Origin of the sequence: Amycolatopsis sp. NPDC051373, from assembly GCF_040689465.1 — a bacterium.
Lineage (GTDB): Bacteria > Actinomycetota > Actinomycetes > Mycobacteriales > Pseudonocardiaceae > Amycolatopsis.
This window is the reverse complement of record NZ_JBFBAE010000022.1, coordinates 1-56403: the sequence shown is the minus strand read 5'-3', so window position 1 is coordinate 56403 and position 56403 is coordinate 1. Positions and strand designations below refer to the sequence as shown.

General features: G+C 67.8%; 51 protein-coding genes and 9 pseudogenes (1 of these 60 only partly in view). 28 read left to right on the top strand and 32 right to left on the bottom strand.

Translation table 11 applies throughout. The annotated features are described in order from the left end of the window. The 3 genes from AB0383_RS34220 to AB0383_RS34210 all read right to left on the bottom strand — a co-directional run. On the bottom strand, positions 1-143 hold the 5' end (the start) of the coding sequence (locus AB0383_RS34220; RefSeq protein WP_366189490.1) for an MFS transporter. The gene continues 1243 nt to the left of window position 1, outside the view; only the first 143 of its 1386 coding nucleotides appear in the window; the start codon lies at positions 141-143; the stop codon falls past the left edge of the window. 398 nt (positions 144-541) lie between these two features. Continuing rightward, positions 542-820, bottom strand: coding sequence for a hypothetical protein (locus tag AB0383_RS34215; protein WP_364188086.1), 279 nt, complete (start codon positions 818-820; stop codon positions 542-544). Further along, positions 813-2126, bottom strand: a complete 1314-nt coding sequence (locus AB0383_RS34210; protein ID WP_364188089.1) for a Rieske 2Fe-2S domain-containing protein — start codon at positions 2124-2126, stop codon at positions 813-815. The genes AB0383_RS34215 and AB0383_RS34210 overlap by 8 nt, the downstream gene beginning before the upstream one ends. 289 nt (positions 2127-2415) lie before the next feature. Here AB0383_RS34210 and AB0383_RS34205 point away from each other — a divergent pair, with 289 nt between their 5' ends. Then, a complete protein-coding gene (locus tag AB0383_RS34205; protein ID WP_364188092.1) occupies positions 2416-3672 on the top strand; it encodes a TetR/AcrR family transcriptional regulator in 1257 nt (418 codons plus the stop codon). A 46-nt stretch (positions 3673-3718) separates the two neighbouring features. Here the strand turns inward: AB0383_RS34205 and AB0383_RS34200 are convergent. Continuing rightward, a pseudogene (locus AB0383_RS34200) lies at positions 3719-4214 on the bottom strand (hypothetical protein). 52 nt (positions 4215-4266) lie between these two features. Here AB0383_RS34200 and AB0383_RS34195 point away from each other — a divergent pair. Next, the gene (locus AB0383_RS34195; protein WP_364188094.1) at positions 4267-4977 is read left to right on the top strand and encodes a hypothetical protein; all 711 of its coding nucleotides are present in this window, start codon (positions 4267-4269) and stop codon (positions 4975-4977) included. 187 nt (positions 4978-5164) lie between these two features. On the opposite strand, the gene AB0383_RS34190 is transcribed toward AB0383_RS34195, so the two are convergent. The 4 genes and pseudogenes from AB0383_RS34190 to AB0383_RS34175 all read right to left on the bottom strand — a co-directional run bounded on the left by AB0383_RS34190 (position 5165) and on the right by AB0383_RS34175 (position 8189). Beyond that, a complete protein-coding gene (locus AB0383_RS34190) occupies positions 5165-5446 on the bottom strand; it encodes a hypothetical protein (RefSeq protein WP_366189566.1) in 282 nt (93 codons plus the stop codon). Between the two features lie 167 nt (positions 5447-5613). Further along, a pseudogene (locus AB0383_RS34185) lies at positions 5614-6030 on the bottom strand (recombinase family protein); the annotation flags it as partial. A gap of 741 nt (positions 6031-6771) precedes the next feature. Continuing rightward, positions 6772-7254: a cupin domain-containing protein gene (locus AB0383_RS34180; protein ID WP_364188099.1), complete on the bottom strand. Its 483-nt coding sequence runs from the start codon at positions 7252-7254 to the stop codon at positions 6772-6774. A 14-nt stretch (positions 7255-7268) separates the two neighbouring features. Then, positions 7269-8189 carry an NADP-dependent oxidoreductase gene (locus AB0383_RS34175; RefSeq protein ID WP_364188102.1) on the bottom strand — a complete coding sequence of 307 codons (921 nt, stop codon included), beginning with the start codon at positions 8187-8189 and terminating at the stop codon, positions 7269-7271. Between the two features lie 116 nt (positions 8190-8305). Here AB0383_RS34175 and AB0383_RS34170 point away from each other — a divergent pair, with 116 nt between their 5' ends. Together AB0383_RS34170 and AB0383_RS34165 are read left to right on the top strand one after the other, a co-directional pair. Further along, the gene (locus AB0383_RS34170) at positions 8306-8512 is read left to right on the top strand and encodes a hypothetical protein (protein ID WP_364188105.1); all 207 of its coding nucleotides are present in this window, start codon (positions 8306-8308) and stop codon (positions 8510-8512) included. A 733-nt stretch (positions 8513-9245) separates the two neighbouring features. Next, positions 9246-10280: a substrate-binding domain-containing protein gene (locus AB0383_RS34165; RefSeq protein ID WP_364188107.1), complete on the top strand. Its 1035-nt coding sequence runs from the start codon at positions 9246-9248 to the stop codon at positions 10278-10280. A 597-nt stretch (positions 10281-10877) separates the two neighbouring features. On the opposite strand, the gene AB0383_RS34160 is transcribed toward AB0383_RS34165, so the two are convergent. The 3 genes from AB0383_RS34160 to AB0383_RS34150 form a co-directional block, all read right to left on the bottom strand. Continuing rightward, a complete protein-coding gene (locus tag AB0383_RS34160; RefSeq protein ID WP_366189489.1) occupies positions 10878-11702 on the bottom strand; it encodes an alpha/beta hydrolase in 825 nt (274 codons plus the stop codon). 265 nt (positions 11703-11967) lie between these two features. Then, positions 11968-12099 (bottom strand): hypothetical protein, encoded by a 132-nt coding sequence (locus AB0383_RS34155; protein WP_364188113.1) that lies wholly within the window; start codon positions 12097-12099, stop codon positions 11968-11970. A 161-nt stretch (positions 12100-12260) separates the two neighbouring features. Continuing rightward, the gene (locus tag AB0383_RS34150) at positions 12261-12869 is read right to left on the bottom strand and encodes an ATP-binding cassette domain-containing protein (protein ID WP_366189488.1); all 609 of its coding nucleotides are present in this window, start codon (positions 12867-12869) and stop codon (positions 12261-12263) included. 1122 nt (positions 12870-13991) lie between these two features. Between AB0383_RS34150 and AB0383_RS34145 the strand changes: the two genes are divergently transcribed. From AB0383_RS34145 to AB0383_RS34125, 5 genes are all read left to right on the top strand, one after another. Next, positions 13992-16613: a Pls/PosA family non-ribosomal peptide synthetase gene (locus AB0383_RS34145; protein WP_366189487.1), complete on the top strand. Its 2622-nt coding sequence runs from the start codon at positions 13992-13994 to the stop codon at positions 16611-16613. A 122-nt stretch (positions 16614-16735) separates the two neighbouring features. Beyond that, on the top strand, positions 16736-17740 hold the full coding sequence (locus AB0383_RS34140; RefSeq protein WP_364188125.1) for a TauD/TfdA family dioxygenase: 1005 nt from the start codon (positions 16736-16738) through the stop codon (positions 17738-17740). Between the two features lie 361 nt (positions 17741-18101). Continuing rightward, on the top strand, positions 18102-19697 hold the full coding sequence (locus AB0383_RS34135) for an acyl-CoA ligase (AMP-forming), exosortase A system-associated (RefSeq protein WP_364188127.1): 1596 nt from the start codon (positions 18102-18104) through the stop codon (positions 19695-19697). After that, positions 19694-20125 (top strand): hypothetical protein, encoded by a 432-nt coding sequence (locus tag AB0383_RS34130; RefSeq protein WP_366189486.1) that lies wholly within the window; start codon positions 19694-19696, stop codon positions 20123-20125. The genes AB0383_RS34135 and AB0383_RS34130 overlap by 4 nt, the downstream gene beginning before the upstream one ends. Before the next feature lie 48 nt (positions 20126-20173). Then, on the top strand, positions 20174-20473 hold the full coding sequence (locus AB0383_RS34125; protein ID WP_364188132.1) for an acyl carrier protein: 300 nt from the start codon (positions 20174-20176) through the stop codon (positions 20471-20473). 496 nt (positions 20474-20969) lie between these two features. Here the strand turns inward: AB0383_RS34125 and AB0383_RS34120 are convergent, their stop codons facing one another. Beyond that, on the bottom strand, positions 20970-23696 hold the full coding sequence (locus tag AB0383_RS34120; RefSeq protein WP_366189485.1) for a bifunctional YncE family protein/alkaline phosphatase family protein: 2727 nt from the start codon (positions 23694-23696) through the stop codon (positions 20970-20972). Positions 23697-24592: 896 nt separating this feature from the next. Continuing rightward, positions 24593-25066, bottom strand: a complete 474-nt coding sequence (locus tag AB0383_RS34115; RefSeq protein ID WP_366189484.1) for a hypothetical protein — start codon at positions 25064-25066, stop codon at positions 24593-24595. A 50-nt stretch (positions 25067-25116) separates the two neighbouring features. On the opposite strand from AB0383_RS34115, the gene AB0383_RS34110 reads away from it, so the two are divergent. Beyond that, positions 25117-25359, top strand: a complete 243-nt coding sequence (locus AB0383_RS34110; RefSeq protein WP_364188140.1) for a hypothetical protein — start codon at positions 25117-25119, stop codon at positions 25357-25359. 124 nt (positions 25360-25483) lie between these two features. On the opposite strand, the gene AB0383_RS34105 is transcribed toward AB0383_RS34110, so the two are convergent. The 5 genes from AB0383_RS34105 to AB0383_RS34085 form a co-directional block, all read right to left on the bottom strand. Beyond that, positions 25484-25828, bottom strand: coding sequence for a hypothetical protein (locus tag AB0383_RS34105; protein ID WP_366189483.1), 345 nt, complete (start codon positions 25826-25828; stop codon positions 25484-25486). Continuing rightward, positions 25774-28905: a carboxylic acid reductase gene (car, locus tag AB0383_RS34100; protein WP_366189482.1), complete on the bottom strand. Its 3132-nt coding sequence runs from the start codon at positions 28903-28905 to the stop codon at positions 25774-25776. The genes AB0383_RS34105 and car overlap by 55 nt, the downstream gene beginning before the upstream one ends. A 253-nt stretch (positions 28906-29158) precedes the next feature. Then, positions 29159-29770 (bottom strand): TetR/AcrR family transcriptional regulator, encoded by a 612-nt coding sequence (locus AB0383_RS34095; RefSeq protein ID WP_366189481.1) that lies wholly within the window; start codon positions 29768-29770, stop codon positions 29159-29161. A 641-nt stretch (positions 29771-30411) separates the two neighbouring features. After that, entirely contained in the window at positions 30412-30753 is a 342-nt protein-coding gene (locus AB0383_RS34090) for an ATP-binding protein (RefSeq protein WP_366189560.1), read from the bottom strand. A 447-nt stretch (positions 30754-31200) separates the two neighbouring features. Beyond that, positions 31201-31512, bottom strand: a complete 312-nt coding sequence (locus AB0383_RS34085) for a MerR family transcriptional regulator (RefSeq protein WP_364188148.1) — start codon at positions 31510-31512, stop codon at positions 31201-31203. Positions 31513-32304: 792 nt separating this feature from the next. On the opposite strand from AB0383_RS34085, the gene AB0383_RS34080 reads away from it, so the two are divergent. The 4 genes from AB0383_RS34080 (at position 32305) to AB0383_RS34065 (ending at position 35656) form a co-directional block, all read left to right on the top strand. Then, positions 32305-32736 (top strand): Hsp20/alpha crystallin family protein, encoded by a 432-nt coding sequence (locus tag AB0383_RS34080; RefSeq protein ID WP_364188151.1) that lies wholly within the window; start codon positions 32305-32307, stop codon positions 32734-32736. A 668-nt stretch (positions 32737-33404) separates the two neighbouring features. After that, on the top strand, positions 33405-34346 hold the full coding sequence (locus AB0383_RS34075) for a hypothetical protein (RefSeq protein ID WP_366189480.1): 942 nt from the start codon (positions 33405-33407) through the stop codon (positions 34344-34346). 5 nt (positions 34347-34351) lie between these two features. Then, positions 34352-35284, top strand: coding sequence for a non-homologous end-joining DNA ligase (gene ligD / locus AB0383_RS34070; protein WP_364188154.1), 933 nt, complete (start codon positions 34352-34354; stop codon positions 35282-35284). 135 nt (positions 35285-35419) lie between these two features. Beyond that, on the top strand, positions 35420-35656 hold the full coding sequence (locus AB0383_RS34065; protein ID WP_364188157.1) for a hypothetical protein: 237 nt from the start codon (positions 35420-35422) through the stop codon (positions 35654-35656). Positions 35657-35909: 253 nt separating this feature from the next. Here the strand turns inward: AB0383_RS34065 and AB0383_RS34060 are convergent, their stop codons facing one another. Next, complete coding sequence (locus tag AB0383_RS34060) at positions 35910-36470, bottom strand: hemerythrin domain-containing protein (protein WP_364188160.1); 561 nt, start codon at positions 36468-36470, stop codon at positions 35910-35912. A gap of 229 nt (positions 36471-36699) precedes the next feature. Between AB0383_RS34060 and AB0383_RS34055 the strand changes: the two are divergent. The 3 genes and pseudogenes from AB0383_RS34055 to AB0383_RS34045 form a co-directional block, all read left to right on the top strand. Beyond that, positions 36700-37153: pseudogene (locus AB0383_RS34055) on the top strand (NAD(P)H-dependent oxidoreductase); the annotation flags it as partial. 152 nt (positions 37154-37305) lie between these two features. Beyond that, a pseudogene (locus tag AB0383_RS34050) lies at positions 37306-37434 on the top strand (DUF6480 family protein); the annotation flags it as partial. Further along, positions 37433-37612 carry a hypothetical protein gene (locus AB0383_RS34045; protein ID WP_364188163.1) on the top strand — a complete coding sequence of 60 codons (180 nt, stop codon included), beginning with the start codon at positions 37433-37435 and terminating at the stop codon, positions 37610-37612. The pseudogene AB0383_RS34050 and the gene AB0383_RS34045, both read left to right, overlap by 2 nt. Positions 37613-37620: 8 nt before the next feature. Here AB0383_RS34045 and AB0383_RS34040 read toward each other — a convergent pair whose 3' ends face one another. Next, positions 37621-38094 carry an MSMEG_6728 family protein gene (locus tag AB0383_RS34040; RefSeq protein ID WP_364188166.1) on the bottom strand — a complete coding sequence of 158 codons (474 nt, stop codon included), beginning with the start codon at positions 38092-38094 and terminating at the stop codon, positions 37621-37623. A gap of 190 nt (positions 38095-38284) precedes the next feature. Next, positions 38285-38728: an SRPBCC family protein gene (locus AB0383_RS34035; RefSeq protein ID WP_364188169.1), complete on the bottom strand. Its 444-nt coding sequence runs from the start codon at positions 38726-38728 to the stop codon at positions 38285-38287. Positions 38729-39084: 356 nt separating this feature from the next. Here AB0383_RS34035 and AB0383_RS34030 point away from each other — a divergent pair, with 356 nt between their 5' ends. After that, positions 39085-39207 carry a hypothetical protein gene (locus tag AB0383_RS34030; protein ID WP_364188171.1) on the top strand — a complete coding sequence of 41 codons (123 nt, stop codon included), beginning with the start codon at positions 39085-39087 and terminating at the stop codon, positions 39205-39207. A 218-nt stretch (positions 39208-39425) separates the two neighbouring features. On the opposite strand, the gene AB0383_RS34025 is transcribed toward AB0383_RS34030, so the two are convergent. From AB0383_RS34025 to AB0383_RS34015, 3 genes and pseudogenes are all read right to left on the bottom strand, one after another. Beyond that, entirely contained in the window at positions 39426-39635 is a 210-nt protein-coding gene (locus AB0383_RS34025; RefSeq protein ID WP_364188219.1) for a DUF2945 domain-containing protein, read from the bottom strand. Between the two features lie 306 nt (positions 39636-39941). Continuing rightward, positions 39942-40518, bottom strand: a pseudogene (locus AB0383_RS34020) (hemerythrin domain-containing protein). Beyond that, positions 40496-40966 carry a hypothetical protein gene (locus AB0383_RS34015; protein ID WP_364188174.1) on the bottom strand — a complete coding sequence of 157 codons (471 nt, stop codon included), beginning with the start codon at positions 40964-40966 and terminating at the stop codon, positions 40496-40498. Before AB0383_RS34015 ends, AB0383_RS34020 begins: the two are co-directional and overlap by 23 nt. A 552-nt stretch (positions 40967-41518) precedes the next feature. Between AB0383_RS34015 and AB0383_RS34010 the strand changes: the two are divergent. Further along, positions 41519-42007, top strand: a pseudogene (locus AB0383_RS34010) (transposase family protein); the annotation flags it as partial. 306 nt (positions 42008-42313) lie between these two features. Here the strand turns inward: AB0383_RS34010 and AB0383_RS34005 are convergent. Continuing rightward, a complete protein-coding gene (locus AB0383_RS34005; RefSeq protein ID WP_366189479.1) occupies positions 42314-42799 on the bottom strand; it encodes a hypothetical protein in 486 nt (161 codons plus the stop codon). A 78-nt stretch (positions 42800-42877) separates the two neighbouring features. Here AB0383_RS34005 and AB0383_RS34000 point away from each other — a divergent pair, with 78 nt between their 5' ends. From AB0383_RS34000 to AB0383_RS33990, 3 genes and pseudogenes are all read left to right on the top strand, one after another. Next, positions 42878-43192 (top strand): hypothetical protein, encoded by a 315-nt coding sequence (locus tag AB0383_RS34000; protein WP_366189478.1) that lies wholly within the window; start codon positions 42878-42880, stop codon positions 43190-43192. Positions 43193-43544: 352 nt separating this feature from the next. After that, positions 43545-43689 (top strand): annotated as a pseudogene (locus AB0383_RS33995) (transposase); the annotation flags it as partial. A gap of 198 nt (positions 43690-43887) precedes the next feature. After that, on the top strand, positions 43888-45582 hold the full coding sequence (locus tag AB0383_RS33990; RefSeq protein WP_364188182.1) for a GAF domain-containing protein: 1695 nt from the start codon (positions 43888-43890) through the stop codon (positions 45580-45582). Between the two features lie 854 nt (positions 45583-46436). On the opposite strand, the gene AB0383_RS33985 is transcribed toward AB0383_RS33990, so the two are convergent. After that, on the bottom strand, positions 46437-47279 hold the full coding sequence (locus AB0383_RS33985; protein WP_366189477.1) for a cytochrome c oxidase assembly protein: 843 nt from the start codon (positions 47277-47279) through the stop codon (positions 46437-46439). After that, entirely contained in the window at positions 47246-47719 is a 474-nt protein-coding gene (locus tag AB0383_RS33980) for a DUF2243 domain-containing protein (RefSeq protein ID WP_366189476.1), read from the bottom strand. Before AB0383_RS33980 ends, AB0383_RS33985 begins: the two co-directional genes overlap by 34 nt. 292 nt (positions 47720-48011) lie before the next feature. On the opposite strand from AB0383_RS33980, the gene AB0383_RS33975 reads away from it, so the two are divergent. The 3 genes from AB0383_RS33975 to AB0383_RS33965 all read left to right on the top strand — a co-directional run bounded on the left by AB0383_RS33975 (position 48012) and on the right by AB0383_RS33965 (position 49415). Beyond that, a complete protein-coding gene (locus AB0383_RS33975) occupies positions 48012-48488 on the top strand; it encodes an STAS domain-containing protein (protein ID WP_366189475.1) in 477 nt (158 codons plus the stop codon). Positions 48489-48610: 122 nt separating this feature from the next. Continuing rightward, on the top strand, positions 48611-48844 hold the full coding sequence (locus AB0383_RS33970; protein ID WP_364188192.1) for a hypothetical protein: 234 nt from the start codon (positions 48611-48613) through the stop codon (positions 48842-48844). A gap of 313 nt (positions 48845-49157) precedes the next feature. Continuing rightward, the gene (locus AB0383_RS33965; protein ID WP_364188194.1) at positions 49158-49415 is read left to right on the top strand and encodes a hypothetical protein; all 258 of its coding nucleotides are present in this window, start codon (positions 49158-49160) and stop codon (positions 49413-49415) included. 45 nt (positions 49416-49460) lie between these two features. On the opposite strand, the pseudogene AB0383_RS33960 reads toward AB0383_RS33965, so the two are convergent. Both AB0383_RS33960 and AB0383_RS33955 read right to left on the bottom strand, forming a co-directional pair. Next, positions 49461-49615: pseudogene (locus AB0383_RS33960) on the bottom strand (IS5/IS1182 family transposase); the annotation flags it as partial. A gap of 275 nt (positions 49616-49890) precedes the next feature. Then, positions 49891-50757: a manganese catalase family protein gene (locus AB0383_RS33955; protein WP_364188197.1), complete on the bottom strand. Its 867-nt coding sequence runs from the start codon at positions 50755-50757 to the stop codon at positions 49891-49893. Between the two features lie 193 nt (positions 50758-50950). Between AB0383_RS33955 and AB0383_RS33950 the strand changes: the two genes are divergently transcribed. After that, positions 50951-51436 (top strand): DUF4383 domain-containing protein, encoded by a 486-nt coding sequence (locus tag AB0383_RS33950; protein ID WP_364188200.1) that lies wholly within the window; start codon positions 50951-50953, stop codon positions 51434-51436. 231 nt (positions 51437-51667) lie between these two features. Here the strand turns inward: AB0383_RS33950 and AB0383_RS33945 are convergent, their stop codons facing one another. Continuing rightward, positions 51668-52234 carry a hypothetical protein gene (locus tag AB0383_RS33945; protein WP_366189474.1) on the bottom strand — a complete coding sequence of 189 codons (567 nt, stop codon included), beginning with the start codon at positions 52232-52234 and terminating at the stop codon, positions 51668-51670. 15 nt (positions 52235-52249) lie between these two features. Beyond that, positions 52250-53389: a zinc-dependent alcohol dehydrogenase gene (locus AB0383_RS33940; RefSeq protein WP_366189559.1), complete on the bottom strand. Its 1140-nt coding sequence runs from the start codon at positions 53387-53389 to the stop codon at positions 52250-52252. Between the two features lie 1216 nt (positions 53390-54605). Between AB0383_RS33940 and AB0383_RS33935 the strand changes: the two genes are divergently transcribed. Together AB0383_RS33935 and AB0383_RS33930 are read left to right on the top strand one after the other, a co-directional pair. Next, on the top strand, positions 54606-55406 hold the full coding sequence (locus AB0383_RS33935) for an MBL fold metallo-hydrolase (RefSeq protein ID WP_364188207.1): 801 nt from the start codon (positions 54606-54608) through the stop codon (positions 55404-55406). A 276-nt stretch (positions 55407-55682) separates the two neighbouring features. Then, the gene (locus tag AB0383_RS33930) at positions 55683-56123 is read left to right on the top strand and encodes a glutamate-cysteine ligase family protein (RefSeq protein WP_364188210.1); all 441 of its coding nucleotides are present in this window, start codon (positions 55683-55685) and stop codon (positions 56121-56123) included. A gap of 56 nt (positions 56124-56179) precedes the next feature. Here the strand turns inward: AB0383_RS33930 and AB0383_RS33925 are convergent. Continuing rightward, positions 56180-56331 (bottom strand): annotated as a pseudogene (locus AB0383_RS33925) (CDGSH iron-sulfur domain-containing protein). Positions 56332-56403: the final 72 nt, after the last annotated feature.

The following is a 56403-nucleotide window of genomic DNA, read 5'->3' as shown; positions in this document are numbered from 1 at the left end:
CCGAGCATCGCGGCCGCAAGTACCCGCGCGGTGCTCACCTTTCTCTGGGGCAGAGTCGGTTTCTTCGACTCAGCCGAAGCTTCGATCATTACCGTACCTCCGTTGGTGCGGTGAGATTCACTCTGGCGTGAAAAGGATTTCATCCTGCTCCGCGCGCAAACGTCGACTGTCCAGCGCCTCGGCGACGGCCGCGGTTTCGGATCTTTGCGGCGAGGCTTCAGCCGCTGTTCGCGTGGATTTCAAAAGCCCTTCACGGGCGAACAGCTAATTCCGGGCGCTCGAGGCGCCAACCCCACTTTCGGTTCGCGAGAACACATGCGTTGCGGCAAGCCAGTCGGCGGCTGGAACACCGACGGAAAAGATCGGGCTGATTGACCCGAAGCTGAAAATCGCTGCCATCGTCAGATGCGAGCAGAGCTCACGGGAACACATGTTTCGACTCCGCTGACGCAAATAACAACCGCATCTGCGTTCGCGCGGTGGGGCGCGCTCCGCGGTGAAAGCATTTCTTGCCAGTCCCCCCGCGAAACCGTCGACCTGTTCAGGACCGCAGCGACGGACGCGGTGTCGGAATTTCCTGGTTGGTCTCCACCCGATGCCGCAACCATTGTTCACGCAGCCGTTCGAGCTGGTCGTGGGCGTCGAGAGCGTCCCTGCTCTCGGCCACACAGCCGGCCAGTTCCGGGTACTCCAGGCGGCAGACCCACTCGCCACCTTCGGATTCGCGAGTGGACACGTCCATCATGTACGGAATGGACAATGCGCGTTCGATGGCGCCGGCGCCAGAGGTGCGTCCGGCGGCTTGGCTGACCTCAGACACCGGCAGCCACTGCGGGATCGGTCGTCGGCTTCTCGGTGCCGGCACGAAGCCCTTGCGTCGCAGTCAGCCAGTCAGCGCCAGTCGGCAGCACGACCCCGCCGGAGCGCTGCCGATAGAGATCGGGCTCGTTGGCGCCAGGGGGAAGCTCGCCGCTGTCGACAAAGGTGCGCAGAGCTCGCAAGATCCTCCGCCGGACGCGGATGACCATCACGTCGGAGCTGCCAAGATGCTCACCACTGCGATCCAACACCCGTCCCATGCCCTCGGTCATCGCCCGGTCCTCAAGGGGCACGCTGTCAAGGCCCGTGAAGCTGCGCCCACTGCGCTGGGCGTCACGGTCGATTTCGAAATCATTCTCGATCGTACGGGCGGAGCGGAATCGGCCGTGCCAGTCGGTCGTGTTCGGCAAGAGCTTGAGGTTCTCGTAGGTCTCGGCGCCGATCGCGAGATCGCTCGGCACCTCGTCCGCTGTGGCCAGGTAGACCATGGTGTGTTCGTCATCGAGGGGAACCCGGGCGGTGACGGTTTTGGAGCTGCCGAGAAGCCCGGTGGGGATCATGGTGTAGAACGGGAATAAGTAGTGGGCGATGCGCCAGTACGTTTCCTGATCGTTGCCGGCAGGTCGATATGCACCGTAGGAGGAGCCGAATTCGGTGTCGACCACTTTGTACCTCGGAGCCCGGTCCTCCAGCATGTGGCGAAGGAAAGTGCCCTCGGGCGCGGCATCGTTGCCCAGGTGACCGACGTGCAGAAATCCGAAGTGGCTCGTGTCGATGTCGCCCTCAAGCGCCTGGAGCCAGTTGCAATTGATCTGGAAGACGTTGATTGACCGGGTCTCGCTCAACTCCTCGTCGAAGAACTCCAACGCGGGCAACGGCGGCGGCTCCTCCTGCGAGCCAAGGTAGGCCCACACCAGCCCACCCCGCTCGACAACCGGCACCGACCTGGCTCGGACCTTGTCCTTGAAGTTGCTCTCGACCGGCTCGTTCGGCATGTCGAGGCACCGCCCCGAGACATCGAACTTCCACCCGTGGTAGACGCACCTCAGACCGTTCTCCTCGTTGCGCCCGAAGAACAGTGACGCGCCGCGGTGGGGACACTGCGCAGCCAGCATCCCCACCTTTCCGGAGCTGTCACGGAACGCGATGAAGCGTTCGCCCAGCAGGAGAACCCGGGCCGGGTCGCAATCAGGCGCGGGCAACTCGGTGGACACCATGGCGGGCATCCAGTACTCGCGCATCATCGACCCCATCGGCGTTCCGGGCCCGACCTTGGTGAGTAGCTCGTTGTCACTCGAGCTGAGCATCGCTTCTCCTCGACTTTGAGGCGTGCCGCGTACACGGACACACGGGGGCACCGCTGGGCCGGCCCAGTGGCAAGAACTCGAACATCGTTTAGCTTTGACATTTACGCACTTGATCTCGACGCCTGTCAAGCTCGTCTTGTCAGCAGGTCCAGCCCAGGAGTTCGACCGTCCGGGGTGGGCAGGCTGTAGCGTGAAGACCGTGTCGTCAGCGCCCGAGAACCCGCCCGTAAGCCCCGCGAAGGTCGCCCTACCACCTCAGGAGCGAGGACGGGCACGGCATGCTCAGATCGTGCGCGCCGCGGCCCTCTTGATCGACTCGGCACCCTCGTCGGGCCGTCGGCCGTTGACACTCCGTGCGATCGCCGATGCCGCCGACACGCCCGTGGCGTCGATCTACCACTACTTCCCCGACGTGGACTCCATCACCGCCGCCGTGGCCGACCAGTACGGCAATGAGCTGTTCTCGGCTGTCGAAGCAGGACTGTCTCGCCCGACCGAATCTCTGAGAGGGCTGCTGGACACTATTTTCACCATCTACCGCGAGTTCTTCGCGGCGCGGCCCGGCCTGCGCGAGCTGTGGTTCGACCGGAGAGCTTCGGACAAGGTCGTCGGCATCCATCGCGACTTCCGGGCGAACCTGGCCAAGTTACTGCACGCGAGGATGCTCGAGTTCACGACGAAATCGCACGATATCTTGGCTTATCAAATCTGGATCGAAATTACCGGTGTTCTGTGGGAATTGGCTTTCCAGCATGATCCAGGTGGGGATCCACGCGTAGTCACCGAAATTCGCGAAGTCTCCGATCGATTCCTTCGCAGGCGGCTGGGCGTCACGCTTTCGTCGCCCGACGGAGAAGACCGGAAAAATCCCGAGCCCGACTCGAGCCGCGTCAATCGCTCGACCAGCGCGGCCCAGACCGAAGGTCCGGCGCCACACGCCTGGGAGTCGCGACTGCCGCCACAGGCGCGGGGGCGGAAGAACAGGGCGCAAATTCTCTCGGCAGCAACCGAGATCATCGATTCCCAAGGCCCGCACGGCCCCGACCTGAGCGCCCGCGCCATTGCCGAGGCAGCCGGGACGTCACCCGCTTCGATGTACCGCTACTTCAAAGACCTCGATTCTCTGATAGCCGCCGTTGCCGCAGAGTACATGCACGACCTGCTCGCGCTTCTCGACCAGGTGGAGGCAGGATCTGAAGGGCTGGACTACAGCGAGTTGAACAGGCGCACGATGGTGGCGTACCGGGATTTCTTCGCTAGGCGGCGTGGCCTGCGGGAACTCTGGTTCGATCGGCGCGCCTCCGAAAAGGTTCAGGAAGTCCATGCTCATTATCGGCGCGTACTCGCCGAACACAATTACGACGCGATGTCTCGCTACGCAAGCCTGCCAGGAGACCTGTTCAGTCAGATCTTGAACATCGAGGTGACGGGCGCGCTGTGGGACCTGGCCTTTACGCTGGATCCGAAAGGGCACCCGTATGTGGTCGGGGAGATCGAAGAGCTCAACATCGACTTCGTACAGCGGTTCTGCGAGGGTAAGAGCTGACGGCCGCTGGTCGCACAGACCGGATGCAGACGATCAGCGGCACACCTCACGGTATCGTTGGGTGACCGTGCCGGGGTGGTCCACAAACCCCTGACAAATCACCTGCACCGACCATTGCATCCAACGCCGCTACACCGCCCACTACAGCGGTCTGCATCACCGGTTCCTGGAACAACGGCACGCCCAACGTCCGCTCCAGCGCCGGAGCGAGCAGCTTGTGCGCGGCGGATCAAACGCGCGACCACGAGGTCGTAGAACTTCCTCGGCCTCGGGCGGGGCAGATTGCCGAACTGCGCGCGGGACTCGACCTGGAACACGCCGATCGCGTCGGCTTCGCCGAGCATGTCGGAGACGGCCGGGTCGGCGAGGTCGAGGTCGTGCAGTCCGATGTGGACGTCGTGGTTCTGCGCGACGAGGTCGATCAGGTAGTGCAGCGCGGGGCTCCTCGACCGGGCGTGGGCGTCCGGTCCCGGTAGTGAGGTGTACAGCACCGCCCCCGACTCGACGACAGCGAGCCTCAGCGGCAGTTCCGGCACGGGCATGTGTCCATCGTCAACCTCGCTGACCAGCGGCGAAGGTCGTAAGCTCGCACCTATGTTCGAAGATCGGCGACCGCTCGGCGAGTACGGCAGCGCAGACCTCCCGGTACGGCCGGTGCTGCAGCACGGGCTGAACCCGGACAGGTCGCTCACTGTCCGCCCGCCGCGGCACTGCCCGCGCCAGCACCCCATGCCCGGGTCGGGCACGTTCTCGTGGGTCGGGGCGCTGGGCCTGCACTCGTTGGTCTGCCACCGCTGCCGCGACGAGGGCCACGCCGAGCACCAATGGGCCCTCATCGACCCCGCCTACGAACAAGCCGACGCGGAGGAGGCCACGGGGGCCGGGCTAGAACTGGTCACAGTGCCACCGGGCGAGGTCGCCGGGCCCGGCCGGATCGAGCTGCACCTGGACGGCTACGCGATCGGCGCGGCCACGCTGGCGGTGTGCCCCGCGGATCGGACCGGCGTGCTCGATCACGTCCAGGTCGATGTCGAGGTCCGGCGCCGCGGCTACGGGCGAGTCCTCGCGCTCGCCGCGTTCTCCCGCCTGGACTGGTTCACCGAGGGGCCGGACTGGATGCGCGGTGACCGGCGGGTGCAGGCACTGCAGGCGGCGCAGCACGGCGTCGGATACACGTGGACCACCACGCTTATCGAGGACACCCCCGAGGCGCGCGGATTCGCCGAATGGCTACCGCTGCCCAAGGTGGGCGAACCGCGCTACTGCCAGCACATGCTCGACGCGGCCTCGCGACTCACGTCGTAGGCAGGCCCGGACTTCGCCCCTGCTGAGCCGAGCGGAGAGCAAGAAGCGACGCGCCCTGCGTTTGCCCGACCGGGCCCCGCCCGCCTGGCCCGTCGACGGAGCTGGCCTTGTTGAAGCCCTGGTTGCAGCACTCACCAGCGCCGGGCCTGCTCGATCGGACCCAGGCCGGCCGGCCGCCGATCCACGGCTACAGAGACACGTATTCGCGGATCTTGCCGCGGACGTGGGGGCGGTGGTCGCCGAGCGCGATGCCCAACGTCGGGAGCTGTTTGGCAATCTGCAGATCGGGCAGCGGCTGGGTGAACGGGACGTCGGCGTAGCCGCGGTCGTCGGTGTCCCACTTCGCCAGGTCCGCCTCGACGCCGCGGATGCGGGCGACGACGCCGTCGCCGACGTAGACGATCGCCTGTAACCGCGGCCAGCGGGCCGCGGCGAACGGGGACCACTTGCGGTCCGCCTCCAGCTGCACTTCTCGCCGACGCCGGCCTCGACGTAGCGGCGACTGGTGTCGGCGTCGATCTTGCGGGTACGGGTGTTGCGGTAGACGACCAACACACAGTCGCCGCCGTCCTGGTAGGCGTGTAGCTTCCGGTAGAGGGTGGTGCGCCCAACACGGAAGGTCTCGGCGATCTCGGCGACGGTGTGCTCCCCCGAGTCATACATCCGCTGCGCCTGATCCAACCGCCGCTGCGTCAGCGCCGGGGGCCGGCCACCGACACGGCCGCGAGCCCGGGCGGCAGCCAGACCGTCCAACGTGCCCTCGACGATCATCTCCCGGTCGTACTCCGCCAGCGCGGCGAGAAAGTGGAACACCAGCCGCCCGCCCGGGGTGGAGGTGTCGATGCCCTGTTCCAGCACGATGGAGTCGACCTCGTGCTCACCGAACCAGCGGACCAGCTCGAGCAGGTGCTGCTGGGAGCGGCCGATGCGCTTGAGTCGGGTCACCACGACCTCGTCGCCGGCGCGGAGCGATGTCCTCCTCGGCCACCCCGGCCGCGGCGAGCGCGTCGATCTGGTGATCGGTGCTCTGATCCCGGGTGGACACCTGGGCATACCCGAACCGCATGCGATGAGTCTCCAAACTACCCGGCAACCCTTAGGCGAACACTTTCGATACACAAAACCGGAACCCATGCCATCTGGCAGCCTCACATCGGTGCAACGGGTTCCGAAAACAATCGTTTCGGAGACCCATGCTGTATCCGCTCGACTCCCTAGCGCGCACGGCAGCGAGGGCCGAGACCTGCTACGCCTCGCCAAGCCAAGGTCGACCAGGTGCCGCAGCTCCTCGACTTCGCGGGCGAAGTCCTACCCATGCGCCCTGCGACCAGGACGGTGGAGTCGTCCTGGTTTTTGAGGGCCCGCGCGAGTAGGTCCCGCTGCGAGGACAACCCGGATAAGTCTGCGTGCTCGACATCTTTCCTGTGGGCCAGGAACTGAGACCCCGGGTCGCGTCGGATCAGGTCGCTCGGCAAGTGGAACAGGCCGGCGCTGCGGACTACGCAGCGCCGGCGCGAGTGGCGAACGCCGGAGTGGCACAGTCCCGCAGGCTCGCGCGCGTGCCGCCTGGCGGCAGGCGGCCGGCGCGCGCTGCCGCTCCGAGACGATGCGGGGCTCGATGTTCACGATCCTGACGACGGCCGGCTTCGAAGTGGCCAAGGAACCAAATCCGGTTCCTCGTCGTCGAGCGCCATCCAGTCGGCGAAGGCTTCGCCGGAGCGCTCCGGGCAGGATGCGGTTGACTGATGTAGTGGCTGGGGGGTTCGGGCACGTTGCCGCCGCAGCAGTTTCGATCTACCGGTGGGGGTCGTCGACCTTCAGCTGGGCCCCGGCGTCGGCGACGAAGACGACCAGGAGCCTGGCCGGTGCCGTCGAGCTGGTGTTCTCGGTGAGGACGTGGTGAGCACCGGGCTGCTCGATCCAGTTCTGGCCCTGCTGGAATGTGCTGACGGGCTGGCCTTCGAGTTGGCTGCGCACGGTGCCGTCGAGGACGTAGGCGAAGACGAACGCGTCACCATGGCGGTGCGGCGCCGCGCGTGCGCCGGGCGGCAAGGTGACGATCGCTGAGGTGAAGGTCTTGCCTTGCACATTCGGAAGGGCCTGCTGCAGCAGCGGGGTCAGGGTTTCCGTGGGTGGCTGTGCTGCCGTGGTGGGCATCGGAGCCGTGGCAGCGGGCTGGGTTGCGACGGGGGCGGGCTGGTCCGAGGCAGCGCAGGCCGTGACCCCGGCCAGCGCGGCGACGGCCAGGAGGCCACCGGCGATCCGCATTCCGATCATGAGGGGACTCCTTTTCAGCTTTCGGTAACGCGAAAGATCGTCTTCCCGGGGATACGCTCGCCGGGGGCGAGCGCGGCGGGTGCCTCGGCAAGTGGCCGTACCGCGCCCACCACCGGCGCGAGCCGTCCGTCCCTCACCCGCGCGGCGAGGTCGGCGAGCCGGGCACGGTCGGGTTCGACGACGAAGAAGACGGCCCGCCCGTCCGTGGGCCGGACGGTGGGCGGCATGGCGATCGTGACGAGCGTGCCGCCGGCGCGTACCAGGGCGGCCGAGCGGGCGAGTATGTCTCCGCCGATCACGTCGAACACGACGTCGACCTCGCCGGCGTCGTCCAGCTTCTCGGTCTGGAGGTCGATGAAGGTGTCGACGCCGAGCGCGAGCGCCTGGTCCCGGTCAGCGGTCCGGCCGGTACCGATAACGCGGGCGCCGACTTCGCGGGCGAGCTGCACCGCGATCGACCCCACGCCGCCCGCAGCGCCGTGGACCAAGACGGTCTCGCCGGTGGCCAGGCGGCCGTGATCGAACAGGCCCTGCCAGGCGGTCAGTCCGGAGATCGGCAGCGCGGCCGCCACGGTGTGGTCGACATCCGCCGGCAGCGGCGCGAGATTGCGGGCCTCCACCGCGGTGTACTCGGCGAGCGAGCCGTCGCGGAACCAGTCGGCCATGCCGAACACCTGCTGGCCGACACTCAGGCCAGTGGTGCCGAAGCCCACCTCGACGACGACACCCGACAGCTCGTGGCCAGGCACGCTCGGCGTCCTGTCCCGGCCCGCGCGATCGGTCCACGTGGCCGACCAGTCGAGTTCCCCGCGGGTGAAACCCGCGGCGTGGACCCGGACGAGAACGTCGTTCTGAACCGCTTGGGGGTCGGGCAGGTCCGTCAGTGACAACCCTGCGATACCGGCGTCTCGGTCCCGAACGGTGATGGCTTGCATGACAGTCCTTACTCGGAGGGGGCAATCGAGCACTCTCGCCCGCGAGCGTTCCATCGTCTCGCTCTGCGTTCTCGTCAGGGAGACGAGGCAGCCCCTCCAGGCGTGACAGCTCAGACGTGATTGAGTTCGTGCGGGTAAGTGACCCCGCGCTACGCGGTGATCCGACCGTCTGTGATCTGCACCGTGTCGACGGACTATACGCGGCCCTGCCGATGGAACACGAGGGCGAGCTCGCCGCCGACCTCGACGAAATCGATGTGGTCGGACGCCCGCGCGGACCTGATCGGCACCGTGGCGGCGCGGCGCGGGTGGGCCCGGTGTAAGAGGTCCTAACGGAATGAATCTTGGCCTGTGGTTTGAACTTGCCGGTTGTTGAGCAGGTGGCAGCGGGTTGGTGTGGCTCAGCGCAGGCCGTGGGAGGTCGAGGACGAGCTGTGGGAGTTGATCGAGCCTCTGTTGCCCAAGGTCGAGCGTCGCTTCCGAAACCCGCACGGAAACGGTTGGACGATCGGAAGGCGTGGTGCGGCATCTTGTTCGTGCTGTACACGGGACTGCCTGGGGGTTCTTGCCGCAGGAGCTGGGGTACGGGCTCCGGCCTGACCTACTGGCGGCGGCTGCGGGACTCTGGGCCGAGGCGGGGGTCTGGCAGCGGCTGCACGGGCTGCTGCGGACAAGCTCAACGCCGCCGTCCTGATCGACTGGTCGCGGGGCAACGGCCGATGGCTCGCATGTCCGAGCGCTAAAAGGGGCCGAAAACCGGTCCCAGTCCGGTCGATCGGGCCAGGACCGGCCACGACGCGCCGGCGCTGCCAGGGATGACGACCTTCGAGCTCGCCTCGGCCGACCTGTGGGCCACCGGCATCACCGTCGACCGCCACCCATCGAATTATGTGGCGCGTCGATCCGACTGCCCCGGTCAGCGGGGTTGGGGCCGTCGGAGGAATTCGGGGGGAATATCGCCACCGTCGCCAGAGTTCGAGCGTTCATTGACGTTCTGGAGGGACGCGTCGGTCCGGGAACGGCGCCGTGATGTCCGGGCGGACGGCCCCTTTCAGGGTGGGGCTGGTCGTCCCACTGCAGGGGCCTGCGGGGATCTATGGGTCGTCCTGCGTGTTGTGTTCCCGACTGGCGGCCGAGGAAATCAACAATGCAGGCGGTGTGCTCGGCCGCCCGGTGCAGCTGAGGATCGTCGACGGCGGGGCGGGCGTGGACCGGGTCGCGTCCCAGGTAGATCGACTGATCACCGCCGGACAGATAGACGCCGTGGTGGGTTGGCATCTCTCCGCGGTGCGCCAGCGACTGGCTCCCCGGACACGAGGGCGAGTGCCGTATGTCTATACGGCACTCTATGAAGGCGGTGAGTCAACGCCCGGGGTGTTCGCGATCGGAGAGACCCCCGAAATCCAGCTGCTTCCCGCCCTGACCTGGATGGCCGACGAGATCGGCGTGCGGCGATGGTTCGTGATCGGCAACAACTACGCATGGCCGCACCGCTCCACCGCACTCACCCGACAGTTCCTCCGGGACCATGACAAGGTGCGGGTCGACGGCGCTGCGTTCGTGGACCTCGGTACGTCGGCCTTCAACGCCGTCCTGCGACAGATCGAGCACAGTGCCTGCGACGGGGTACTGATGTTCCTGGTCGGGCACGACTCGGTCGAGTTCAACCAGCAGTTCGCCCGACGCGGCCTGCAAGACCAATGCGCCCGGTTCTCGACACTCATGGACGAGAACATGCTCCAGGAGATAGGTGCCTCGTCGGCGCAGGACGTGTTCGTCGCCTCGGGCTACTTCGAAACGTTGCCCACGGCCGAGAGCCTCCAGTTCGGAGCCCGTTACGTCCGCCGGTTCGGTCCCGAGGCTCCGGTGCTCAACGCGCCCGGCGAATCATGCTACGAAGGACTGTGGATGCTAGCCGAGCTAGTGAACCGGACCGGCTCCAGCAACGTCGAACAGCTGTGCGCGACCGCCGAACACGCTCGCTACCATGGCCCCCGGGGCAACATCCTCGTCGATCGTGCACGAACTGAGCAGGCAGTCTATCTGGCGACCGCGGACCACACGGGCTTCGACATTCTGGCCAGTATCTGACGATTCGCGCCCGACTCGGCTGCAGTGCAGGGGTCGGCCCCGGCCCGAAACGCCGGCCCCAGGGCTGGCTCGTGCTCGACCTCGACCCCGGCGAAGGCGCCACCGTGGGCGAGTGCGCCCGCGTCGCTCCTGACGCACGCCTGGGAGCAGTAGACGAATCAGCCTGCGCGCGAAGCTACTTTTCGGCTCGGGCCAGCGAAAGGGTTCCAAGCTCTCCTTACGTCCAGCTCCTGCGCTCGCAGCCGGGCGCGGTGCATTGGGCACCGACCCACGCTGGAGCGCAGTGTGTTGCCGCGCTCGGGGGACACGCCCCGGGGGACGCTGCACAGTCCGGGACCGGCCGAGGCGCGGTGGCGGACTGTGCAGTTCGATGGCGCGCCGCGGCCGGCGAGGCAGCCTTCGCGGAGGCCCTGCCAGGTGCGGGTGTCGCCGTGTGCTTCGGTGATGGTGGCGGCCACCGGTTCGCCGCGTGGCACGCCGAGGCGGTCCGGATCGTTGCCACGGTCGGCGAGAAAACCGGCCGACGACCACGAGTGCCCGGTTGATCCCGGCGCACCTGCAGGCGGCTGCCTCCCTGGGGCGCCCGCAGTAGGCAGCTCAGGCCCGGATGAACTCGAGCAGGTCGGCGTTGATCGTCGCGGCCTCGGTGGTCGGCATGCCGTGCGGGAAGCCCGGGTAGGTCTTGAGCGTGCCGTTCTTCAGCAGCTTGACCGAAAGCGGGGCCGAGTCGGCGTAGGGCACGACCTGGTCGTCGTCACCGTGCATGACCAGCGTCGGCACGGTGATCTTCTTCAGGTCCTCGGTCTGGTCGGTCTGGGAGAACGCGACGATGCCGTCGTAGTGGGCCAGCGCGCTGCCCATCATGCCCTGGCGCCACCAGTTCTGGATGAGCGCCTCGTCGGGTTCGGCGCCCGGCCGGTTGAAGCCGTAGAACGGGCCCGAGGCCACCGCGCGGAAGAACTCCGAGCGGTTGGCCGCGAGCTGGGCCTGCATGTCGTCGAAAACGCTCAGCGGCAGCCCGCCGGGATTGGACTCGGTCTGCAGCATCAGCGGCGGGATGGCCGCGAGGATGGCCGCCTTCGCGACCCGGGCCTCACCGTGGCGGGCCAGGTAGCGCACGACCTCGCCACCGCCGGTGGAGTGTCCGATGTGGATCGCGTCATGCAGATCGAGATGCGCGGTGACCGCGGCGAGGTCATCGGCGTAGTGGTCGAGGTCGTGCCCGTCGGCGACCTGCGCCGAGCGGCCGTGACCGCGCCGGTCGTGGGCGATGACGCGGAAGCCGTGCTGCAGGAAGAACAACATCTGGGTGTCCCAGTCGTCCGACGACAGCGGCCAACCGTGGCTGAACACGATCGGCTGCCCGGTGCCCCAGTCCTTGTAGAAGATCTCGACACCGTCGGCGGTGGTGATCATCGGCATGGGTGGTCTCCGCTCTCTCAGGGTGCGACGGCTCCCCCGTCGGGGCCTGTCACAGTCGATGATCACGTTGCTCTGCCAGCCGCGGCCCGGGCAAGGCCGCGTCTGAAACTGTGGGGACTTCGTCTGCTCGAGCCCGCGCACCTCGGCGCCGCCAGCGTTCATCGACAAGATCCGCGACGCGATATCCGACCGACACACCTGACCACGGGACACGCGCGCAGCACTCGCAGGGGAGACCGCGATACGGTCTGGACCATTCGACGAGTCAGCCTGCTGCGTTCCACCAGGCATTCGGTCGCTCGCCAGGCTGCTCGACTGCCGCCCGGTCGGCCGCGCCCGCGGCGGGGGCGGCCGGCGTCGTCGAGAGGTCGAACAGCTTCGGAAGTCGGGCGTTCATCAGCTCATCGTCCGCCCGTTCGTGCTGCCTCACGCGGACCACGCGCGCCTGCAGCGCTGGGTCGTGCAGGTTCGCGCGCCGACGGGCGCGGCGCACCCAGCGCGTCCACCGCGCCGCCGCCGACCACCGGCGCTTGCCAGCGCCCAGGGGTATGCCCTCGCTCAGCAGCCGGGCCTACCTTTCCCTGGCCAGGTGGCGATCTCGACCCGCGTCCGCTCCCGCAGGTCTGCGCCCGGATTGGACAGTGGTTCGTCGAACAGCAGCAGCACCGGGCGGCCGACCAGCCCCCAGCCGAGCGCGACGCGCTGCTGCTCCCCGCCGGACAGCTCGCTGGGAAACCGCACCGCGTAGTCGCCCAGGCCGACACGCTCCAGCACGGCGGTGACCTGCTTCTCCGCCTCGGGGCGAGCGATCTTCTTGCGCCGCAGCGGGTAGGCGACGTTGTCCGCGACGGTCAGGTGCGGCCACAACACGTAGTCCTGGAACACCATCGCCAGCTCGCGCCGTTCCGGAGGCACGTGCAGCGTCTCGTCGGCGACCAGGCGGCCGCCGAGCAGGATCCGGCCGTCGTGGACGCGCTCGATGCCTGCCACCGACCGCGGCAACGTGGATTTGCGGAGCCCGACGGGCCGAACACGACCACGAGCTGTCCGGCTTCGGCGACGAGCGACACCTCGTCCAGCGGTCTGCGCACCGTAGCGCTTGACCAGGTCCCGGACCTCCAGCCTGGTGGCCGTCCCGGTGGTCACCGGTGCTCCCAACGTCGCCATCCGGCCGGGCTCAGCAGCCGGAACAGGCCCAGCGCCACCCCGATCACCAGGAGGATTCCCAGGCAGGCCACCACCGGCGTCGATGCTCCGCCGGATTCTCGAGACGCTGGGCCAAGTCGCCGGAACCGGTGACGGCGTGAACATGCCCGACGGCGCCCGCAACCCCGACCCCGCAGATTTGCTTCTGGCCGGGGCCCTCGGCGGGCCACCATCCGCGCTCCCCCTGCCCGAAATCAGCGCCCTGCGGCAAGAACGGCTCCGGGCCACCAAACGTCGACCGCGAAGGTAAACGGGAGGAAAACCATTTTGCCGGACGCTATCCCCGGCGGCGCGACACTGTCGCGGCTACGTGATCGCCGTGCGACGCCGGAGAACAACCCATTTCGGTGGCTCCGGTTGCCCCGCGCGGAGGGAGTCGGATCAACACCGTATCACCGTGGGCGGCGTCGCGACAGTCTGGCCACGTTGCGGGTGGCGTCGTTCCCAGGTATAGACAGGAAAATCTAAGATCCAATTGGAGCGACTGGCGCGAAAAAGCTGACCCGTAATTATCACCCCTGAAGGCTTGACAGCCGAGCGTCGCCCACCACTAATCTGGATGACGCATACTAAAATAGGTGTTCTTGCGGGGCGGGTCTGATCATTCCGTATCGCGTTGCGGCGTGCCAAGAACATCTTCGTGGGGATTTTCGGATTGGCGGGAGTTCAGTCGCATGAGACACGGGTCGACACCGCGAACGCTCAGGCGACGCCAGCGCTGCCCGACGGCGCGCGGTACCTTTCTCAGCGGCACGGCCCAACACAATGCCTCGGCCGTCGAGTCTGAGCGCGCTGGCCGATACCGGGTGGTGTCGGCGTCTCGACTTGCTGCCACCCCTTCCATAATCTCGGCGCCAACTCCCCGCCGCGGGCCAGGTTCCGGATCTTGCGGGCGAACACGGGCCCGCCGCCGGTGTCGGTCGATGCGTGCCAGCATCCGGCGATCACACCGCTGTACTCATGACGCAAGGTCCGCAGTCGGAGACTGCATCTCTCCTTCCGGCTACGGACCGCGCCGGAACACGGCTAGCCGTGTTCCGGCGCCAGATCCGATAGCAGTCCAGGCAAGCGTGAATCTCATTCATGAGTCAGGCCTGCTTGTCGCGCCGACTGCTCCAATTTCTGATTCAAGAGGATCATCGAATGGGCAACTCGCACGGCGTCCTGACCGCTGAGGCGGCCGACAATCTGACCACGCTCGCCGAATGCGAGCGACTTCTTGCCGAGGTGCTCACCGATATCGTGGACACCGACCACGTGCCGGTCGACGGCCACTTCTTCGACGACCTCGGCGCCGACTCCATGGTCATGGCCCGCTTCTGCGCACGAGTCCGCAAACGGCCCGACCTACCGTCAGTATCAATGCCCGACATCTACAAACACCCGACGATTCAAAGCCTTGCAGCCGCCCTCACCACCACAACCGACAGCAAACCCACGCCCGCCCTGCAGCCGGCACCTCCGGCGCCTCTCATCGAGCCGCCGAGGCAAGCACGCTATGTCCTCTGCGGGGCGTTGCAGCTCCTGATCCTCCTCGGCTATCCCGCCCTCACCGCGGCCGTCTGGGTGGCGGGCTTCCACTGGGTCTCGACGAGCCCGAACCTGGTCGACGTCTACCTGCGGTCGGTGGCGTTCGGCGCCGCGATGTTCCTTGGCCTGTGCGCCCTTCCGATCCTCGTCAAGTGGGTGCTCGTCGGCCGGTGGAAGCCTCAGGAGATCCGCGTCTGGAGCTTGGCGTACGTCCGGTTCTGGCTCGTCAAAACCCTGATCCAGCGAAACCCGATGGTGTTGTTCGTCGGTTCACCGCTCTACGCGCTCTACCTGAGGGCACTGGGCGCGAAGATCGGGCGCGGCGCCGTCATCTTCTCCAGGAATCTGCCCGTGTGCACCGATCTGCTCAGCATCGGCGACGGCGCGGTGATCCGGAAAGACTCGTTCTTCAACGGCTACCGAGCCCACGACGGTGTCATCCGGACGGGTGCGGTGAGCATCGGCAGGGACGCCCTCGTCGGCGAGGCGACGGTGCTCGACATCGGGGCCTCGCTGGGTGACGGGGCTCAGCTCGGGCACTCGTCGGCTCTGCACGTGGGTCAGGCAATACCTGCTGAGGAGCGCTGGGCCGGCGCGCCTGCCCAGCGGGCCGAGAAGACGAACCAGATGGCGGTTTCAGCGCGCGACGTGGGCACCGGACGACGAGTGGTCTTCTCGGCCGTGCAGCTGGGGAACCTGCTGCTGCTGGGTCTGCCGCTGACGTTCGGCCTCGCGGACGTCGCGCTCCCGCGGCTCCCGGAGTTCGGCCCCCTGATGGACTCGGCACCGGTGTCGCTCACGACCTGGACATTCTTCCGTGACGCGCTGGTCGTCTCCGCCGTGGTCTTCTTCGGCGCCGTGCTCGTCGGCCTCGTGCTTGTGGGCACCGTTCCGCGCGTGCTGAACCTCTTCATCAAGCCGGACAAGGTCTATCCGCTGTACGGCTTCCATTACTGGGTCCACCGCGCGATCACCCGCACGACCAACCTCAGGTTCTTCACGACTCTCTTCGGTGGAACTTCCTACATCATCTACTACCTGCGTTGGTTGGGCTACAGCCTCCGGGGCGTGCGGCAGACCGGCTCGAACTTCGGCGAAATGGTCAAGCACGACAGCCCCTTCCTGAGCGCGGCCGGCAGCGGAACGATGGTCGCCGACGGGCTGTCCATCATCAACGCCGATTTCTCGAGCACCTCCTTCCGCCTGTCCCGGACGTCGATCGGGCCGGACAACTTCCTGGGAAACATGATCGCCTACCCCCCGCAGAGCAAGGCAGGCGACAACTGCCTCCTCGCGACGAAGGTCATGGTTCCCGTCGACGGACAGGTGCGGAAAGGCGTGGGCTTACTCGGCGCGCCCAGCTTCGAGATCCCACGATCAGTCAAGCGCGACAGGGACCTCGACGTGAGCAGCGCAGACGAGCTGCGCCGTGGCCTCAGGGCCAAGACCGTCTACAACACCATCAGCATGGCGCTGTTCCTGCTGGTGCGCTGGACTTTCTTATTCTCCGTCATCGTGGTCTACCTGGCTGCCGTCAACCTCTTGCACTTCCTGGGCGCGCTCGCACTCGCGGTCGGGCTGGCCACCGCCGGCGTCGTCGTCTTCACTGTCGCCTACAACGTCGTGGTCGACCGGCTGTTCCGGCCGCTGCAGGCCTTGGTGCCGCAGGGTTGCTCGATCTACGACCGCGCCTTCTGGCGGCACGAACGCTTCTGGAAAGTCACCTCCCTCACCTTTGTCCTCGCCTTCAATGGCACCCCGCTCAAGAATGTGATCTGGCGGCTGCTGGGTATGCGGGTCGGCCGCCGGGTCTTCGACGACGGCCTCCGCGTGCCAGAGCGGAGTTTCACCACGATCGGCGAGAACTGCACCCTCAACGCGGACACCATCGTCCAGTGCCACTCGCAGGAGGACGGCGGATTCAAGTCGGACCGCATCACAATCGGTGCCGGCTGCACCCTCGGTGTCGGCGCATTCGTCCACTATGGAGTGACGGCGGGCGACGGCGCGGTGCTCGCCACTAGTTCCTTCCTCATGAAGGGCGAGGAAGTGCCACCGAACGCACGGTGGGGCGGAAACCCCGCCACAGAGATGCGCGAGCACTCGGGCGATCCGCGGGCCCGAAAGATCAACATCGAGGACAACTACGCCGCCGCGCTCGTCCGCGGCGGCTGACACCCGGCAAGCGTGGACACCGCCGAGCACCCGGTCCTCGCCGACCTGACCGAGCTACCGCACCGCGAGCACGCCCCCAACTGCTGACGTCCGCCTCTGGTCGGAACTGAAAGGAGATCGAGATGTCGTTCTCATCATCATTGCTGTTGGACGTGGATCTGCAGCTCGGCAGGGTGCCGATGCTGCGAGCCGCTGCCACCGGCGACGGACCGGGCTGGGCGGCCGTGCACCGCGATGCCTTGCGTGCCGTCGTCGCCGAGCACGGTGCGGTCCTGGTCCGCGGTCTCGGGCTGCGCGATGCGGCCGAGGTCGCCGCGGTGTTCCGTGGGCTGGCCACCGCAGGCCTGATGACCGAGAGGGAGGCGTTCGCGGAGCGGCAGACCTACGCCGAGGGCGTGTACTCCTCGTCGAAGTGGCCACCGAACCAGCCGATGTGCATGCACCACGAACTGAGCTACCGGCTCGAGTTTCCCGGCCTGATGCTGTTCGCCTGCCTGTCCGCGCCCGCCAAGGGCGGGGCCACCGGTGTGGCGGACTCGACGGCCGTGCTCGACGCGCTGCCCGGTGACCTCTTCGAGCGGCTCGAGAGGGAGGGCTGGACGCTCGTTCGCAGCTACAACGAGGAGATCGGTGCGTCGTTCGCCAAGGCGTTCGGCACCGAGGACCGGGGCGCGGTCGAGAGCTACTGCCGCGCCAATGCAATCGAGTTCGAGTGGCAACCCGATGGAGGGCTGCGCACCTGGCAGCACCGCAGCGCGGTGGTGCGGCACCCGATCACCGGTCGGCGCTGCTGGTTCAACCAGATCGCCTTCCTCAACGAGTGGACGCTCGACCCCGAGGTGCGCGAGTTCCTGGTCGACACCTATGGCGCCGAGGGGCTGCCGTTCACCACCCGCTTCGGCGGTGGCGACCCGATAGGCGAGGACGTCGTGCAGCTGCTCAACGAGGTGTATGAGGCCAAAACCACGCGGGAGCCCTGGCAGGCGGGCGATCTGATGCTCGTCGACAACATCCGCAGCGCACACAGCAGAGAGCCCTTCACCGGACCGCGCGAAGTCCTGGTCGGGATGGCTGACCCCGTTCGCCTGGCCGACTGCTCGCCGACCGTCGAGGTCAACGTCGGATGACCATGTCGCTCGTGCGACTGTTCACGGTCATCTCCGGTGTCCGGGTCCAGCGCGCTGGAGTGGCGCGAGCAACGGCTTCCTCGGCACACGACTCGACTACGTGCGGGGGGTTGTCAGCGGCGCAGCGAGCCCGCTCACTGGCGATGGCGCGCCTGCGGTGTCACTGCGGCGATCGCGCCCGACCTCGGCGAGCGCTACAGCGACACCGTCTTCCAGTGCAACTGTGCAGAGGACCTCCATGGCCCAGACTTGTCCAGCGCCCGGGCGATCCCGGCCCCGTCCTCCGAGACGAGCCGTCGCAAGGCAGGGGGCTGAGCCTCGCCGGTTGCCAGGCGAAAGGAACAGAAGGGAACCTTCCGAGATGATCATGCGGTTGCCGGACCTCGTTGCCAGATCCGCCCAACGCGCCCCCGGCGCGCCCGCCCTGACCGCGCGAACGACCACGATCTCCTACGCGGATCTGTGCGAACGGACGGAGCGAGCAGCCGCCGGGCTGCGCGGTCTCGGGCTCGATGGTGGTGAGCGCGTCGCGGTCTTCCTGGACAAGAGGATCGAGACCGTCGTGGCGCTGCTCGCCTGCTCGCGGGCCGGTGGCGTGTTCATCCCGGTGAATCCGGTGCTGCGACCCAGGCAAGTGAGGCACATTCTCGATGACTGCGCCGCGCGGGTCGTGGTGACGTCCACTGATCGGATGCGGGCCCTGCGCACCGAACTCGCCGCCTGCAAATCACTTTCCCACGTCCTCGTGCTGGGCGACTCGCCTGGTGAGGACAAGGAAGCCCCTTACCGCATACATTTCTGGTCAGAGGTCGCCGAGGGGGCAACCCAGGCGGTATGTCCTCCAACGGGTGGGGTCGACACGGATATGGCCGCGATCCTCTACACGTCGGGGAGCACCGGAGCCCCGAAGGGCGTCGTGCTGTCGCACCGCAACCTCGTCGTCGGCGCGGAGAGTGTCAGCACATACCTGAACAACACGGCGGAAGACCGGATCCTGGCGGTTCTCCCGCTGAGCTTCGACGCCGGACTGAGCCAATTGACGACTGGCTTTCACGTTGGTGCCCACGTGGTGCTCGCCGACTACCTGCTGCCGGGAGATGTCGTCCGGCTGTGCGCGGAGCACCGCATCACCGGGATGGTTGGGGTACCACCTTTGTGGATCCAGCTCGCGGCCCAGACGTGGCCATCCGAGGCCGTAGCCGGGATGCGCTACTTCGCGAACACTGGAGGGCGCCTCCCGCGCGTCACCCTGCAACGACTGCGAGCGATCTTCCCGACTGCGGCGCCGTACCTGATGTACGGCCTCACAGAGGCGTTCCGCTCCACCTACCTCGATCCTCAGGAGGTCGACCGGCGGCCGGATTCGATCGGCCAGGCCATCCCGAATGCCGAGATCCTCGTAGTCCGGGAGGACGGTGGCCTGTGTGGTCCGGGCGAGCCGGGGGAACTGGTGCACCGAGGTCCGCTCGTCGCCTCGGGTTATTGGAATGACGCGCAGCGGACGGCCGAGCGATTCCGGCCGCCGCCGAACCGTCCAGCCGAGCTGTGTACGCCTGAGCTGGCGGTCTGGTCCGGCGACGTCGTCGTCCGCGACGAGGAGGGTTTCCTGTACTTCGTCGGACGGCGCGACGACATGATCAAGACATCGGGCTATCGGGTCAGCCCCCAAGAGATCGAGGAAGTCGCCTACGAGACCGGACTGGTCCACGATGCCGTAGCGCTCGGCCTCGAGGACGAGGCTCTCGGCCATCGGGTCGTCCTCGTCGTGACCCCTCGCGATCCCGCCGGCTTCGATCCGGCCGCGGTGACCGCGCGCTTGCGACAGGAACTGCCCGGCTACATGGTGCCCGCCGAGGTGATAGTCCGCAGCGCCCTGCCCCAATCGCCGAACGGCAAGTTCGACCGGGCAGTCCTTCGCCACGAACTCGCCGCCTCCCGCCCTCAGGAGCCCGCATGACCGCAGTCGCCCACGCGCACCCCACGATCAGCCCGTTTGCGATCGCCAACGGCATGCTCCACGTCGGCGGCCACCCGGTCGGGTTGCTCGCTGAGTGCACCGGTGCCACCCACGACAACGAGTCGCGCGGCCACACCTTCCTCGTCGATGGCGGCCTCCACCACGAGTTCGCTGCCTTGTGGAACTTCGGGCAGGTCATCCGCAAGACGAACTACCCGGTCGCCAGCGCGAACCGATTGGGGGTCCCGGATGCTGAGACCGTCGGCGTCGCCGGGTGCTTGTGCACCCCGCTGGACCTGCTCGCACTTGATGTCTGCCTCCCGCGTGCCGAGATCGGCGACCTTGTGGCGGCCTTTCGGGCCGACGCCTACCGGATGACGCCAGTCCTACAGCGTTCCTCGGCCATCCGACACCGAAAGAACTGTTGATGTAGATCGCAGGTTGCCCCGCCTGTACGACCGATGAGGAGAATCCACATGCCTCGCTCGCCAGAGATCTCGCAAGCGATTTTCGAGGACGTCAAGGCCGTCGTGGTGGGCACGCTGGACATCGAGGACAAGGCCGATGACCTCGGACCGGAGACGGAACTCTACGGCAATTTCCCTGAGCTCGATTCGCTCACCGTCGTCAAGCTCATCGTCGCCTTGCAGAAACGGTTCGGGATCGAGATCGAGATCGACGAGATCGTCGGTGACATCTTCGACACACTCGGACGGCTCGCGTCCTTTGTGGAATCCACGGTGTACCGGGAGCCGCACGGCGGAGTCAAGTGCTAGAAATGCGCCACCGCATTACGGCCGCCGACCCGGCCCCGCGCCCGGCGCACATCGCCGGGGCGGACGAGGCCGCGACGCTACCTTGCATGCCGCCCGCCGGTAGGTCGCCGGCTTTACCGGCGTGGTCAAAGGCCCGGAGCCTGCAATTGTGCCGTGGCATGTCGGCGCTCTGCGGGAACGGAGCCCGACCGGAGTGTCCCTATTGTGTCGAAGTCGAGTTTGGCACGCGGACCTGCCAACGCTGTCGATGGTGATCTCCCGTATTTCGAGCAGGCCGCGCCGGGTGAGGGCGGCCAGAGTTTGAGCCGCTGCCGGCACTATGGATGCCACGGGCTGACGCCGGCCGATAGAATGGGATCTCTTCGCGGAACACGCCGGTCAGCTGCCGCGCCAACCGCGCGAGACGAGACGTCAGGCACACTGCTCGTTTTGCGCAGAAGTGTCGGCCGGGGCCCCAGGAGCGGGCCCCGGCCGACACTCGGTAACGGCAGGCTGTTTACTCGTTGTCTCCGTTGAACAGGTAGCGGCCGGGAACCTCGTCAGGCGGCAGGATCTTGTCATCGCCGGGGAACGGCTTGGTCCACCCGGTCGAGGTGTACCAGTCGTACCGGCCCAGCTGCGGCTGGTTCACTCCGTCGACCTGAGCGTGTTCTCCGGTGAGCTTCGGCATTGCCTCGTTCTGGTGCCACTGGGCCCAGGCATCGGCCGTCTGCCGCTGGTCGGCGGGAGCGGCCGGCGCCTCGCTCGCCTGAGCCGACGGGGAACCCGACGTCGGAGTCACCGGGATCAGGTTGCTCACGCCTTCGGTGAGCGGGATCTGGTTGGCCACCGTGGTGTAGGGGGTGAAGTTCGGCGTGTCGGTGAACGCGCTGAACATCGGCGTCGCGGCGCGGTCCTCCTGGTTCAGCGGCTGCATCCCGAGGATTTCTTCGATCGTCTTCACCGCGTTGACCTGCGTGAAGTACTCGCTGTTGACGACGCCGCGCTTGGCGTAGGGGCTGGCGATGAAGAACGGCGCGCGGTGCCCGTCGACGTGGTCGGTGCCGGCCTGGGTGTCGTCCTCGAACACGAACACGGCCGAGTCCTTCCAGAACCGGCTGTGTGAGATGTCGGAGATCATCCGGCCGACGGCCAGGTCGTTGTCGGCGACCTGGGCCCGCGCGGTTGCAGGTCCACCGGTGTGGTCGTTGGGCAGCGACATGGTCGTCAGAGCCGGCAGATCACCGGTCTGCTCGGCCTTCTTGAAGTCCTGCTCCCAGACGTCGACCTTGTACTGGTCGGGAATGGCCAGGTTGAACTGCGGGAAGTTCGGGTTGCTGATGGCGTTGTTCGACGGCACGTCGGAGTACGACTTGTACGCGTCCATCGCTACCGGGAGGTCGCCGGTAGCCTTGCCCTCGAGGATCTGCGAGTCCGCGTAGTACTGCTGCCACGAGCCGGGCTTTCCACTGGCGATGGCCTCGTACTCGCCGTAGTTGCGCGCCGACTTGCCGGCGCGTTCGGCGGCGTCCCAGATGAACCCGTCGCGCTGGTAGGCCAGCGCGTCCCGGGCGTTGTAGGGGTAGCTCCGGGCCCAGGCGCTGGCCGCGTCCTGCGCCAGGTAGTCGTTGGGCTCGGCCTGCGTCAGCCAGTTGTGGCCGTCCGCCGACAGCATGCCGTTGTCGTAGAAGTTGTCGAACGTCGTGAACGTGTTCGCCATGCTGTGCTCGTTCGGCGTGACGGCCGCACCGAAGCTGGTCCGCGACGGGTCGCCGTTGCCCTTGCCCAGATCGCCGAGGATCTGGTCGTAGGTCCGGTTTTCCTTGATAATCATGAAGACGTGCTTGATCGGCGAGGTCTCACCGTGCTGACGCGGGATCGCTGTCAGCCGGCCGTGGCCGTTGGCGTCCGACTGCTCGTTCCCCGCCTGCGCCGGACGGTCCCAGGCGTTGTTGCTGAACACCTGCCGGGTCGTGTCGGCGAGCCGGCGGCCGTCCGGCATGGCGAAGGAGGTCAGCGTGCCCTTGTAGGCATAGCTCTGCGGAGCGCCGTCGGTGCCGATGCCCTGCTGGTTGCTGACGACGACCTTGCCCAGCTTGGCGTCGAACTGAACCTGGTTGGGGTACCAGTCGGTCGGGATCAGGCCCTGGTACTTCACCGGTCTGCGGGGGCCGTCGTATTCGAACTGCGCGAGCGCGTTGTCGCGGCCGACACTCACCAGCATGTGCTTCGCGTCGGTGAACGCGATCGAGTTCGGCGACGAGCCGACCTGGATGCCGGGCAGCGGCTCCACGTTGACTGTCTGCGTCACCTTGTGCGTGGCCGCGTCGATGACCGAGACGGTGTCGCTGTTGGTATTGGTGACGAACACGGCGCCGTCGTGCTGGGTCAGCGACGTCGGCTGGAGACCGACGTTGACGGTGTCGACGACCGTGTTGGTGCCGAGGTCCACCACCGAGACCGTGCCGGTTGTCGAAGCACCGGTCACCGGGTCGGACACGATGTTCGTACCGTCGGACTTGTTGGTCGTGTCGCCGGCGACGGCGGTACGGCCACCACGGTTCGACACGAACGCCTTGTTCCCGACGATCGTGACGGCCTGCGGCGCATTCCCCACCGCCACCTGGGCCGTGAGCGTGTTCGTGGCGGTGTCGACCACGCCGAACTTGTTGCTGCCGCTCAGCGCGAGGTACAGCTTCGCGCCGTCGGGCGACAGCGTCAGCCCGTACGGCAACGACCCGCCCGGCAGCGCGAGCTTCGCCGGCGCGGTCGGGTTGGTGATCATGCCGTTCGAGCCGACCGCGTACTTCAGGACGCTGGAAGTTGTGGCGGCATACAGTGCCGAGCCGTCCGGCGAGTACACCGGCGCCGCGACACCGGTGCCGCCGAACGTCTGCAGCACCGAACCACTTGCGGCGTCAAGGATGGTGATCGACGGCGTACCGGAGTTGTCGCCACCCGTCTGCGCCGCCACCTTCGAACCGTCCGGGCTGATGGCGCTACCGATCGATTGCGCGGAGAACGTGGCCGCACGCGATCCGAACGGGGAGATCCAGTGGTTGTCCGAGGTTAGGATCCGCCCGGCCGCGTCGTGCTGGCCGAGCATGCTCGTGCCGAACGGGTTGGCCGGGACGTGGCCCACCGCGGCGGACGCGACGCCGCCGACCGTGAGCATGACCAAGGCAGAGCCGGCGATCGTCGAGCGCTTGCGCGCTGCAGACCGTCGTCGTTGAACTTGCACCATCGATCCTTTCACAGAACAAATGCTCGGAGGGGACTCCGGGAACTAAACAACCCCAAGACAGCGCGGCGCCGAACGCGCGATTGCTCGCGCGGAGTAAAGGGATGGCCAACTGGTTACGGCCAGCCATCAGAACAGGATCAGACCAGCACCTGTCACCGTCAAAAAAGGCAAACCAAACAATACGGTGAAATCGCGATGCCCGTTCAGGATGGACGATGCCTGTGTGAAATCGACCGCCGATCGAGCGCAGTGCCCGTCCACGGCTTTTTCGCCGAGCTGGCAATTGGCCCATAGCTTACCTACTTAACTTCTAGCTTACCTGTTTAACTCATCACTTACCTGTTGCGGCGATTGGTCGCCAGCGGCTTCAGGCCGACCGGACGACGATCGCGAAATCGACCTCCTCGATCACCTGCAACGTGTTCGGCTTGCCGCCGCCACAGCAGGCCAACACTGGCCGGGATCAAGGCCTTCAAGGTGCCGTGCGGCGCGATACTGGCCGCGCTGCTGTTGACGGCCGGCTGCACCGCGTCGCCGGCCTCGGCTCCGTCGCCTGCGCTGGCGGCGCCTGGCCGCAGGCGGCCCGACCGACCAGGCCGGCGGGCCGCCCAGGACGCCGACACGAATCGCCGTCGGTGCGTCGCTGGGGGCAGCACCGCCGCCTCGATATGGCCAAGGCGCGTAAGGTTGAACACTTCATTCGGAACAGGAACCGCTGATCGGTGAACGCAACACCTCCGGCCACGACTCCCGCAACATCCCGGGCTGACCCCGGCCCGCCACCGCGGTGAACACCCCCGGACCCGACAGTCGTGCACCGTGGCGGCAGGTGCGAGACGATCGTGGCATGCAGACATCCGATCCCGGCCCAGATCGCGGTGCTGGCGAGACGAGCGTCAGCCTGCGCCGCGAGGGTTCCGCCGTAGCGGGACCCCCGCGAACAAGCCGATCACGTCGGTGTCCCCGTCGCCCTCCAGGTCCACCGCCAGGCTCCCCTGGTCGCCGGCGATGCTGTCGTTCAGCCACTGTGTGGGCGGCCAGAACCGTTCCACGCCGTCGGTGCCGATGATCGACCTCGTCACGAAGACGCCCTGTATGCGCGGGCTCGAATGCGTGTGCGGCCGGACCGTGATGGCGTCCGCGCGGCCGTCGTTGTCCACGTCTCCGAGGAAGTATCCGTAGTACGGGCTGTCGTCGAGGCTATTCGCGCACAGGCTCCACGCGAGGTACTCCTGCGCGACGGCGGCCGACAGCCCGCGGGTGGCTGCGTCCAGGCGCGTCAGCTGCGGCACCGCGACGCTGGTCTGGACACCGAAGCGACGAGTCGAGACCACCCCGAAAAGCTCCTCCTGGTGCTGCAGGGACTTCATCCTCAGGTACACCTCGACGGTCAGTCCGGCCGCGGCGACACCGTGTGGTTGTGGTGCTGGAGCGCGGTGAGCGTAGCGATATCGGGCGGGTCGGGAAGCAGCACCGGCGCCAGCCCGCCTGCGGGCTCGTCGGCCGCTCCGTCCTCGCCACCTGCCGCGCCGCCTACGAACGCTGGTCCGCGCGCGCCGACGCCGACCTCACCGTCTACCTCGACGCCGTGATGAAAGCCCTCGCCGCCGGTTTCACCGACACCGCACTGACCACCCCGGACCCGTCCACCGAGCACGCGTGAGTCGCGGCCACCACGGCCATACCCGGCGGCGGTCGTCGGGCGCGGGGTGCCGAGCGGCCACCGCGGCGTATCCACGTGGGGCACTCCGCCGGCGCCACAGTGGTGGAGCCACGTCAGCTTCGCTTCACACCAGTGCAAGAGCGCGCAGATCATCCGCGTACTTCTGGATCAGCTCCTTGGTGACGTGCGGAATGTCGCCCAGTGATGTGATCTTGGCGTCGCGTACAGCTTTCCGGAACTCCTCGGCCGGAGCGATCCCGGCGCGCACGGGTTCCGTCGGCCGTTCGTACGAGTGCAGGAGCGGCAGCAACGTGTTGCGTCGCTGGGGTTCCGGCAGTTTCCGCAGCGCGTCGCCGAACTGACGAAACCACTCCGAGTAGTCCTGGAGCCGGTCGATGCGGTGACCCGCTTCAGTCAGCCAGTCCACGAAGGTGTCGAGCGAAATGCCGTCGTCGTGGGGATTGAGCACGTGGTACGTGTGGTAGCCGCGCGTGTTCGGGCGCCGATGGTGTTGACGGCTTCGGCGGTGAAGTCGACGGGAAGTCCGTCGTAGTGTGCCCTCGGCGGCCGCCCGGCCTCGGTGCGGTAGAAGGTTTTCGGCGCGATCCCCGTGGTGATGATGCTCAGGAGCAACCGCGTGAACAGGTCCGGTACGTTCACCTGGCCTACGCAGCGGCTGTGCGTGAGGATCATGTCGGATCGGAACACGGCTACGGGCAATCCGCATGTCTCGTGTGCTTCTCGCAGCAGTACTTCGCCGGCCCATTTGCTGGTCGAATAGCCGCTTGCGTAGCCGTCGCCGCGATGCCGGACGGGGCTGAGCCGCCGGATGTCGCAGCTCTCGGCCAAGGAACCGGGATCGATCTGGTCCGCGATGCCGATGGTCGACAGGTAGGTGAACGGCTTCAGTTTCGCGGTGACCGCCAGCCGGATCAGCTCGGCCGTGCCGACGACGTTCGGGCCGAACAACTGCTCGTACGGGAGCACGTGATTGACCAGGGCACCGACGTGCATGATCGCGTCGACCTCCTCGGCGAGGCGTGACCATGTCTGCCTCGCGATCCCCAGATCGGGACTTCCCAGGTCGCCGGCGATCACCTCGAGGTGGTCCTCGGCGAGTACGCGGTAGTGGCGGAGGAGTTCGGCGTCGCCGTTGTCGAAAGCCTTGTCGAGACGGTCACGTGCAGCCGCGTCGTCTGTGGCACGCACGAGACAGATCAGCTTCCCGCCCCGCCCGGCGACGCGTTCGAGCCAGTCGAGGCACATGAACCGGCCGAGGAACCCGGTAGCGCCAGTCAGCAGCACAGTCTTCGGCTCTCCGCCCGGCTGGGCCAGTCGTTTCGCCCTGGCCAGGGTTTCCACGTCCAGAAACTGGTCGAGTTTGAGGTCGCTCGCCCGTACCTCGGCAGCACCTCGCCCGTGCACGGAATCGAAGGTCGGACGCTGCCCGGTGGAGTCACGCTGGGTTTCGATGTGGTGTGCGATCGCCTGCAGGTCGTTGGCCGGACTGATGACGACGCCGACCGGCACTGCGATGCCGAAGACGTCCCGCAGGAGGTTGGAGAACGTCAGCGCGGACAGGGAATCCCCGCCGAGGTCGGTGAAGTGCGTTTCGGGACTGAGGTCTGTGCTGTCGCAGCCGAGCAGCGCCTGCACCGCACGGGTGACCGTTTCGTACACGGGCTGATCGGCGCCGCCCATGCGCAGTGCGCGCAGGTCGTCATTCTGGCCGCGTTCGATGTCTTCGTACAGCTGCTCCAGCTGGTCACCGTAGCGTTCTCGCAGGCGCGGTCGCAGCTGTTTCCTGATGTCGGACAGCAACCCGTTGTCGATGCTGAACGGCTCGGTCTCGATGAGGAAATCGCGGGGAACCTCGTACGGCTCCAGACCGGTCTCCTTGGCTGTCGCCTGCAACGCTTCGGTGAGCCTGGCCTTGAGGGCGCCGGATCCGCCTGCTTCTCGCCGGGCTTTGCGCGTCGGCACGACCACCGCGAGCAGGTACGGTCGCCGGCTACTGCCGTAGACGTAGATCTGGTGGATGAGGGGGTTTGCCGCGAACACGGACTCCACTGTGGACAGCGTGACGAACTCGCCTTGCGACAGTTTCTGCACATTGTTGCGCCGGTCCACGTACACCAGCTGATCAGCGCCGGTCTCGGCCATGATGTCGCCGGTGTGGTAAAACCCGTCGTCGTCGAACACGGAGGCGGTGATGTCGGGCCGCCGATAGTAGCCGGGGAAAATGGGATCGGTCTTGACCAGAAGCTCGCCGCGCGGGTAGGGGCGGTCGGTGCGGCGGTAGCCGAGTTCGGGGACGTCGGCCAGCTTGTACTCGGTCACCGGGGGCCGCTGGATCCTGCCGTCCATCAGCACCAGGCCGAATTCGGTGGCGCCGTATGCTTCGTGCAGCGGGACGCCGAGCACGGATTCGGCGAACGCCTTCGCCTCCGCCGAGGTCGGGGCGCTTCCCACCATGGCGTGCAGCAGCCGGTCGCCGAGGAAGTGCCGGCGGATGTCCGCCTTGACGGCGGCGTCGAGTTCGGTCGGGTCGGCGAACTCACCACGACGCCGGTCACGTTCGGCCTGGTACTCCTGGAAAAGCATGTCGAGGACGCGCGGAACGGTCATCAACGCGGTGGGCCGCGCCATCCCCATGTCCTCGAACAAGGTGGACAGGTCACTTTTCGCCGTGAAGTAGTTGATTCCGCCACGCCCGAACGTGTCGACGATCGTCGCCCGGCCGAACATGTGGCTCATCGGCATGAAGTTGACCGTGATCGCCGGTTCGTCGTCGGCACCGCCCAGGGCGCCGGACCACCACCGTCGTACCAGGCTTTCCGGGTACATCGCGCCTTTCGGCGTGCCGGTGCTGCCGGACGTGTAGACCACCAGGCTCAGCGGATCCTCACCGGGATCCGGCACGTGCAGCGGAGCGACAGGCAGCGTGCGTCCGCGCTCGACGACTGCCTCGAGCGTCGCGATCGAGCGGCCGGCACGGTCCAGTTGGGCCTTGGCCGACTCGAGTTCCTCCCGCTCGTCGTCGACTTCCGAGTGGTGATCGAACACCAGGACCGCCAGCACCGACTCCACCGACAGCGCCACCTCGACCGCTTTCCCCAGATAGGCGGGGCTCGTGGCCAGCAATCGGGGCTCGGTTTCATCGACGATCGCCCGTAGCTGGGCCACGGAAGCGGTCGGCTGGAGCGGCACGGAAACCACACCCAGGCAGACGCCGGCGACGTCCAAGGTCGCGTAGTCCGCGCTCGTGAACCCGATCGTGGCGACGAAGTCTCCGGCCCGCAGGCCGCGAGCCGACCATTCCGACGCGATCGCCGTGGCCCGCGCCCACAGTTCGCCATAGCTGCGAGTCGTGAACTGAGGCAGCAGGCGGCGCGACCGGCGGCCCGAAACCGGGTCCGTGACCAGCGCCGACCGCCGCTCACGCACCGCGGGTCGCCCGGCATACGCGAGCATCGCACATTCGACGATCCGCGCGAGCGGCAGACCGGTCGCCGCCTGCACAGACCGATCCGGTATCGCAGCCATGAACTCGGGGTCTGTTTCACACAGCCGGGCCTTCCGCCGCTGCGCCTGTTCCTCCTTACCCTCCGACGTTTTCACTCCTACCACCGCCTTCCTCGTCAAAATCCACACGCGAGGCCATACGTCGCCATCGCACAACCTTTACTGTACGGACAAGTAATCTAATTTGCACACACATCGCGTGTGATAGTGGCCGCACGGACCGTAGCCGTCAGAGGGATTGACTGCCCTGAAGGCACTGGTCAGGACGGGTCGGCTACTCCAAGCCGTGAGTGAGAGAGGGCCACAACAGCTCCACGCTCTCCCAGTCGCGGTCCGTCGACATCCGCACCCGGTACAGGCTGTCCACGAACCGGACCCCGTAGACCATCATCGCCGCGTGTTCGGCGTTCACGTCCGGCCGGATTTCACCGCGCTCCTTCATCGCCTCGAGCAGTTCGGCGATGGCCCTGGCGCGGGGCTGGACGACGTGTTCTTCTAGGAGCTGCAGCAGTTCCGGCACACGGTTGCTTTCTGCCAGCAGCGCGGTGTACAGCTGCCGGTTCTCACGGTCCTCGGCCGGCTCGATCCTGCGCAACAGCCGCAATAGCCGTTCCTTCGGCGGCAAGTCGTTCCAGCCCTCCGGCGGCGGTGCGAGAGACTGCTTGAACATGGAGCGGACGGCTGCGACTACCAGTGCCTGTTTGGTTGGCCAGCGCAGGTACATGGTCGGCCGGGTCGTGCCGGCGTCGGCGGCGATCTTGGCCAGGGACATGCCGGTGTAGCCGTCTTCGACCAGCCGTCGGATCGTCGCCTTGAGCACCGCCTCTTCCACGCCGGGCGTGCGCGGCCGCCCTATCGACGGCCGTCGGCCGGGGACATCCGCCATCGTCACTCCCCCTTCAGTGGACCACGAAGTATAGAAGCGCGACGGACACCCGCTCCACGAGAGCGAGCCGACTCATGTTGGCGCGGGGAGCGGTGCTAACGCGCCGCCGGCAGGCGAGGCTGCGGCTGGGCCAGTGAGCCGTTGCGGGTCCAGTCCGGCGGGCCGAACACCGCTTGGCCGAGTCCGGCCAGTCGGCGTGCTGCCTGGCGCTGGGGTGACGGAGACGATCGCGGACCTTGATCTCCTCCGGCAGCAGCCTGGTGATCATGTCGACGTCGGGGGCGCAGATGCAGACCGCGATGAACCGGCTCCAGGAATCCGGTTCCAGGTTTGCACGCACCTTCAGGGATCCAGGTCGGCGTGACGCAGAGAAGGTCAGAGATTTGGACGTTGCCTGTAGACAACATCGGTCTGAGGCTAAGCGGGGCCGGAACGCGACTGCCGACCGTTTCATGTGTTCGGCCGGGTCGCCGGATGCGTGAAAAGACACCACGTGCTGTGACCCGGTCGATGCCTCCAGCATTGCTGTGACCAGGCACTCCGAGTGCTGCCGGCCTGAGTCGATCACCTACCAGACAGGTTTCGTTCCGATGTTCCTCGAACGCCGTTTCCGGCGCGCGGTCAAGCGTTGCCGGCGCAGCTCAGCCGCTACGGGGCTGGTACGGCATTTGCCAGGCCATGGCGACGACTGTGCCCCTCGGGGTGGTGGTGACATCGCTGTGATCGGCGAGCAGGTGGATCAGCGGTAGACCACGGCCGTGGCTCGGGTCAGGCTGAGGTCGCCACCGGCCACGGTCGGTGACGGTGACGCGCACGGCGCGGACACCGTGTTGAGCATGCAGATCGAGAAGGCCGGCGGAGTCGACGGCATAGGCGTGCTCTGCCACGTTGGTCATCGCTTCGTAGACGGCCAGGTGAACATCGGCAATCAGATCCGCAGGTAAGCGGCGGGTACGTGCCCAGTCCACCAAGGCATGCCGCAGAGCAATGGCGCCTCCCCGAGGAGGGCCGGCCGACGCAGATGAAGCGTTTGCGCAGGACTCCCTCCGTGCTGCTCGCTGAGCACATCATGCGCCCTACGGGCGCAGCGCCCCGCTTGCCTGGTTTCCATGCCGTGGCGTACCCGCACACGGCGCAGCTATGTGAGCTGATCCAGCGTCGGATCTGGTGCGGCCCGGCGGACCCACCTTCCTTCGTCGTCAGCGTCCATCGGCCGGCGACATGAGCGCGCCGGTCGCCAGCGGCGGCTCATCGCGAGCGGCGGGCCTCCTCGTGCGCGTCTAATACCCCGAAGGGGATCACCGTCCGGCTCAGCTTCCTCCCCTGGGTTTCACTTCCACGATGTCCTGCGCGCGCAGGGGTCCATAACCGCAGACTCCCCCGCCGTCGGCGGTATCGGAACGTCCGCTCCTGCAGTCAAGGAACCGGCGTCAGCGTTGGTCGAGCTGCGCGCGCAGGTCGTGGATCGTGGTCTCGGCGTCGGCGAGCTGGTCCTGCAGGCCGATGATGCGGGCGGCGGCGGCGAGGGTGTGGCCTTCGTCGAGTTGTTCGCGCAGCCGGACCACGAGGGCGAGCTGGCGGCGGGAGTAGCGGCGATGCCCGCCGTCCGAGCGCTGAGGGCGCACCAGGTCCGCGGTGTCGAGGCTGCGCAGGAACGCTTCCTGTACATCCAGCATCTTCGCGGCCTGCCCGGTGGTGAAGGCCGGGTAGTCCTGATCGTCGAGGTTGCCCAGATCAGCCACGCACACCTCCTTCGCGGGTCGTCACGCCAGTCGCTACAGATTATCTAGAGCAGGTGCTTGACACAAATTGCAGTGCGCGCTATAGAAATGCGTAGGCGGTATATGACCTGGTGTCGAACACGACGATGGTGCCGAGGAGTGATCGACGATGCCGGACACCACTCATCACACAGCGGTGACCAGCGGGTTCGCCGATCTGCTCTGCGCTGATGCGGCCTGGCTGCGCGCGGAGTTCGACGCGATCATCACCGCCAATTTCGGAGTTGTCCCGCCCCCTCTGGCACGGCCGCGGCCTGGATCCGCGGGCCCGCGGCAAACCGGCCGCACGTCCCGCGAGGCCGCCGCCGGCGACTGGCCGCCCGGCGCGGCGCCGGTGCGGCGAACTGGTCATCGACAGCGTTCCCCTCCGCTGACCGGACGCCTCTGCAGTCAGCGAGTGATCTCGAAAGGCAGGTGATGCCCGCGCTCTCGTGGAGCCCGTCAGCCCGTAGTTCGTTCGCCGGCGGGGATGCCTGCTTCGCAAGACGGCCGAGGAGACCCTGGTAGCGGTCCCGGCCCCGCGTCTAGCGGCGCGCCCCTCGCGACACCCGAGCCGGCCCGACTGCAGCGGCGGCGAGCACCGGAGTGAACGACGTAGCGATCGCACATGCAACCCTCGAACTGGTTCCGGCCGCCGCCTCGGTGGCGGCGGCCGGACTTCGACGAGATCAGCCGTACAGGTTGACGAACCGCCGCCGGCCACCCGAACGCCGGTGGTGGTGCACGGGGAAGGAGCAAAGGAGGCGAAAGGTCATGTTGATGCGGACTGACCCGTTCCGGGAGCTGGACCGGCTGACCCAGCAGTTCTTCGGTGCCAACGGCACCACGTCGCGCCCGGCGGTCATGCCGATGGATGCCTACCGGTCCGGCAATGAATACGTGGTGCAGTTCGACCTGCCCGGTGTCGCACCGGACTCCATCGACCTGGACGTGGAACGCAACGTGCTCACCGTCAAGGCCGAACGCAGCCCGGACTACGATGAGGGCGCCGAGGTGCAGGTGTCCGAACGACCCCGCGGGGTGTTCTCCCGCCAGTTGTTCCTGGGCGACACCCTCGACGCGGACAACATCGCAGCGCGTTACGACGCCGGGGTGCTGACGCTGCGGGTACCGATCGCCGAACAGGCCAAGCCGCGCAGGATCGCCATCAGCGGCGGGGGCGAGGCCAAGCAGATCAACGTGTGAGCGCCCCGAATCCGGGTTGGCCGATTCGCGGCCCCGCCTTGCGCGGCCTCGACCGCTTGGGGCGGGGCCGGTGTCGTCTTAGCCACCGGTACTCGAGCCTTGCCACCGGCGCCCGAGCCGTCTGCCGCGTCAGCAACAACACGCATCAACCCCAACGGAGAACCGGGTCATGCTCTACGAAGCCCCGACCCACGATGTCGCCGACCAACATTGCGACGCACCGGCACTCGACGACGGCGAACCCTGGCCCTGGCCCGGCGTGCCCCGTCTGGGGCGGGCACAGCAGGAGGATGAGGGGAAGCGATGGGTACGGCCTGCCGCTGCCGTGGACCCCGCAGCAGGACGTCGAGCGCACCGGCGGTGCCCGATGACCTCCTCGTTTACGCCCGCGAACTCCTCCCGAGGTCGGGCCGTCGGTGTTTCTGGCCGGGCCGACACCGCGCAGTCGAAGTACCGTCGTGTCGCCCGGACGCGATCGCCGAGCAACGGACCGGTCCGGCCTTTCAGGTCGGTGACCTGCGCTTTTCCGCACGCGGTTGCTTCATCGGAGTTACGCTCGCGGCAAGTGTTGCCGGGTGGGAACGGTCCCGCTTGCGGGTGAGCCGGGAGGTCACGATGGTTACGAAGCCAGTGGGGGCCGGGTAATCGTGGCGTCGGTGCGGCCGCCGGTGCGGTTGCCCCTGGCACAGCCCGCGCGGGAGGTGCCGGAGTCTCGTCCTGGCTGGTCCTGGGCGTTTGAACCGAAGCTGGATGGGTGGCGTGGTCTGCTGTTCGCCGAGCTCGGGCTACTGCAGTCGCGCCAGGACAACAACTTGGCCGATCGCTTCCCCGAGATCATGCAGGCCGGCGTGTCGCTGGGCGACGTCGTGCTCGACGGGGAACTCGTCGCCTTGCGCGGCGGCCGGCTGGATTTCGGGTCACTCGCCTCACGCCCCGGTGTCCGCGGGAAAGCCGGGTTGAGCATCTACTTCGCCGTGTTCGACGTCCTCGCGGATGGACCCGGACCGGGCAACGACTGGAGACCTCGCCCGTACCGGGAACGGCGAGCGCGCCTGGAGCAGCTGTTAGCCGATGTCGCCCCGCCGCTGCAGCTGGTTCCGAGCACGACCGACCGCGACGTCGCGCTGGCGTGGATGCGACCGGAGTCCAGCGACGTCGGGATCGAGGGCGTTGTGGCCAAGCTGATCGAGTCCCGGTACCGGCCCGGGCGGACCGACGCGTGGGTGAAGGTGCGGCAGGTGACCGTCGTGGACGCCGTTGTCGTCGGCGTGGCCGGCGACGTGCACGCCGCGCCGAGCGAGGTCGTGCTCGCCCGCCGCGACGAGCACGACATGTGGCGGCACATCGGACTGTCCCTGCCGCTCGCTCCACGGCTGGGCCAGCAGATCGGGGCGCACGTCACGCCCACCGGCGCGCCTGCGGCCTACATCTCCGCTGGGTTCGGCCGCGGACGCACCTGGTACCTGCCGGTGCGGCCCGAGCTCGTCGTCGAGGCCGAGACCGACCCCGCGGTCGAGTCGTTCAGCAGCCGGCAGCGGCCGCGGGTGCACCGCGCGCGGCCCGACCTCGCCGCCGGTGACGTGCCACGCGGCCGCCACACGGAGGAGTGAAGACGATGCCGGAGAAGAAGGTCACCGTGCAGGTCGGCGAGCGGCAGCTCGTGCTGTCGAACCTGGACAAACCGCTGTACCCGAGCGGGTACACCAAGGGCGAGGTGGTGCATTACTACAGCCGCATCGCGCCGGTCCTGCTCCCGCACTTGCGCGGCCGGCCGGTCACCTTCGTCCGGTTTCCGAATGGAACCGCCGCCGGCGAGGCGTTCTTCGAGAAGAACCTCGCCCGTGGCGCCCCGGACTGGATCCACACCGCCGAGTTGCCGAGCACCGGTTCTCGCAGCGGTCGCGGCCCGGGCACGATCGTCTACCCGCTGATCGAGGACCTGCCGAGCCTGGTGTGGGCGGCCAACCTGGCCGCGCTCGAGCTGCACGTCCACCAATGGATCGTCGGCCCCGGCCCGGCCCGCCGGGCTCCGGACCGACTCGTGTTCGACCTCGACCCCGGCGAGGGTGCCACCATCGTGGAGTGCTGTCGCGTCGCCGAGCGGCTTCTGGAGGTGCTCACTGCCGACGGGCTCACGCCGCTGCCCAAGACCAGCGGTTCCAAGGGCTTGCAGATCTATTGCGGCGTCCGGACCCGCCGCGCCGAGCGCACCTCCAATTACGCCAACGCGGTCGCCGAACAGCTCGCGGCCGAGATGCCCGAGCTGGTGGTGGCGAAGATGGCGAAAAACCTGCGCACGAACCGGGTCTTGATCGACTGGAGCCAGAACAACCCGGCCAAGACCACCATCGCCCCGTACTCCCTACGCGGGCGCGACGCCCCCACCGCTTCGACGCCGATCACCTGGGATGAAGTCCGCGCCTGCCGGACCCCGGCCGAGTTGACCTTCACCGCCGACGACGTGCTGCACCGCGTCGACGAGCACGGCGACCTGCTCGCCGAGCTTGAGCCGTCGCGTGCACCACTTCCGCAGAAGCCCAGCGCGTAAACAGCTGCGCTGCCGCAGGCGTTCTGCCACCGCCGAAGCCCACTACGCGCGGGGTCAGGTGGTTCGACGTGTTACGGGGCGGAATACGGGTAGCCGGGACTTGAGGTCGTCCGGAAACGAGCTCGAGGAGGAGTCGTGACCACAAGCGAAACTGGCCAGGTCACCGGTACCCAGGACAAGGACTACAACATCATCTGGTTCGTGGAGGCGTGTCTGAGCAACGCCCTGCGGATGGAGTCCTACATCGCCGACGCCGACCGTGCAGGCGACAGCGAGCTGGCGGACTTCTTCCGCCGCGCGCAGCAGGAAAGCCAGAAGGGAGCGGAGCAGGGCAAGAAGCTGCTCGCCCAGCGGCTCGGTGCCGCGAACTGAGTCCGCGAGCCGCACGTCGCGCCGCGGCCGTCGTGACCGACGTCCCCGACGAGCCGCGACTGCGAGGCGCGGCCAATACGAACAAACAGAAACCCTCACCTCGGGAGCGGGCGCTGTCGCCTGCGACTTACTCGCGGGCGTCAAGGAACGCGGTCACCTGCCGTGCCCTCGCCGACAACAACGCCTGACCGGGAACTACCCGACCGTTGGCAGTTTCTCCCTTAATCCCGTCGGCCCTCTGCCCCGTCCCGTCTCAGGTGGATCGGCTGGACAGCGCGTCGCGGATCTTGTCGATGAACGCCACGCCCGGGTCAAGCAGCCGGTTGGCCGGCGGTTTGTCCGGCGCCGAAGGATGGGGCCGAGTGGGAGCGCTCTTCTTCGCGTCCAGGACTTTACGACCCAACCGGCCCAGCTCTTCGACAGAACACGCGGCCCGGAGCCCGGGCAGCAGGACATTCTCCTCGTCCTCGATGTGGTGGCGAACGTCCCGGATCAGCCTGCCCAGCAGATCGTCGAACTGCGAATCATCCGGCTGAAGCCCCTCAAGCTGCTTCATCACCTCCTCAGCTTCAGCGTGCTCCCGGATCTCCTTGTCGGCCAGCTCATCGCCATTCTCCAGATACTCACGCGCCGCCGGGTACACAAACTGCTCCTCGGCGACCGAGTGGCGCACGAGCTCCGCGATAACGTGGTCGGTCAGATCCTTGCGATGCGCCCAATCGGTACCGCTTTCCAACTCGGCGAACACCTCTTCCACCGCACGATGATCACTGGTGATCACCGTGATCAGATCATTGTCTTGTTCGGAGGCCATGGCACTCACTCCCGTCCTGCAATATCGATATCACCGGGATACCCACCTCACCAACATCAAACGTCCGACACCCTGACGACGTCGTGCGCCCGCGTCCGCCCGTGACGACGACCTGCTCGCCGAACTCGCCATCACGCGTGTAGCGCTTCCGGCCCAATGACCGTCAACCCTGCTTCGCCTGCGGCAGAGCCAGGTCGCACGGCACCGCGTGCCGATGGGCACACGTCCGCCGGGAGTCGAAGCAGACATGGGCGCGGGCGACGAGTGGCCGGAGATCCGGCGGAGGATCACGGCAGCCGATGTGCTGCTCGTGGCGACTCCGACCTGGGTCGGGCACATGTCGAGCGTGGCCAGCGCGTCCTCGAGCGCCTCGACGCGGAACTGTCCGAAAGCGACGACGAGGGCCGCCCGGCGATGTTCGGGAAGGTCGGCGTCGTCGCGGTGGTCGGCAACGAGGACGGCGCCCACAAGATCATCGCCGACGTGTTCCAGGCCCTCAACGACACGGGCTTCTCGGTGCCGGCCCAAGGCGCGACGTACTGGAACGGCGAAGCATGCAGGGCGGCGACTACAACGACCTCGAGGAGACGCCCAAAGCGGTAGCCTCGACGAACGCGACGCTCGTGCGCGACGCCGTGCACCTGGCGAACCTGCTGAAGCAGCACCGGTACCCGGCTGGCTAGCGCGTCCTCGCCCCACGCGAGCTCGCGGCCGCTCGCGCACGACCGCGGCCGGGCTTCCCGGGGCACTGCTTCGTGTGCCCATCCGTGACACGAAGGCACAGGTCCCTGGCGCAGGTCCGGATGAGCGAGAGAATCGAGGGGATCGGCCGGGAGTGCACCACCGACCCAAGCCCGAGGAGGTGCCGGGCCTCGAGCCGGGCGGGTCCGTGCTGCCCGGCGATACTCCACCGGACGCCGGACAGACGCCCGCTCTCTCCCACCCGCAGCCCAAGCCGTCACGTGACCGGCGAGCGGTTCGGCCGGGCGGGCGTCGCCCGGATCCTGGAGCGCTCCGCCGGCTCGCCGCCGTCGGAGCTCGCCCGCCCGCCTCCTCGCCAAGCCGCGGTCGCCGACCATCTCGGTGCCGATCCGTCCGCCGACGTCGGCGGGCTGGTGGTTTCCTGGACGCCGGGCGGATGAGGGCGCGCTCACGCGGACGGGCCGGCCGCCGGGCTCCGGTCCGACCGCGGCCAGACATACGGCAGGTCCGCCGGCACGTCCGGGAACCGCCACCGGTAGTGCCCGGGTTCCTTGCGCACCAGCGCCGAACGATGGCTGCGGTGCAGTTCCTCGTCGCCCAGCCAGGGCGGCAGCTCCCCCGCGGCGGCCAGTTCGGCCTGGGTCCGCACCGGCGCCGTGCCGTACTGGTCGAGCAGCTTCTCCGCGCACGTGTCGGCCGCCCCGGTCGCGCGCCACACGGCGCACACCTCCAGGCCGTACCGGGTCAGCGCCTCCGCGTACCCGGTCCACATCTTCGCGGCCGGGTGGTGCCGCCAGCCGTAGCCGGGCACGACCAGAGCGCGCAGCACTTGCAGCGCTTCGACGCGCTGCTTGCCCAGCCGCCGGCGGTCGAGTGTCCGGGCGCTTTCCGCGAAATCTTGAAGGGGAAGGAAAGTTTGCATCACCGTAAGCCCTACCCTCGGGCCGCTCGCCGCAACCGTTCACAGTCGAAACCGTGGAGCGCCACCGCTGCCGGCTGCTTCGGGCCGGTCGGTGGCTCGGTCAGGGCAGCGCCGCCGAACCGCACTGCAACGCTGAACGTCGAGCGAGTCCGCCTGGCGATCACCGTCGGCATCGCCGGGCGGGACCGGCTCATCGGGCTTCGATCACGGTCTTGAACTCCGCGGCGGCACGCTCGACCTTCTTCTCCGGGTCCGCCAGCAAGGACGCGACCGCCTCGCCGAGCTTCCCGGCCGGGGGCTCGTAATCCAGGGAGATCTCCACGCCGGTCCTGCCGTTCCCCTTGTCCTCGAAGCGGACGACACCGGAGTTCTTCACGTCCGGGTCGGCATCGTCGACCGTCGTCCAGGCGATCTTGCGCGGAGGCGAGTCCTCAGCGATGCGAGCCTCCCACTCCACCGTCGAGCCGGCCGGACCGGCAACCTTCCAGCGGGTGCGCGTGGCGTCCCCGTCCATGGCGTCGACGGACTTGACGTCCGAGAACACCTGCGGCAACCGCGTCAACGGCCGCCACCAGTCGTAGCACGCCTGAGCGGGCGCTTCGACCTCGACGTAGTGCGCGACAGCAGCCACCATGACCTCCTCGATCAATTCGGGCGCCGGGCCAGGTCGGCCTCGGCGGACTCACCGCTTACCCGGTTCGGCGCACTCGGCAAACGCCCGCGTCGGGTCGAGGTCGCCGTGGCGCGCCGAGGTTTCGGACCGCGAACGCCGGGTATGAGAAGGCAACCTCCCCGGAGAAAGAAACTGCTCGTGGTCGAATTGACACGCACCTTCACCGTCGGAACCGGACCGCGCGAAGTCGTCGAGTACCTCAAGGAATTCGGCAGCACCACCACGTAGGGCCCCCGGGACGCAGTCGTGCGACCGCCTCGACAGCGGCCTGATCGCGATCGGCGCGCTGCCGGCACAACGTCTCCAAGGTTGCCGGCGTGAGAACCGAATTCACCTACGAGCTGACCCGGCTCGAACCAGGCCGGGTCATGTTCAGCGACGACACCGCCACCACCACCGACTCATCAGCGTCACCGGCGCCGACGGCGGGGCCACCCTGACCTACCACGCGACGGTCGAGTTCCACGGCGCAGCTCGGCATGCCGATCGCCGAAGCGGTGTTCAAGAAAGTCCGCAACGATACCGAAGCCAGCCTTACCCGGGTCGTCGGCACCCTCCAGGCCCCGCCGGCTGAGCCGATCAGGACACGGCGCCCGGATCCGCGGCTGCACCGGACACGAGCCGAGGGCAGCGGCCTCGCGGCGTCATCAAAGGGCGGTCACGCCGGGTGGATCTTGTCCGGGTGATGCACCGCCGTCCGCCCCGATTTCTCGCTGCGCACCAGGTACTGCGGCGCGTCCGGTGACGCCTTCGCCTTCCGCCCACCGGCTTCGGTGTCGAAGGTGATCACGTCCTCGACCGTGCCCACCGAACTCTCGTTGCCCGCGTCCCACCGCACGCGGTCGCCCTTTTCGAAGGTCTTCGCCATACCCCGGGCTACCCGCTCATCCAAGGACCACACCCTCTCCCCCGAAGTGTGACCCGGCGCGCTTCCGGCGCTATGGGTGGACGGCGTCCCCGGCCGCGGGCCGGCACGCGACAGGCAAGTGGCGCGCATGCGTGAGCGTCGCAGCTGGCTATCGGATGACCGAGCGCCCGATCCGTATTGGCGCCAACTGGAAGTCCACCCGTACGGATCCCTCCGGGGCGAAAAGCCCATCGGGCGCAATCACCGAGCGAACCACATCGATCGCGCGCTTGTCTCCACCCCGACTCTCCGACCCGACGCTGATTTTCAGCTGTCGCGTCCGCTGAGCGCGGCCCGCATGCGGTCGATGAGCCCCACTCCCGGACCGAGGATTTTGTTGGCCGGCGGCCCGCCAGGGGCCGCGGGATCGCGGGCGCGTCGGTGCCAGCTCCTTGGCCTGCTCGAACTTTTGGCCCAGCTCCCGAAGCTGCGCACCGCACGCGCTGCGCAGCTTCGGGAGGAGGTCGTTCTCCTCGTCGTTGAGGTGATGGCGGATCTCCTCGATCAGTTTGCCGACCAGCTCGCCGAACTTCGGCTCAGTGGTGTCGGTGTTTTTGATCGCCTTCATGACCTTCTCGGCTTCGGCGTGCTCTTCGAGCTCGTGGTCGGCCAGCTCGTCGCCGTTCGCGAGCACCTTGCGGGCCGTGGGGCACAGATACTGCTCCTCGGCCACAGAGTGGCGCACCAGCTCGACGATGGCGTGCTCGACCAGTTCCCGCCATGCGCTCGGGTCGATGCCGACCTCGATTTCGGCGAACACCGCTTCCACCTCGCGGTGGTCTGTGATGATGGCTTCGACGAGGTCCGGGGGGCACCGACGGCTACCCGGATTCCCCTCGGTCAAGCATCGCCGCGTACGACGCGGTGGTGACCCAGCCGTACGCGATGTGCGGCACCACGTCGGACACCCAATCCGAAAGCGACCAATCGCGCGGGTTGGACACTCCTATCGCGGCCATCGATGCGGCCGACACAGCGATGGCGCCCACGGTGGCGACCGCGCCGGCCGTCGTCGCGGAGGGGCGCCAGCCCGCCGCGCGGATCGCGCCGTAGCCGGCCCCCACCACGAGACCGGACACGATCCCGAGCAGCGCGCCAGCTCCCGAAACGCGATTGTTCCGCCCCTTGGCGGGGAACGTGAGTCCGGCCAGGTCGGCCAGCCGCGTCACGCTCTGCTCCGGGGTTTGGCTGGCCGGCCTGCCGCGCAGGACCATGTCCAGATAGGTGATGGCGTGCAACGCCGTGGTGCCCGCCGCTCCCGCGGCCAGGCCGCGGAGGATCGCTCGCCTCATGTCAGCGGGTGCCCGGGACCCGGATCGCCGAAACTCGGAATTCAGGACGCGGCCCGCCGGTCCAGATCGCAGCACACGCCGGCGCGCCACCAGGTCGTGCCGGTACCGCCCGCAATTTGGCCCATGTAGCGCAGGGGTGGCGGTGGGTGGGCCAGATTGCGCCGGCGTCGTCGAAGGGATCGGCGTCCTGGCCGTCGCGCATCCGGCGGATGATCTCGGTGCAGACCGCCGTTTGGTGAACGGATCGGCGGCTACGGCTTGCAAAAGACCCGGCGGCAGAACGGGTAGTCCGGTTCGGCACAGCTGGTCGTGGACAGTTCGCCGCGCCGCGCCTGAGCGGGCTCATCCCGTGTCACCCGAAACCGCTCAGGCTGATGGCGCTGGACCGTGCGAGCCGTTCGACATGAAGGCGACACCAGCATGGGTTCTTCTACTGGGTTGAACGACTGCCGGAGGGGAACGAGGGGAGAGTGATCACGACAGCAGAGGGAGCAGAACGTGCTCGTGCGAGGGGCAGGCAGGGGCCCGCGCACGCGAGCTGGCGACCCCTGACCGCGTCAGTTCCGCAAGCTGGTGCGGCTGGTCGCCAAGCGGGGCGCGGCGAGATCGCGGACGGCTGCCCGGGGCCGGCAGAGGGCGTTGCCGCTGGCAGATCGCGTGGGGCAGGTGGCGACGTACTGGCGGGCGTACCTGACGATGCGCCAGATCGGGCCGCTGTTCGGGTTTCGCATTCCGCGGCGTACCGGATGATCGACACGATCGGCCCACTGCTGGCGCTGGCCGCGGTCCGCAAACGCCCGATCGATGCAGTCGCGATCGTGGACGGCACCCTGGTCCCGAATTTGATCACCGGCTGGCGACACCGTCGAAGAACTACCGCTATCGGCCAACGTGCAGGCCGCGATCGACGCCGAGACCCTGCTGGTGATCGCCACCGGCGATCCGCAACCGGGCAGCCGCAACAACTGCACCGTCTACCGCGCCTCCGGCATCGCCGAACGACTCGCCGACCGGCCGGTCATGGCTGATGGCGGCCATCGCCGCGGGCGTCGGCGGAGGTGTCACGACGGAGCCGGTGGATGATCTGATCGCTCAAGGCGGCGTCGGCGTCGTCGAGTTCGTCCAGGGCGCCGGCGAGATTGCGGGCCCGGTCGGAGATGTGGCCACCGGGGCGCGAACGAGGCGTGCAGGCAGATGAACGGGCGTGGCACGCCAAGTATCAGAAAAGATCGCTGGCGAGACACTCGCGGCTGATCGGTGTTTGCGTAGGACGAGAATGTAAAGCTTGCCGTGTACGCGCCAATGTCACGTTCTCGGGGGTTTGCGATCCGCCTGTGAAGGTCCCCGTTACGCCGACAGGACGGCGCTGAATCGCGTCGTCACGTCCGTGCCGAGCCGCGCACCAGCGGTGATCGAGACTCGGTTCCCGTTGATGTGCGCCGAGTACCGGCTGGCGGCTTCGATGTCGGCGACCGGCACCTCGCGGGCCCACAGCACGTTGTAGGTGGAGCTGTCGACGGCGATCAAGACGGCGACGTCGAAATCGAAAGAACGGAAGGGTGAGAAGAACGCGCCTCGGGTGTCCGGGTGGATGGTCCTGGCCTTCACCTGGACCCGACGCCCGTCCGCAGCCCGCAGGTTGTAGGAGACCGACTTCGGGGCCAGCTCCCCGTCGTAGACCCGCGCGGCGAGGCACTCGGCATAGTCACCCAGCGGCGCATTCCGAGTCCTCACAACGCCCCGCCGCCGCAACTCCTGCAGGATCGCCGCGTAGTGTCCCAGCAATTCCGGAACAGACTCTCCGCGCAGGCCCTGCTGGCTGTCGGGATCCATGCCCGGACACTACGCGCTACCGGAGACCGATCCACCGAGACCGCGTCGCGCACGGTGGTCAAGAACTGCTGGCCGGTGGTGAGCGCCATCGTCGAGGGGCTGCGTTTGAGGTGGGTCTCGCGACCGGGCGGCGGGTACGTTCGGGGTGGCCGTGACGGCACCGGCCTGATCTCCCATTTGATCCAGGAGCCGATGATGCCTGTACCGGCACTGACCGCCGAGCAGCGGGAATCCGCGTTGGAGAAGGCGAACCTGCTGCGCCAGCAGAGGGCCGTGTTGTTGGCGGCCGTGAAGGATGGCGTCGTCACGCTGCCGGGCGTCCTGGAACGGCCGGTTTCGGCGCAGCGGCTGATGGATGAGGTCGGGATCTCCGCCGGCCGTTTACCGGACTAAGAGGCGACACGCCGAGACAGTCCTATCCGCAGTCGCGAGTAGCCAGTAGTCCTCACTCCATCGCTGATCGATCGGTTGGAGTGACGATGTTCGACGAGGCTGAGTGGGACGTCACCGCGATCTGCCGAGCGAGCGCGCGGTGCCGTGGTGGGTTGTTGATGAGGACCTGGTGCCGATCGAGTCGATACCGTGACCGAACCGGGCATGCCAGTGATAAGGACGTTCCTTCTTAGAGTGTGTTCGAGAAGGCTGGCGTGCCCGCGTGACCTTGTCGGCGCAGGTGATCAACAGTGCCGGGGTGGCACGACGTGCGCGGTACTCCTCGGACACCGGCGACGAACACTGGGCTCTGATCGAGCTGCTGCTGCCGGAGGTGAGGACCGCGGGCCCGGCCGGAGAAGCATCCCCACCGCGCGCTGGTGGACGCGATCCTCTACATCGTGCGGGCCGGGTGCTCGTGGCGGCAACTTCCCGCGGACTTCCCGCCCTGGCAGACCGGGGTTATGTTGGAGGAGTCGCCGCTGGTCAGGCCGGTTGTGGCGATGTGATCGGCGCGGCGGGATCTGGCTGGTGGCGGTGGGTGGCCGGGCCTGTCCACCCGGACGGTTCCTGGCCGGCCTTCTGGCTGTGGGCGTGCGGGCGCTGGCGGGCGTCAAGTGAGGAGGCGGCGTGGCTGCCGCCGGAGCGGAGGCCTGATGGTCACTCAGCGGAGCGACCGGATCGCCAGGGAGCAGGCGGCGCTGCGGCGGGTGGCGACGCTGGTGGCCCGGGCGGCGTCGCCGCAGAAGGTGTTTGCCGCGGTCACTGAGGAAGCCGGGCGGCTGCTGCGCGCCCACCACGCGTGGATGACCCGATACGAACCTGATGGCGCGGCAATAGTGGTCGCCACGTGGAGCAGCACCGGCGCCGCCGTCCCCGCCGGAACCCGATTGCGCCTCGGAGGGCGGAACGTGCGCACGCTGGTGTTCCAGACCGGCCGTCCCGCGCGCATCGACCATTCCACCGGCACCCCGGGCCTCGTCGCCGACGATCTCGCCCGCAAGTTCGATTACGGCGCGGCCGTGGGCGTGCCGGTCAGCGTCGAAGGCCGCCTGTGGGGCGCCATGGTCGTCGCATCCTCGCAAGGGGAGCCGCTGCCGGCCGACTCCGAGGCGTGGCTGGCCGGGTTCACCGAGCTGGTGGCCACCGCGATCGCCAACTCACAGGCGCGGGTGGAGCTGCACCGGTTCGCCGAGGAGCAGGCGGCGCTGCGGCGGGTGGCGACACTGGTGGCCCGGGCGCCGCCGCCGCCGGAGGTGTTTGCCGCGGTCACTGAGGAAGCCGGGCGGCTGCTGGGCGCCCACCACTCGTGGATGACCCGATACGACCCCGATGGCGCGGCAAGGTTGATCGCCACGTGGAGCAGCACCGGCGCCGCCGTCCCCGCCGGAACCCGGCTGCCCCCCGGAGGGCGGAACGTGTACACGCTGGTGTTCCAGACCGGCCGTCCCGCACGGATCGACAGCCCCGCCGGCACCCCGGGCCCGGACTGCGATGTCGCCAGCGAGTTGGGCGTGCGCTCGGCCGTCGGCGTGCCGGTCAGCGTCGCGGGCCGTCTGTGGGGCGTCATGGTCGTGTCATGCACGCAAGAGGAGCCGCTGCCCGCCGACACGGAGGCGTGGCTGGCCGGGTTCACCGAGCTTGCCGCCACCGCCCTCGCCAACGCCGAGGCCCACGCGCAGCTGGCCACCTCCCGGGCGCGGATCGTGACCACCGCCGATACCACCCGCCGCCGGATCGAGCGCAACCTGCACGACGGCGCTCAGCAGCACCTGGTCTCCCTCGCCCTACAGCTACGAGCCGTGCAGCTGGCCGCGCCGTCCGGGGGCAGTGAGCTGGTGCGGCAGCTCGACGAGGTGGCCGCTGGGCTGATCGAGGTCCAGGAGGAGCTGCGCGAGATCGCCCACGGCCTACACCCGGCCATCCTGGCCGAGCGCGGTCTGCGCTCCGCGCTGAAGGCGCTGGCCCACCGCTCTGCGGTCCCGGTCCGGCTGGATGTCCGGGTGGAGGGGCGGCTGGCCGAGCCGGTCGAGACCGCCGCTTACTACGTCGTGGCCGAGGCGCTGACCAACGCGGCCAAGCATGCGCACGCCACCACCGCCGAGGTCCAAGTGGCCGCCGATAAAGACGTGCTGCACGTGCGCGTCCGCGACGACGGCTGCGGCGGCGCCGACATCACCCGCGGCTCCGGTCTCACCGGCCTCAAGGATCGGGCCGAGGCGCTCGGCGGCGGCCTAGCGCTGCACAGCCCGCCCGGAGAGGGCACCACCCTTCAGGTTCAACTCCCGATGGAGCACGCCGGCGAAGCCGACAGCTTTGAGCACGTCAGCGACCAAGGACATCCCGTCTGAGTCCGGAGAAGCACCTCGCCGGGCCGGGCTCGGACTTCTCGCACTTGAAGCACTTCTTCGCCTGCTGCTCGTCGTCGGCCATGCCACTCCCCTGGTCTCGTTCGCCGCGTCGCGCTGACCGTAAGCCGGATCGCGCGAGCGCCCCGAGCTCGACATGCCGTTGCCCGGTGTGGCGTTCGCGTGATCCGCGCAGGCTCGCCAGGCCGGTCCGCCGGCGACGTCGGGGAACACGCGCGCCAAGCGAAAGAGAACGTGCAGAACTGGACGTGACACCCGGAGTCGGTGGCGCGGCCGCCGTAGCGTCGCACCACCGGCTCGCACGGGTTCGGACAGAAGACCAGGCGGGTCGGCGACAGGGACGCGTAGCGCCGCGCACCTTCGCCAAAGCGGGGGCGAGGGGGCTGGTCGGGACGGACCGATGAGGTCACTGTCCTTTCTCGTGTGGGAGGGCCGCACCGCACGCGCACGGCCCGCGGTTCGGAACCCTCTGGAACTCGTCAGGAAGCGATCTTCTGGCGGTTCGCGCCGGAACTTTCGGTGAAGGTCCAGTCGGACATGGCTGTCCTTCCCGAACTGTCGCATCGTCCGCTTGAGCATCGCCCGCCAGGACTCCCGGGACAGCTCCATCGGTCCTTCCGGCTCTCTGCGCCTCCTGCCCATCGGAACCACCTCCGTCGGTGCTGACGCGCGCCGACCGCCAAGACGTCGCCGGGTTCTTCCGCCGCGTGATGGAAGACGACTCGGCCCGGATGAAGCAATGCCACGAGTTCCTCAACGAACTTGCGGGGAGTGCCGGTCCGGGCCCAGCGGTTTCCTGGACCAGTCGGGCCCGCGCCTTCCGCGCAGAGCCGCGATCAGCGGCCGCGCACGGCGTCGGTCCGGCGACGGGCCCGGGCCTCGGCCCGGCCGCGAGCGGCGTACCACGGAAGGGCGAGGATCAAGGCGAGGCCGAGTTCGACCATGTCTCCGCCGTAGTACATCAGCTGCGCGCCCGCCTGCCTGTCGGCGGTGGCAAGCAGCGCGCCGGGCGGCGACACGGTGTACAGCGTCTTGGCCAGCACCGCGTGCGCAGCGGCGGCACCCACCAGCGCACCGGCCCGCACCCCGAGCCCCGAACGGTGGCGCACCGGCTCGAGCTGACACACCGCTGCCGTGAACAGCAGTCCGGTCAGGAACGCGTGGATGTGAACCACCCCGTGCAGCACCGGGTCGGCGGCGGCGGCGTAGAGACCGGTCCGGTAGAGCAGCCACAGACTGCCCGCCTCCAGCGCGGCCGTGAACGGCGGGAACAGTAGCGCCCCCACGGGACCGGATCCGAGCACCCGCGCGAGTCGGCGGCGGATCGTCGCCGATGTGACCCGCAGGAGCAGCGTCACCGGGCGGCCGAGCACGAGCAAAACAGGCGCGACCATGCCCAGCAGAACGTGCTGCAGCATGTGTCCGGTGAACCCGGACGTTTCCGGGACGAGCACCGCCGCCGCGGCCGTCATGGCGCCGAGAGAGAACGCGGCCTCGCGCGCGGCGGGCCACCTGTCGCCACGACGGCGCACGCGCCACGTGCCGGCCGTGTAACCGGCGAGCACGACCAGCGCCGGCACCACGGCGAGCCAGCCGGTAAATAACCCCTCGCCGTGCCCACCGTGGGCCAGGAACACACCCATGTTCAGGCCGTCCGCGTCCACGCGACCCGCAGGCACAGCACACCCGCCGCCAGCAGAACCACCGCCACGCCATTCCAGATCCAGTCGTAGGGCGCGAGCGAAACGCCGTAGCGGATCTGGTGCAGGTTCAGCAGCTTGTGCTGGATGGTGCCGTCGTACAGCTGGAACGCACCAGCACCGGTCAGGACCCCGCCCGCGAACGCGCGCCCGCAGAGCCGGTCACCACGTCGCAGGTCGGCCACCAGGATCAGGCCGAACACGATCGCGAACCAGCCGAACGCGTGGAACAGCCCGTCCGAGACCAGACCGGCACCGGTCGTCGATCGGTCGAAGAAGTGGTGCCAATGCAGCAGCTGGTGGAACACCGTCTCGTCGACGAACGCCGCGACGCCGACTCCCGCCAGCACCCCGGCCCACGCCGAACGAGCCCTGCGCACGGGCGAAGCGCCAATCCCGGACCATGCAGCCTCCACCACGTCCATCACCTCCGCCCCTTGGGGCTACCCGCCGCCCGGCCGGACATGCATCACGGCCTGCGGACTAACCCCCGAGAACGACACGGTCGTGTGTTCTGCATGCCTAGCGTCGTCCCACGCTCAGCGAGCACGACGTGGTGTCGGTGGCGCAAATGCACTACCGTAAGACGAAGGTTGAGTCAGCAGCCGCCGATGTCGTTTCTCGCCCGGCGGGAAGTCGGTCGTCGAACTGCACGCTCCCTGCGCTGTCTTTGACGATCATCCTGCGGGCGCCCTCGAGGGGAGGACTGCGATGACCTTCTCGAATCGCAGCGAAACCAGCTCTGGATTGACGCTGGGTGCCGATTTTGACACCGGTGACGAGTTTCACCTCTGTGTTCGTCGGCCAACGCCGACCGTGGCGGTGGTCGAAGTCGCGGGCGAAGTCGATTCGTGCACGGCGCCTCAACTCGAAGAGGTAGTCGGGTCTCTGCTCCGCAGCACCGTCGAGATCGTCGTCATCGATCTCTCACCGAGTATGTTCCTCTCGGTGGCCGGGCTGCGGGTGCTGTCCCAGCTCGACCTGGTGGCCGGCGAGCACGGCGTCGACTTCTCGGTTGATCCCGGAAGCTCACACGCTGCCCTGAGACTGCTGCAACTCGTGCCGATCGGATGTGAGCGCCGTGGCCGCGCGAGGGCATTTGACAATGGCGGTCCTCGGTCCCGCCCGGCGCGGTCCGCGACCAGAGAATGCGTCGAAGCTGAGTTCGTCCGCCGCAGACAGGAGTGACCTCGTTCCGGGAAAAGATCGTGGTGACCGAGGACGAGATCACCGCACTGGTCAACCAGTAGGCCGAGATCACGTTCGAGCTGTCCGAACGCGACATTGGCCGACGGCTGCGTGACCTGGAGGTGTCGTACTGGCCGGTGGCGTTGCGCGCCTACGTGGAGCAGGCGCGGCTCGAACGAAGCCTCGACCTCGACGAGGTCAACGAGTTCCTCGAGTCCATCCTCACCGGGATCATCGTCATCGACGCCGAGATGCAGATCAAGGCATGGAACCTGTGGTGCCGAAGACCTGTGGGCGTGCGTCGCGACGAAGCCGAGGGCGCCCACCTGCTGAATCTCGACATCGGCCTTCCCTGAGCGAACTGCCCCCGCCGCGCCCGAGGCCTTGGCCGATCCGAATTTTCACACCAAGCTGACGCTCTGCGCCATCAACCGTCGGGGCCGCAAGGCACAGGTTCGGCTACTGTACAGCGCCCTGCGCGGACCGGACAGCCAACGTCAGAGGCAATGAGCCGTTCTGGTGATGCAGGAAGTGAAACTTCCGTAATCGAGCAGCGCCGTGCGAACGTGCTCGGCATCCGACCGGCCTGATGTGGTTCGCCCTTCCTATTTCAAGCCTTCATCGAACGAGCCGAGCTCGCTGGCCGGAAGACCTGGCAGTAAGTCCCGCATGGACCTCGAGAAGATCCGGCGTCACACCCTTGGCGCCCTCCGCGAAGTGCCCGACGTGATCGGACTCCTTGGCTTCTCCTTCATGGGAAACGTCGCAGCCGAAGAGATCCCTCGAGTCCTGTGGGGCTGCGTGGATGCCCGCATACCTGCGGTGCTGACGCAGCGGCCGCTGACCCGCATCACCACAGGCGCAGGATCGGGAGATGCCGGTGGCGTGGCTGGATTAGCCGGAATGCTGCGGGGGTCGTGGCCGTAGGTGCTGCGTTCTGCGATTTGGCCGTCCTCGTTGGCCTTGTCAACGCGGCTTGCGGCGCATTGGGCCGCTGCGGGACGTGATGGCCGGGGATCCGCCATGACCAGGGGCTTGAGCGCGTAGGAGTCGTTGGTGTTCGCAGCAGAGACATCTACCGGCGGTGGCAATCCGGCGCGATCGGACAGCTCGTGGATCTTCGAGCCGCCACCCTGCGGACGCGGCTCGAACACCGAGGCCAACGGCTCCACCAACGAAACTCATCCGGCACCAACCGCAACGACAACGACCAACCACAATCAGCATCGTCGCCCACGAGCAAGCGAACACCACGTAAACGATCTAGGCCGTGCGCGAAAATGCGGTGGCTCCGCTGGCGGTGAGGTCTCGAGACTTCCACTGAGCCGCCCCGGCAGATAATTGCCACCGATCGGTTCGGCCGACACGGCGGCCCGGCTGGGCACCGGGCCGCCGTGTGCGGTCAGGTGGCCTTGTTCTTGGCGGATTTCGCCTTGCCTTTCATCGTTCCCTTGGCGTCCTGCAGGGGTGCGTAGGTGCCGTAGAGTGCGGGGTCGGGCTTGGGTGCTGTGCCGGGGCCGCCGAGGGGCTTGGCGTCCATTAAGTACTCGATGCCGGCGCCGGTGGTCCAGCTGGCGCCCTTGGCACCATCGGGGCCGTCGGACAGGTGCCAGATGGTGTGGTTGTGCTCCTGGTTCTCTTCGTCGAACAATGCGCTCGGGGCCACTTCGCCCTCCAACCCATCGGCTTCGAGTTCTTCGATCGCGGCCAGCCACTGCTTCTGGTGCACAGTGTCCCGGGCAAGGTTGAACTGCAGCATGGCCTTTACGCCCGGGTCGTCGGTCATGTTGTACAGCCGTGCTGTTTGCAACCGGCCCTGGGCTTCCGCGGCGGCGTTCGCACGGAAATCGGCCAGGAGGTTGCCCGACGCCACGATGTACTTGCCGTTCCACGGATAGCCGTTGCTGTCCGCGGGCAACGCGCCGCCGCCGGCGACAATGGCCTGCTGAGGGTCCATGCCGCCGATCACGGCGGCCATCACCGGATCCTTCACCGATTCCGCGGTGGCCGTGGCGGGCGCGCCTTCCAGCAACCGGGCGACCATCGTGGCCAGCATCTCGACGTGACCGATCTCCTCGGTCGCCGTGTCCATGATCAGGTCCTTGTACTTGCCTTCGACACGGCAGTTCCAACCCTGGAACAGATACTGCATCGTCACGGTCATCTCGCCGAACGCGCCGCCGATGAGTTCCTGCAGCTTGTGCGCATACACCGGGTCGGGCTTCTCCGGCTTAGCCTCGAACTGCAGCAGCTTCGTGTGACGGAACATTACTCACGCCCTTTCTACAAGGTGGAAACCAGCCATCGCTGGCAACAGGTCCGTCCGAATGCCCACCGCACGCGGAAATAACCATCTCAGCCCGGTTCGAGGCCACCGGGATTACCGAAGCATCCCCGGGGTACGCCTCGTTCGACGTGGCGGCCGTCGGCCCCACCGGAGCCCGCTCAGGGAGGAGAAGGACATGTCCACGAATTCGCCGTCATACACCGCCATCGGGCGGTCGTCCGCCCAGGTCGCCGCGAGTATCGTCGCCGTCGTATTCCTAGTGGTCGGCGTACTCGGGTTCATCCCCGGCGTCACGACCGACTACGACCAGATGGGCTTCGCCGGACACGACTCGATGGCCATGCTTTTCGGTTTGTTCATGGTCTCCACCCTGCACAACATCGTGCACCTGCTCTTCGGCATCGTCGGCCTCGCGTGCGCCCGCACCTCGCGCGCCGCGCGGCTGTACCTCCTCATCGGAGGAGTCGTGTACCTCGCGCTGTGGCTCTACGGACTGCTCATCGACCACGGCAGTGACGCCAACTTCGTTCCGCTCAACAACGCGGACAACTGGCTCCACCTCGGCCTCGGACTCGGCATGATCGCCCTGGGTCTGCTCACCGGCCGCGAAGAACGCACAGCCTCCACACCGACCGCAGCCGGGGGATCCGGCGGTCGCTAGCAACCACGCAACGCGTGGTTCCCAGGGGCGTCGGCGGTCTCCTCCTTACCCGCCGGCGCCCCGTTGAAAATCGAAGGGACCGCATGCCGGCCATCGCCGCGGACACCGCGCGCCCGCCTCGTCATGAGAACCGACCCCGACGTCTACGAGGCCATCGATCGCCCCTCGCGCACTGGGCGGACGAGCAGAGGCCGGGTCTCGCTGAAGACGAGAGCCCACCTGCTGGCGCACTCAGCGGCGGAGGACGTTCCTGACCGCCGCGACGACGAGACCACCGGCCAGCACCCACGGCCCCGCCACGATGAGAGGGTCCAGCAGGTGGTGCTTGACGTCCGCGCGTTTCTTGCCGACCCGGGAGGAAATTCCGTGGCGGGAGAACTCGCTGGCGACACCGGTTTCGGTGATGGGGTTGTCCGGATGGATTGTGGCAAACGAACGCAGGTGGTGCTCCCACGCATCCACCCGGTCGGCCGCCAGCAGGAGAAGCCAATGCGCGGCGCGCGCCTCGCTGTACTTGCGATAGGCGATCTTGCGCACGGCGCCGGAGAGGCCACGAGGTGGGCATGAGGTACCGAAAACCGGGGTGAGGAACGCGTGCTCGATCGACCGTTCCCGAGGCCACTTCTCGGGTTGGCGCTCGGGGAACTCCCAGTGCGCGCCCCTCTGGTCCTCTTTCCACAGCAGTTTCGGTACAGACGGCCGGTCCTGCGGATCGAGGTCGGCTCCCCAGCCGGGGATCCGGGCACGCAGTTGGTCACTCGTCTCCGCGAGCGGCGGCCGCTTGGAGGTGTAGACCATGATCGGGTTCCTTCCTTAGCTGCCGCTAGGCACGATCAGCGGCTTGATGCAGCCGTCCAGCTTCGCGGAGAAGATGTGGTAGCCCTCGGCGATGTGCTCGAGCGGGATCCGGTGGGTGACGATGTCGCTCGGCTTGAGGTAGCCGTTGCGGATGTGCTCGAACAACCGCGGCCACTGCCGCTTGACGGGGCACTGGTTCATCCGCAGAGTGAGGCCCTTGTTCAGGGCGTCGCCGAATTTGACCGCGCTGAACATCGGCCCGTAGGCCCCCATCACCGACACGGTGCCGGCTTTGCGGACCGAGTCGATGGCCCAGTTGAGCGCGATCGGTGAACCGCCCTGCAGCTTCAGCTTGGCCGACGTGACGTGCTGGATCAGGTTGCCGTCGGCCTCTGCGCCCACCGCGTCGATCGCGACGTCGGCACCGAGGTGGTCGGTGAGCTTCTTCATCTGCACGACGATGTCGTCGTACTCGGTGAAGTTGCAGGTTTCGGCGTGCGCGAAGGTTCGCGCCTTCTCCAGGCGGTACTCGAGGTGATCGACGACTATCACCCGTCCCGCACCCATCAGCCACGCCGACTTCGCGGCGAACAGCCCGACCGGGCCGGCCCCGAAGACGACGACCACGTCGCCCTCGACGATGTCTCCGAGCTGCGCGCCGAAATAGCCCGTGGCGAGTGCGTCGGTGAGCAGGACCGCGTCTTCGTCGTCCATCCACTCCGGGATGACGGTCGGGCCCACGTCGGCGAACGGCACCCGGACGAACTCGGCTTGGCCACCGTCGTACCCCCCGCAGGTGTGCGAATACCCGTAGATGCCACCGACGGCCGTGGCGTTGGGGTTCACGTTGTGACAGTTCGAGTACAGGCCGCGGGCGCAGAACCAGCAGGTCCCGCAGAAGATGTTGAACGGCACCATCACCCGGTCGCCGCGCTTGAGATTCCGCACACCTGATCCCACGTCCTCGACCACGCCGACGAACTCGTGCCCGAAGGTGAAGCCGACCCGGGTGTCCGGCATCATCCCGTGGTAGAGATGCAAATCCGACCCACAGATCGCCGCCAACGACACCCGGACGATCGCATCGTTCGGATGCTCGATCGCCGGCACTTCCTTTTCCTCGACCCGTACTTTGTACGGCCCGCGATACACCATCGCACGCACAGCGCCTCCTCCGGCGATCCCTCGGAGCGGCCGGCCGCTTGCCGTCACGCAACCGACCGCGCCACCGGGCGACTGAGTACCCGAGCCGCCCGCGCATAACCGTCGAACGTGCACACTTCGGCCCGGCCACGACTCCGGCACCGTGCTCGAGCCGGGCATCCTCCGAGGCGATCACGACGTTCGTGACGAACCGCCTCCTGCGCCTGCTGCGCACCCGGTGCGCCTCGAGCTCGCGGTTGACGTCGCGCACCCCGTGCCCGCGGGCACGGGCGAACTCGTAGCCGATCCGGGTCGGAGCCGGGTGCGCGGCGGAGTGCTGTCTGGTTCGACGGTCGTCCTCGCGGGTCATGGGCGTCCGGCGACACGTCGAGTTGTTCCAGCACGGCCCGGCGCTCGTCGTAGCACCGGTCGAGCCGTGAGCCGAACACGAGGCCCGGGCGGCGGCCGCCAGTGGATGCGCTGAACTGCGGCTGGCGGTCGGGCGCTACCTCGTCCGCACGCTCAAGCTGATCGGCCGCGGGCCCGTGTTCGCCCTGCACCAGTCGGTGGAAGAGGCGCTGGCCGCCAACGCCGTCTGACCGGCGCTGTCGAACTCCACGCCCACCATCAGCCGGACCCGGACCCGGACCCGTTCACGGACGCGGCTAACCCTCATCGGCACCCTCTCCGGCCACACCGCCCTCCATGCCACCGAGCTCGGCACCATCGTGACTATGACCTGGTACCTCTTGCCGTGATCATCGTGACTGCGTCCGTGATCATCGTGATTGCGTCGCGAACCACGCGTAGCACGGTTAAGGGTCCGGACCAGCTGGGTAGTCCGAGAATGGCGGCCGGACGGTCAAGCAGCGCGCGGTCCGGCCGCCCCACCAGAAGCCACGCCACGACCCGCCGCAAGTCTCGCGATCATCGGAGTCGTGGCCGCGAGGCTCAGTCCGGCCTTGACACCAGTGCGGTGTAGAGCGTCAGGCCAGGCCCGAATGCCATCATCACGGCGGGTTTCCCGGTTTCGGGTTGCCCGCGAGTTCGTCGAAGATCACCAGGACACCGGTGCTCACCACCGCGGGGCCCGCGTGGTCGGTATGGGTGAATCTTCGGTCCCCGTCCCCAGGTGGCTCCGCGCGTTGCCGGGATCCACGCGGCCACCCGGCGCGCACTCCCCCAGCCGCCGGGTGTATCCCGGGCCACGCCGGGTACCTGCGGATCCATGACCGCCGAACCCGCCGGGAACTCCTTGTCCTTCATCGGCACTGCGACGACCCTGCTGCGGCTCGGGCCGTTCACTGTGCTGACCGACCCGAACTTCCTCCACCGGGGTCAGTGGTCGTACTTCGGCCAGGGTCTGGTGTCCCGGCGCCGGACCGAACCCGCGGCGCAACCCGCGGACCTCCCGCCACTGACCGCTGTGGTGCTCTCGCACCTGCACGGCGACCACTTCGACCGGGTGGCCGCCCGGGAACTCCCTCGCGACCTGCCGATCGTGACGACCGACCACGCGGCCCGGCGGCTGCGGCGGCGCGGGTTCCACGCGTCGGTCCCGCTCGAGACCTGGACTTCCGAGCGGTTCACCGACGCCGGCGCGACGCTCACCGTGACCGCGGTGCCCGCCCAGCACGCTCCGGGCTTACTGAACCGCGTGCTGCCCCCGGTCATGGGCAGCGTGCTGGAGTACCGCGAAGCGCCACAGGCCCAGCCGCTGCGGATGTACCTCAGCGGCGACACGGTGATGCACGACGGACTGGCCGCGATCCGGGACCGGTTCCCCGGCCTCGACCTCGCCGTGGTGCACCTGGGCGGCACCCGGGTGCTCGGCGTGCTCGTGACCATGGACCACCGCCAGGGCGTGGACCTGCTCGAACTGCTGACCCCGGCCCAGATGGTGCCCGTCCACTTCGACGATTACGGGCTGTTCACCTCTCCGCTGTCCGACTTCCTCGTCGAAGTCCGGGAACGGCGCCCCTCGACCCGGGTCCGCGTCCTCCAGCGCGGGGAGACACTGCGGTTCTGACTGCCCGAGATCGGCATCGGGCGATCGGGTATCCACGGGCCAGGAGGTGTGCATGAGCGGATCCGGTGAGACGCTGGAGCGTCGAGGAGGAACATCTACTGCTGGATCCCGACACCGGTAGCTCCGTAGCCCGGCGCGCCCAGATCACAGCCGGACGGCGGCTGCTCGCGGAAGCACCGACGGAAGAGGAAGGCCTGTTGGCTGCCACGGGCACTCCGCTGACCGCTTCCGCGCCCGGCCCGGGCTCGCGGCGCAGGGCGTTACGCCAACATCGACATGGGCTACGGCGACCCGGTCAGCGACTACGAGGTGTGCGGGTGCCACGTCCTCGTGGGCGTCGCGGACCCCGACACCGCCGTCTCCGGAGTAAACCACCTCGGCCGCTGGTTGCCGGTGCTGCCGGCCCTGTCCGCGAACTCGCCGTTCGACCACGGCCGTGACACCAGCTACCACAGTTGGCGAATGGTGCTGCAGTCACGGTTCCCCGAGTCCGGCGTGGTCGCGTACTCCGCAGCCGCACCGAGTACGGGGCCGCGGTGGACGTCCTGGTCGACTGCGGTGCGCTCATCGACGACCACCAGTCCTTCTGGCCGGTCCGGCTCTCACCGCGGTGCACCGTCGAACGCGGACCGCCGACGTCTCATCCACCGTGGACGGTTCGCTGTTGCAGGCCCTGCTGTCCCGCGCCCTCATCCGCACCGCACTGGGCGGCCTTGACCGCGGCGTCGAAGCGGCCCGTTGCCCCATAAACTGGTGTCGCAGAATGGGAGCCGTTAGCTGCGCCGGCACGCGCACACCGCGACAACGAACCGGTCGGACCGCGCCACTTTCCCGTCGGCGTCCGCTGTTCGACCGGCCCTTCGACCAGGACCGGCGGGCCGGGGACCACGGTCACCCCGCGGTGCTCCCGGTCACCGTTCGGCACGCAGCACCACCAGCTCCTCGTGCCGCACCCCCGGCGCAACGAATCCACGGTCTTCCAGGAACCGGGCCCGCC

Coding starts and splice junctions, on each gene's coding strand:
- AB0383_RS34060 (WP_364188160.1), bottom strand. CDS start 36,470: ATGGCCTCCGAACAAGACAATGATCTGATCACGGTGATCACCAGTGAT.
- AB0383_RS34015 (WP_364188174.1), bottom strand. CDS start 40,966: ATGAGGCGAGCGATCCTCCGCGGCCTGGCCGCGGGAGCGGCGGGCACC.
- AB0383_RS34095 (WP_366189481.1), bottom strand. CDS start 29,770: ATGGCGGATGTCCCCGGCCGACGGCCGTCGATAGGGCGGCCGCGCACG.
- AB0383_RS34175 (WP_364188102.1), bottom strand. CDS start 8,189: ATGCAAGCCATCACCGTTCGGGACCGAGACGCCGGTATCGCAGGGTTG.
- AB0383_RS33965 (WP_364188194.1), top strand. CDS start 49,158: ATGGACCTCGAGAAGATCCGGCGTCACACCCTTGGCGCCCTCCGCGAA.
- AB0383_RS33955 (WP_364188197.1), bottom strand. CDS start 50,757: ATGTTCCGTCACACGAAGCTGCTGCAGTTCGAGGCTAAGCCGGAGAAG.
- car (WP_366189482.1), bottom strand. CDS start 28,905: ATGGCTGCGATACCGGATCGGTCTGTGCAGGCGGCGACCGGTCTGCCG.
- AB0383_RS33945 (WP_366189474.1), bottom strand. CDS start 52,234: ATGGTCTACACCTCCAAGCGGCCGCCGCTCGCGGAGACGAGTGACCAA.
- AB0383_RS33990 (WP_364188182.1), top strand. CDS start 43,888: ATGGTCACTCAGCGGAGCGACCGGATCGCCAGGGAGCAGGCGGCGCTG.
- AB0383_RS34035 (WP_364188169.1), bottom strand. CDS start 38,728: ATGGTGGCTGCTGTCGCGCACTACGTCGAGGTCGAAGCGCCCGCTCAG.
- AB0383_RS34155 (WP_364188113.1), bottom strand. CDS start 12,099: ATGAACGCCCGACTTCCGAAGCTGTTCGACCTCTCGACGACGCCGGCC.
- AB0383_RS33950 (WP_364188200.1), top strand. CDS start 50,951: ATGTCCACGAATTCGCCGTCATACACCGCCATCGGGCGGTCGTCCGCC.
- AB0383_RS34080 (WP_364188151.1), top strand. CDS start 32,305: ATGTTGATGCGGACTGACCCGTTCCGGGAGCTGGACCGGCTGACCCAG.
- AB0383_RS34125 (WP_364188132.1), top strand. CDS start 20,174: ATGCCTCGCTCGCCAGAGATCTCGCAAGCGATTTTCGAGGACGTCAAG.
- AB0383_RS34130 (WP_366189486.1), top strand. CDS start 19,694: ATGACCGCAGTCGCCCACGCGCACCCCACGATCAGCCCGTTTGCGATC.
- AB0383_RS33935 (WP_364188207.1), top strand. CDS start 54,606: ATGACCGCCGAACCCGCCGGGAACTCCTTGTCCTTCATCGGCACTGCG.
- AB0383_RS34135 (WP_364188127.1), top strand. CDS start 18,102: ATGATCATGCGGTTGCCGGACCTCGTTGCCAGATCCGCCCAACGCGCC.
- AB0383_RS34025 (WP_364188219.1), bottom strand. CDS start 39,635: ATGGCGAAGACCTTCGAAAAGGGCGACCGCGTGCGGTGGGACGCGGGC.
- AB0383_RS34040 (WP_364188166.1), bottom strand. CDS start 38,094: ATGCAAACTTTCCTTCCCCTTCAAGATTTCGCGGAAAGCGCCCGGACA.
- ligD (WP_364188154.1), top strand. CDS start 34,352: ATGCCGGAGAAGAAGGTCACCGTGCAGGTCGGCGAGCGGCAGCTCGTG.
- AB0383_RS34140 (WP_364188125.1), top strand. CDS start 16,736: ATGTCGTTCTCATCATCATTGCTGTTGGACGTGGATCTGCAGCTCGGC.
- AB0383_RS34180 (WP_364188099.1), bottom strand. CDS start 7,254: ATGATCGGAATGCGGATCGCCGGTGGCCTCCTGGCCGTCGCCGCGCTG.
- AB0383_RS34195 (WP_364188094.1), top strand. CDS start 4,267: ATGTTCGAAGATCGGCGACCGCTCGGCGAGTACGGCAGCGCAGACCTC.
- AB0383_RS34145 (WP_366189487.1), top strand. CDS start 13,992: ATGAGTCAGGCCTGCTTGTCGCGCCGACTGCTCCAATTTCTGATTCAA.
- AB0383_RS33930 (WP_364188210.1), top strand. CDS start 55,683: ATGGGCTACGGCGACCCGGTCAGCGACTACGAGGTGTGCGGGTGCCAC.
- AB0383_RS34150 (WP_366189488.1), bottom strand. CDS start 12,869: ATGGCGACGTTGGGAGCACCGGTGACCACCGGGACGGCCACCAGGCTG.
- AB0383_RS34115 (WP_366189484.1), bottom strand. CDS start 25,066: ATGAAGTCCCTGCAGCACCAGGAGGAGCTTTTCGGGGTGGTCTCGACT.
- AB0383_RS34160 (WP_366189489.1), bottom strand. CDS start 11,702: ATGCCGATGATCACCACCGCCGACGGTGTCGAGATCTTCTACAAGGAC.
- AB0383_RS34005 (WP_366189479.1), bottom strand. CDS start 42,799: ATGGATCCCGACAGCCAGCAGGGCCTGCGCGGAGAGTCTGTTCCGGAA.
- AB0383_RS34210 (WP_364188089.1), bottom strand. CDS start 2,126: ATGCTCAGCTCGAGTGACAACGAGCTACTCACCAAGGTCGGGCCCGGA.
- AB0383_RS34120 (WP_366189485.1), bottom strand. CDS start 23,696: ATGGTGCAAGTTCAACGACGACGGTCTGCAGCGCGCAAGCGCTCGACG.
- AB0383_RS33940 (WP_366189559.1), bottom strand. CDS start 53,389: ATGGTGTATCGCGGGCCGTACAAAGTACGGGTCGAGGAAAAGGAAGTG.
- AB0383_RS33975 (WP_366189475.1), top strand. CDS start 48,012: ATGACCTTCTCGAATCGCAGCGAAACCAGCTCTGGATTGACGCTGGGT.